Here is a 55,481-nt window from a genome sequence, read left to right as displayed (position 1 = left end):
GCGCGCGGCAGGCGCAGGCGCCAGAATACTTCCCAGCGCGTCGCCGACAGCACGCGGAACAGCTCGTGCTCGCTGGGGCTCGCCGATTCCAGACCCCGGATCATGTTGATGAGCGTTGGGAAGAAACAGATCACCGCCGCGATCACCATCTTGGGCAGCATGCCGAGGCCGAAGATGAGGATGACGACCGGGGCCAGCGCCAGCACCGGGATCGTATTGAAGAACAGCACGACCGGAAAATAGGCCGCCTGCAGCGTACGGCTGTGAACGAAGACGATCGCCAGCAGCACTGCGGCGAGGTTGCCGAGCACGAAGCCGGAGAGCGCCTCGATGGCCGTCGGCCAGAGGTTCGACAGGAGAAGCGATCCGTTCCTGGCAAACACGCCCGCTATCGCGGTCGGCGTCGGAACGATGTAAGCGGGCACGCCGGCGAGCGGCAGCAGGAATTGCCATGCGAGAATGAGCGAGCCGGCGCCGAGGATCGGCAGCGCAGCCTGTGCGAATGGCGAAAGCGCGCCCTGGTTCACGACGCCGCTCCGAGGGCGGAGCGCATCCTGGCCATTGCCGCGACGATCGCCGGATCCTCGCGCGAGCATCTGTTGTCCGGCCCCTTCAGCGGACGAAGGTCGTGGTCGGCGACGATCCGGCCGGGATGGGCGGCAAGCACGATCACACGCTGTCCGAGATAGACCGCTTCGGCAATGGAATGCGTGACGAACAGCACGGTCGTTCCGGTCCGCCGCCAAAGGTTCAGCAGTTCGTCGTTGAGGCGATCGCGGGTGATCTCGTCAAGTGCGCCAAAGGGTTCATCCATCAGAAGCAGACGTGGCTCGCCAAGCAGCGCCCGGGCGATCGCCAGCCTTTGGCGCTGTCCGCCGGAAAGCTGATGCGGCAGGCGCTCACTGAGGGCCGACAGGCCGACGAGTTCGAGCAACTCGTCGGCCCGGTCGTCTATCATGCGCGACAGGCTGCGGCGGCCGACCTGGATCGGCAGTCGAACATTCTCGCGCGCCGTGCGCCACGGCAAAAGGGTCGAGTCCTGGAAGACAAAACCCACGCCGCGGCCGCAGCGCACCGCCGACGGCGTTTCGCCCATCACGCGTATCGTGCCTGCGAGCGGCGCTAGAAGATCGGCGACAACGCGCAGAAACGTCGACTTTCCGCACCCCGAAGGCCCGAGGATCGACAGGAACGTCCCGGCCTCGACTGTCAGTTCGAGGCCGGAGATCACCGTCACGGGCGAGCGCCGGCCGGGATAGCCGACGTCGAGCCCGGAGGTTTCGATGGCCGGCGCGGCCATCAAGAGGCGGGCGCGCCGAGCTTCGGCCGTTCAGCCGCAGTGAGTTCGAGAAGCTTCGTCGTATAGACGTCCTCGGCCTTCGGCCTGCCGTTCGGGTATTGGCCAATCTGGTCAAGCAGCGCGATCTGGCCCTCGATCGAGGCAGGATCGAAGGTGCCCCATCCATCCTTTTTCGTGTTGTCGTCGAACGACAGTTTCAGCACCAGGGGGATCGTCTTCTTTTCCCAGCCCGCGTCGATCTCGGGATAGGCCGCGACAAGCTTGTCGACCGCCTGCTCGGGATTGGCGTGGACCCAGCCCCATCCTTTGGCCACCGCGCCGATGAATTTCGCCAGGGTCGCGGAATCGGATTCGATGGCGCTGTCGGTCGCGAAATAGACATTGGCATAGGACGCCAGGCCGAGCTCCGACAACAGCAGATCGATGCGATCGTCACCGACGACGCTGAGCGCCTGCGTGTTGGTGATCCAGCCGCCGATCGCATCGACGTCGCCACGAACCAGCGGCGCCTTGTCGAACCCGACATTGACGATGGTGACCTCGGAAGGGTCGATCTTGTTCTTCGCGAGCATCGCGTCGATGGCGAAGCGCGCGGTCGGCTGCGTGCCGATCCGCATCCCCTTCAGATCCGCCACCGACTGGATCGGCTTCTCCGGTTTCGACGTCAGCGCATAGGGCCCGGTGCGATAGCCGCAGGCGATTATCCTCACCGGAACGCCGCTCGCACGCGCGGCATAGAGTTGAGGCGATTCCGAGAATTGGCCGAGCTGGGCGGCACCGGACACCACTGGCGGCACGGTGGCGGCGTTCGGCCCGCCGGGGCTGAACTCCACTTCAAGCCCAGCTTCGCTGAAGTAGCCATTGGCGACGGCTGCGACGTCGCCGATCTGGCCGTTCGACATCAGCCAGTCATACTGGACGACGAGCTTGGCGGCTGCCGAGGCGCTGGCGCCGAACAGCTGAAGTCCCGGCCCGAAAGCCGCCAGGCCGGCGGCGCCGGCCTTCAGGATCGATCTGCGATTCCACTGCGATGCGTTCCCACTCATCTTCTTGCTCCTTTGTTGGACTGCTTGCATGCGGCGCGGCCCTTTCTTGCGAGGCCGTCGCGATCCAATCACACTTGCGTGTCGTGATAGTCGCCCGGTCCGGCGCCGGTCCAGGCATAGAGTTCCCATAGCGTCCCGTCCGGATCGTGGAAGTAGGCACAGCGCGCGTTCCAGACATAGTCGCCGGGCGGCCCGACGAACGGCACGCCCTTGTCCGACAGTTCGGCGTAGAGCCGGTCGACCTCCCCCGCGCTTTCGAGTTCCATGGCGACGCACGCCTTGTGCGCCTGCTTCGGTGAGCGGACATTCGAGACGCCGCAGTGGCGATTGATGTGGTCCAGTTGCCATGCGGCGAGCGTCACGCGCTCGGAATGAAAATCGACAAAGCCCTCGGCGCGGCGTCTGATCCGGTAGCCAAGTTTCTGCGTGTAGAAGTCGATGGTGCGGTCGATGTCCTCTACAAGCAGGCAGATATCGGTGATTGCCTTGGTCTGCCCGAGCGACATGGTCATTTGCCCCGATTGATCGCGGTGAGCTCGACGCCTACGCGCGATGCGGCGCCTTCGATGTGCCGGCGCATCGCCTCGCCGGCAGCTTGTGGATCACGCGCGGCGAGCGCGTCGTAAATCCGCACGTGCTCGGCGACGTTGACCTCGACCAGGTCGTGGAGCGGATTGGTGAGGCGGGCATAGTGGATCGACTGGCGGATTTGCTCGCAGACGAAGGAAATGAAGGTGTAGATGTAACTATTGCCGGTCGCCCGGGCGATCGCCCGATGGAAAAGCAGATCGGCCTCGATGCTGCCATCCTCCCAGCGCTCCTCGCCGCCCATGCGGTCCAGCGCAGCCTTGATGGCGTCAAGCTCATCGGACGTACAGCGCGCCGCGGCGAGCGTGGCGGATTCGGTCTCCAGGATGCTGCGCAGCTCGAAGAGCTGCTCCATGTTGCGCTGGTCTTTCAGTGCCTCACGGTCGATCCGGATGGCTGTCCGCTGTTCCGGCGCCATGACGAATGCGCCCACGCCCTGACGCGCCTCGACCATGCCATCGGCGCGAAGCTGGGCAATCGCTTCCCTGACAACATTGCGGCTGACGCCGAACTTGTCGGCGAGCTGGCTTTCGGTGGGAAGCCGGGCTCCCGGGATGATGTCGCCGCCCTCGATCTCGCGGCTCAGATGCGACGCGACGCGGTGCGGAAGCGCCTCGACGCTGCCGATGATGGACGAACGCTGCTTCATGCGGCTTTTCCCTACAAATCGCCCGGATCAGGCACGAGACATGTCGGATTGAACAGGCCTGCCGGATCGAAGGCTGCCTTGATCGCGAAATGAAGCTGCCGCTCGCGCTGCGAAAGGCCGGCCCAGAACACGTGACTGCGGCTGCGACCGACGCCATGCTCGGCGCTGAACGAGCCGCCGAGCGCTCCGACCAGCTCGTAGAGCCGGGTCAAAACCGCCTGCCCCACGGTCCTCGCTTCGCCGGGGTCGCAATCGATGGGAGGCAGCACATTGAAATGGATGTTGCCGTCGCCCGCATGGCCATAGGTCAGGGATGCCCAGCCAGGCCAGTCGCGCACAATGCACGCGCGTGCTTGCTCGATCAGCGTCGGCACCTGGCTGAGACGAACCGAGAGGTCGGTGCGGACATGATAGCCGCGCCGCGCCTGCCCCTCGACCAGGCCCTCACGGATGGCCCAGAATGTGGCAGCCTGCGAACGGCTTTGCGCGACGACGGCGTCCCTGATCAGGTCGGCCTCGAGGGCGCGCGCCAGCATAATTTCAAGAAGGCCGCCGGCATCTATCCCTGGCCCACAGGCGAGTTCGACGATCGCATGAACCGGACATTCTTGCGTCAGCGGCGAGCGCAGGTTCGGATCGATGAGGTGGACCAGCGGCAGGCACTCCTCGCCGATGACCTCAAACGCGCTGAGAAGGTCGGAGCAGAGATGCCTTGCCGTCCGGAACAGCTCGCACGCCTGGCGGAAGCTGCCCAGTCCGACATAGGCGGTCTCGACCTGCGTCGGCCGGGGCGAGAGCCTTACCTCGACGCCGGTGACGACTCCCAGCGTCCCTTCCGAGCCGATCATCAATTGCTTCAGGCTGTAGCCGCGATTGTCCTTGCGCAGCCCGTTCATGCCGTTCCAAAGGGTGCCGTCCGGCAGCACCGTCTCAAGCCCGAGCACCAGATCACGCGTCATGCCGTAGCGCAGCACATTGATGCCGCCGGCATTGGTCGCGACGTTGCCGCCGATCGTGCACGATCCCTGTGCGCCAAGCGCGAGCGGGAAGGTCATCTCGGATGCTTCAGCGGCGTCCTTGACGTCCTGCAGCACGGCCCCGGCATCCGCTTGCAGCGTGAAGTCGAGCGGATCGACGCGGCGTATCCGATTGAGACGCTCAAGCGACAGCACTGCGTAGTCCGAATTGTCTGGAATGGCGCCACCGGCAAGTCCGGTATTGCCGCCTTGCACGACGATGGCGACACCGCTCTGCGAGCACCATCTCACAAACGCCTGGACCTCTTCCACCGATCCTGGACGCACGATGAAGCGGGCACTGCCGCGCCTGTCGCGGCCCCAATCGAGGAGGTAGCGCTCTGCCTGGGGCGACCGTCCGTCTATCAGCGCATCACCCGCCAACTGCGCAGGCAGCTCAGCAATTGCGCCGGAAGCTTCGCGTTGAGATGGGCGATCCGTGATCATCGGGTCAGATCATACGGTCATCCTACAACTTCGCAAGTCCTATTCTTCTCGATGCTCCAGGGTCCCTGGTCGTCGCCGATACGCTTCCCGTGCAGATCGACCAGATGAAGGAAGGGTTCTCGCTCGGCCAGGTCGGCCAGCGGCCGTTCGAAATGGGCTACAAGACGATGGTGGCGCTGAAGGACATGAAGGACGGCAAGGCTTCGCCGGCCGACCCGACCTATACCGGCCTTGACATTTGCACGCCGGAGACAGCGGATACCTGCATCGCCAAATAGTGCTCCAAATAGCGTTAATTGGGCGCGAGCAAACTCCCGCCCGTTTTCATGGCCCGCCCTTTTCTTGGGGGATTATCAATGTCGGAATTGTTCTCGCTCAACGGCCGTGTCGCGCTGGTCACAGGTGCTTCGCGTGGTCTCGGCTTCGCCATGGCCAAGGCACTTGCGGAAAACGGCGCGACGGTGATCGTCAATGCCCGCGATCCGGCCGCGCTGTCGGCGGCGGCCGAAAGGATCGGTGCCGAAGCCCTGCCGTTCGATGTCACCGACGCGGCGATCTCGAGGGCGTCGCTCGAAGGGATCGTCGAACGCCACGGCCGCCTCGATATTCTGGTCAACAACGCCGGCATCCAGCATCGCAGTCCGTTGGTCGAATGGCAGGACGAAGATTTCGACCATGTGATTGCCGTCAATCTTTCGGCCTGCTTCCGTCTGATGCGCGATGCGGTGCGCCTGATGCTGCCAAACAAGTTCGGGCGCATAATAAACACTGGATCGGTTGCAGCGATCCTTGGCCGTCCCACCATTCACGCCTATGTGGCGGCAAAGGCGGGCCTGCACGGGCTGACACGCTCGACCGCCGCTGAACTGGGCCGTCACGGCATCACCGTCAACGCGATCGCCCCCGGCTATTTCGCTACCGAGCTCAACACCGCACTTATGAGCGATGAGGCCTTCACCAAATGGGTCGAGGCACGAACCCCGGCGGGCCGCTGGGCCCAGCCTGAGGAACTCGGCGGAGCCGTGGTGTTTCTCGCCTCAGACGCTGCCGCCTACGTCAACGGCCATGTGCTGGCCGTTGACGGTGGACTATCGGTTTCCCTCTGACCGGCGAAGTGCTTTTCAGAAAAAAATTTCAGCCAGGCAGCGCTGCGAAATTTGCGAAGACAGGCTGAGTTAATGCATGTCGCCCAAAAGTGCGCAGCGGTTTTGGGATAACGACATGCATAAAAACAAAAACCTAAAGCCGCGTCGCAGACGCGACGCGCTTTAGCCGATCCCATAGACCAGGCTCACGCGCCCATCTGTGAGCTGCTGAACCTTCCGCAGTTCAAGCCCGCGACGATTTTGCGTTGCTCCAAACAGCGCCTTCCCTTCGCCGACGAGCAGTGGATAGAGGATAAGCCGCAGTTCATCCACCAGCCCGGCATCGATCAGGCTCGCGGTCATTCGCGCACCGCCCATGAGATAGATATCCTTGCCCGGCTGCTGCTTGAGGCCAGCGATGTCTTCGAGGCTCCGCACGAAGCGCGTCTTTGGCCAGGCCGCCGAATTCATCGTGTTCGACAGCACATAATGCGGGGTCTGTTCGGCAAAGCGGGCCCATTCGAGCTCCTCCGGCGTCGGCAATTTGCCGGTCATCGGCAACGGCTTGTCCGGCTCATTCTGGATCGCACTCCAGTAGCGCTCGTAGCCGGCGTACATGATGCTCCCGAGCAGGCAGGCATCGATTTGCGGCGTCAGCCCGTAGTCCTCCGACCACGCGTCGACCCAATCGGCATAACCCTCGGGTCCCTCCATCTTGCCGTCGACGGAAACCTTCATTCCGGTGATCAATTTGCGCATGACTTCCTCCATCGGGCTTGCGAAATGCAAGCACGTTTCATCGTCGGTTCGTTGCTGGTGTGCGAGCCTCCAGGGGGCCGATGCCGGTGGAGGCTGGGCGGTTACTTCAGCCGACGCGATCGTGCCAGGCTGGCAGGCGGCGGTCGTATTCTTCCCGCAGGCGGCTCCAGCCATCCCAGAAGGAGGTCGGCGTCTTGCCCGCTAGACGAGCAGCCAGCATGTCGAGGTGCATGTGCCAGCCGGCGGTGACATTGAGCTGGATTGCGCGTTCCGGCAGCCGGCGATGGACGACGGTGAGCAGCACATCATCGCCCTTCGGCTCCAGCAAGAAGGAAACCCCGCCGGTGTTTCCCCAGGTGATGGCGAGCTTGTAGGGTTGATCGAGCTCGGTGATCCGGCCCTCCATCCGATGCTCTTCGGGAAAGCCCGCGGGGCGCTGGCCGGGCGGGTCGGTCAGCTCGTCGTTACGCCAGACCAATTCGAACGAGGTGCCGGCCTTCATTTCCATCTGGCCGGCAGCCATCCACTGCCGGCGCAGGTCACTCTCGGTGAGATAGGCCCAGACCCGCTCGATCGGGCCGGGCAAGAGCCGCTGGATGGTGAACGTGGCGGGCTCGGTCAGCTCGCCATAGGCTTCGATGGCTTTCATCTGGTTCATTGGTCGTCTCCTTCTTTTGAGGCGGGCGATTTCTCGGATTCATCCCTGGCTTTGCCTGCGTCCTGCTCGCGAAGCAGACGCTCGAGGACGTCGAGACGGTTGGTCCAGAAGCACTCGTAGAAGCCGAGCCATTGGTGGGCGCTGGCCAGCGGTCCGGGTTCGAGGCGGCAAATATGTGTGCGGCCCCTCACCTCTCGACGAATAAGCCCTGCATTCTCCAGCGTCTTGATGTGCTTGGAGGCGGCCGCCAACGACATGGCGAAGGGTTCCGCCAACTGGCTCACCGTTCGCTCGCCGCCGGCGAGGTCGCGAAGCATGTGCCGGCGGGTGGCGTCGCCAAGCGCATGAAAAACCGCGTCGATCTGGGGCGTTTCTAATTCAACCATGTAGTTGAATATAGAGGCGCGCTTTCGAATTGTCAACCGATTGGTTGAATGATCTTGGAAGGGAGTTCCACAGGCGGTCTGCGGCGATCGAAGACATTCGGCCAGTGCAAGGGCCGCGGACATGGTCACCGCGGCGGAAGCGGGACCTTCACTTGCCTTCGAAGAAAGTATGAATCGAGACTTCCAGCTTTTCGATGAGTTGAGGGTTATGGCAGCTTCCAGCCCAGATCAGGGCGTTCAGTCTCATATCCTTATTGAGAAAGTTCATTTTCCGGGAATCAAGCAGGTATCCCGCGACCTCGTAGTGCCGTCCCTTGATAGCCTCGATAAGCGCGTTGTTCCTTCCGGTCTTGTCAGTAAGATTCACGTCGGCGCCATTCTCGACAAGCAACTTGACGACATCCAGATGCCCGTTCTTTGCTGCTTCAATAAGGGCCGTTCTGCCGTAGTAGTCGGCTCTTGCATTAATCTCTATTTCGGGATGTTTCACGAGGGCTAAAATAGAGGCGTAGTGGCCCTTGGCCGAAGCAAGGCTCAATGGCGTGCTCTTCCATTTGTTTCTGGAATTCACATCGATTGCTGGGTGTTCGATCAACGCCTCGACCGCCGCGGTGCGGGCATTGAGGGCTGCGAGATGAAGGGCTGACCAGCCGCCGCCGTCCGCCTCGTTGATATTGGCGCCGGCCGCCAATTCCGCTCGAACGGCCCCCGCATCGCCGCTTTCTGCCGCGATCAGCAGATTCGACCAACCTCTCGCCGCTTCGACTTCCAAGCTCTCGGTCAATGCAGTCGCCTCCCCGAATGCTCCCTGCATGATACCATTGTTCCGGTTCGGCCGACATCCACCGAATGACCGGCTTCCATCGAAAAGCCTTTCTCATTCGACGGTGTCCGCAAATACAATCCGAGAGGGGAAGAAGGAGAAGATAGCGAACCTGAGCTTGAGCGAGAGGCATGATGCCTTTGAGTGCCTGACGTAAGAGCGCGACGGCGTCCGACTGACTTCACTCGCAAGCAGAGTGGCGAGGACGCCGAAGTCGGACTGGCTGGTTGGTAATCGGCATGGAAGTTCGACCGGCTCGAACGTGAAGCCAGGCCACTGATCAAAGCGGAACTGGCCGATATCCTCCGACAGCGGAGGCCGATAAAGACGAACAGGAAGCGCGCACTCAATCGAGAAACAACATGCAGTCCTTCAGTGCATTCGTCGTCAACAATGTCCGCTGGCTCGCGGGCGCCTTTTTGCTGACCCTCGTCTCCTCCTTCGGGCAGACCTTCTTCATCGCCTTGTCGAACGGCGATATCCGCGAGACGTTCGGGTTGAGTCACGGCGAGTTCGGCGGGATTTACATGCTGGCAACGCTGCTTAGTGCGGCGACCCTGCCGTTCCTTGGGCGGCCGCTGGACCGGTATTCGACAGTGACCATGGCGATCGCGACGATGCTCATGCTTGCCTGCGCCAGCATTGCGATGGGGTTCGCCGGGTCGCTGCCAACGCTGCTCCTTGCGCTCTATTTGCTGCGCCTTTTTGGCCAGGGGATGATGACCCAGACCGCTCTGACGGCAACAGGCCGCTGGTTCGCCGCGAACCGGGGCCGCGCCGTCTCGGTCGTCACGCTTGGCTTTCATGTCGGCGGCGCTCTGCTGCCTTTCCTGTTCGTCCTCGTGGCCGGCCTCGTCGGCTGGCGGGGAAGCTGGTTCGTCTGCGCAGCCTTCATCCTGGTCGTGGCCTTGCCTCTGGTTTGTGCGCTGGTCCGGAAGGAACGCAATCCGCAGAGCGAGGCCCAGCCGAGGGCGCAACGCGCAGTGAAGCACTGGACGCGGACTGAAGTCCTGCGCGATCCGACGTTCTACGCCATCTGCCTGGGGGTTCTGGCTCCCGCCTTCGTCGGCACGACCATCTTCTTTCACCAGGTCTATCTAACCGAGCTCCGGGGCTGGCCGCTGCAACTCTTCGCCAGCGGCTTCGCCGTCCTGTCCGCCACGACGATGGGTTTTGCGCTTCTGGCCGGGTGGCTGATCGACCGCTTCTCGGCGGTCCAGCTGCTGCCTCTATTCCTTCTGCCGCTGGCGCTGGCATGCTTCGCGGCTGCCTATCTGACGGCGCCTTTCGCCATCTTCGTCTTCATGGCGCTGCTTGGCATCAGCTACGGCTTCTCCTCGACCCTGGAGGGCGCGATGTGGCCGGAGATCTACGGCACCGCGCATCTCGGCGCGATCCGCTCGGTTGTGGTGGCCGTGATGGTTCTGGCCTCGGCGATGGGTCCCGGCATCACCGGATACCTGATCGACGCCGGCGTCGACTACGCGCTGCAACTGGCCTTGATGGGCGTCTACAGCCTGGCCGCCGCCTTGCTGATGTGGCGGGTGTCGCGGAGGCTGACGCGGGGCCTGTCTCGCGGCTGGAATCTTTCCAGCTCCTGATCGGCCCTGAAATCGTCGACACCAACATTTATGTCGCTAGTTACGGAATGAAGTGCTGGTCCGCGTCAGACGCTAATCGGAAGGTGAGAAGCAAGATGCGAATTGGACGTCGGCAACTTCTTGTCCTGTCGCTCGGAGCGGCTGCCTTCGGCACGGCCCAAGCCTCCGGGCCACTCTGGGCAGCCCTGCGATCCGGAGAAGCCATTGCGCTGCTGCGCCATGCCGCGGCCCCAGGCTCCGGCGATCCGCCTGGCTTCAGGCTCGGTGACTGCAGCACCCAGCGGAATCTGTCGGAAGAAGGTCGTGCGCAGGCCCGCGCGATCGGCGACCTGTTCCGTGCGAACGGCATCTCCTCGGCAGCCGTCTATTCGAGCCAGTGGTGTCGCTGCCTGGATACCGCTCGCCTGCTCGGGATCGGCGACGTCGTGCCTCTTGAGCTGCTCAATTCCTTCTTTGGCGACAGTTCGGCCGCAGAAGTGCGCACCGCTGCCCTTTTGGCCTGGCTCCGCGGGCAGCGTTTCGGCGGACCTGCCGTGCTTGTCACGCATCAGGTCAACATCACCGGTTTGACGGGCGAGGTGCCGGATAGCGGCGAAATGATCATCGTCCGTATTCATGAAGCTGACCCCGTGCAGGTCATCGGGCAGGTTGCCACGCCGGCTTGAGCATCATGGCGTTCGACCCCATCTCGTGCAGCATCGCTTCAGTCGCGGAACAACGACGTGCGAGGAGAGATCGAAGGGAGCGACGGCATGGCTATCGATTTCAACCATACAATACTGCCGGCCCGCGACAGCGAGGCGTCGGCAAAATTCCTGGCGGAAATGCTTGGCCTTCCCGCCCCAAGGCGCTGGGGGCCTTTCCAGATGGTCACCACCGAAAACGGTGCCAACCTCGACTATATGGATACCTCAGGCGAAATCAGGCCGCAGCATTACGCCTTCCTGGTCAGCGAAGCCGAGTTCGACGAGATCTTCGCCAGGATTCGTGAACGGGACCTGCCGTACTGGGCTGATCCTGGCCGGACGCAGCTGGGCGCGATCAATCGCCACGACGGCGGCCGCGGCGTTTATTTCGAGGACCCCAACGGTCATCTGCTCGAGATCATTACCCGTCAGTACGGCAGCGGCGGATGGAACCCGTGATCGCTCGGTGGCGTAGCCAGGCGGCGGACGTCTGCGAGCTGGCCTCATGGCGGAACCTGAACGGTAACCTTGATCGATGAATAATAGGCGGCGACATCAGCTATATCCTCATCGCTCAAGCCCTTGGTCACGACAGTCATCTGCTCGTTCTTGCGCTCGCCTGCCTTGAAGGCCATCAGCGCCTTGACAAGATAAGCCTCCTTTTGCCCAGCTATGTTCGGCGCCTCGGGCAGCTTGGCGATGCCGTCCTTGCCATGGCAAACCTGGCACTTCAGCATGACTTTTTTGCCCGAAGCGGCATCACCTCCAGCCTGCGCAAGAGACGAACAGGCAACCAGCGCAACCAGACTGACGATCAAACGCCTCACCCCGAACTCCTTTATCCATAGAGAAGCAAGCCAGGCAGCAGCAGAAATCCGCCGCCTGGCTAACTCGTCAATCGCCGTAGGAAATCCGCCAGACGGCCCCGGCCAAATCGTCGGACACCAGCAGCGAACCGTCTTTGAGCATCTGAACATCGACAGGACGGCCGAGATACTCGCCATTCTCGTTCAGCCAGCCGTCAGCGAACACTTCAGCTTTGTCCGCCGTGCCGTCCGCCTTGAGCGGGGTGAACATCACCCGAGCCCCCACCGGGTCCACGCGGTTCCAGGAGCCGTGCTGGGTCGAGAAGATGCCGCCCCGGTATTTTTCGGGGAACTGCTTGCCGGTATAGAACGACAGCCCGAGATCGGCCGCGTGAGCCTCTTGCTCGACCTCCGGGAAGATCACGCCTTCGGGCACTGTTGCGTCCTTGTACTCAACCGTACGAACCTTGCCGCCGCCATACCAGGGGAAGCCAAAATTCTGGTCCGGTCCGGTAACACGGTTCATTTCACCTGGGGGAATGGTGTCGCCCATGCCGTCGACCTGATTGTCGTTCACCCAAAGTGTCTTGTCCTTTGGGTTGAAATCCAGGCCGAGCGGATTGCGCATTCCGCGCGCATAGATTTTGCGGTCGGTGCCGTCCTGCTTCATGCTTATGATGCCGCCGATGCCGAGTTTCTCGAATTCCGGGAGCACTTCGGCGGCTGGCACATTGAACGGCTGGCCGATGGTAATATAGATGCGATTGTCGGGCCCGACGCGGCAGGTTCGGGCCGTGTGATTGTAGCTCTCGTTGGATGCGGGTATAAGCTCGCCCTGCTTCACGATGGGGAAAGCCGCGACATCGGGACCTTCATAGAAAAACTCGGCCGCCGGGAACCACAATACGCGATTCTGTTCGACGACGTAGAGGTGGCCATCCCTCGAGAAACAGACGCCGTTCGGAACCGTCATTTTAATCGAAGGCGCAAAGGCCTTCACGTCGTCGGCGACGCGGTCCTTGTTGCGGTCGGTCATGGAGTAGACCAGCTCTTTGCGGGTACCGACGAAGGTCACCACGCCCTGCGGTCCTACGGCGATATGACGCGCGTCGGGAACGATGGCATAGAGAGAGATCTTAAAACCATCCGGGACTTTGACCTTCGCTGCAATGGCTTTGAGGGCTTCGGCGTTTTCTCCGGTTTGCGGGATCGGCTCCATCATCGGTGTGCCGGTCGTCTTGAAGCCGCCAAGTTTCTCGAGATTTTCGTCCTGCGCAAAGGCGGACGTTACGCAAAGGGCGGCAGTGCATGACAAAACGAAAGCCAGTTTCTTGATCACGATATCCTCCCACGTGGCCAGCTTCGCGGCATCTGTGGCAGTCAGACACAACGTTGCGGGCGGTTGCTTTTGTGCGAAATTTCCAGCGCCGAGCACGATCTTCCGGCCGGGACCTAACGACCGAAAGCGTTGCCTAACTCAATCCCCCTGACAGTCACCTGGGGCTGCAGTGGTTGCCGCCACAGCATAACATGTCGGCCCGCCGGGTACCAACGATGAACGGCAAGCTGGCCGGGGCTTTTCAACCAGTCCTCTTATCGGCTGGCCGGGCGGGCGCCGAGTTGGCGCAACAGACCGAATGTGCTCCAATATCGCCATGTAGAGTTGCCTTCGGACGTCCGGTGAAAAATGGCATCCAGGCAATGCGAGGCCACCAGATAGCAGACCGCCAGAGGGGGAATAGATGCGTCGCATCGCTCGGATCTCGCTTGCCATCATCCTTTCGCTGGCCGTCGCAATCCTGACTGCCTGGGCTGGACTTGCCATGTGGTATCGCCTGCCCGTGGCTGAGCTTGGACGGGCTGTTGCCGGCGTCCTTTTCATCTTGTTCGGCCTCGCCACTATCATCGCCCTCTTCAGCCGGTTTCGCATCAGGGCGCTTGTCCTGTTTGCAGCTGCGTTAGCTGTGGTTCTGGTTTGGTGGAGCACCATCAGGCCTTTCGATCACGCGGACTGGGCGCCCGACGTCGCCCGTCAGGTAACCGGCACACGCGACGGAAACCTGTTGACGCTGACTGATGTGCGCGACTTCGAGTGGCGTAGCGCTACTGATTTCACCGAACGCTGGACAACGCGGACCTACGACCTCTCCAGCGTCCAGACGGTGGATCTCTTCATGTCTTATTGGTCCGGGACCAAAATCGCCCATGTCATCATAAGCTTCGGCTTTGCAGGAGGCGACTATCTTGCCTGGTCGATTGAGGTGCGGCGCCATGGAGGCGGCAAGTTTTCACCCATGGCAGACCTGTTCAAGAGCAATCCCCTGGTCATTATTGCGGCTGATGAGCGAGACGTCGTCGGCGTCAGGTCAAACGTTCGCGGAGAGGATGTCCAAATCTATCGGCTAAAAGTGTCACCGGAAGCGGCCCGGGCGCTCTTGCTGGAATACGTCTTGGACGCAAATGCACTTTCCACGACTCCAGAATTCTATAATTCCATCACGACGAACTGCACGACCACGATCGTCAAGATGATGCGAGCCGTCGGTGACGTGGTGCCTCTTGACTGGCGCCTCATCGTTAACGGCTTTCTTCCCGAATATGCGTATGCACGGGGTGCGCTCGATGTCAGCTTGCCGATGTCGGTTTTGAGGGAGGCGGCCCACATTGACGGCCGTGCGCGGGAGTCGGGCCTTTCGCCAGATTTTTCGAGATCGATCCGGATTGGCGTGCCATCCCCCGGTCCAATTTATTGATCTCTGGAACCATGTTTGGAAACGCTGGGCGGTTCGAACCGGATCTCATCCCGGCTTCACGGCGCACTTCTACTTTCTCCACCTGTCGACTCGCATTGGCGGACGCCGCGCCTAGATAAGCACTGCGCTGGGCGGAGCGATGCAGAAGGACCTGAGCATGCCTGAACAAATTACCCTGACTAAAGCTGAGCAGATCACATTGAACGATGGCTCAGCCATTCCCCAGATCGGCCTTGGCGTTTGGCAGGTCGATCCAGCCATTACGGCCCAAGTCGTGAGTTGGGGAATCGAGGCCGGCTACAGACTGATCGACACCGCCGAAGGCTACCAGAACGAGGAAGGCGTCGGGCAGGCGATCCGCACGGCTGGCGTGCCGAGAAGCGAACTGTTCATCACCTCGAAACTGCGCAACGGCGCGCATCAGCGTGACGCCGCCCTGCGGGCTTTCGACGAGACGATGAACAAGCTCGGCATCGAGCAGATCGACCTGTTCCTGATCCACTGGCCGGTGCCCAGCCAGGGCAAATATGTCGAGGCGTGGAAGACGCTGATCGAACTCAGGCAATCCGGCCGGATCAAGTCGATTGGTGTTTCGAATTTCAACCAGGACCATCTGGAGCGGATCATCGGCGAGACTGGTGTCACACCCTCAGTCAACCAGATCGAACTCCATCCCCGGTTTCAACAGCGCCAGACCAGAGAATTTCACAGCACGCACAACATCCGCATCGAAAGCTGGAGCCCGCTGGGCAGCGGCCGGCTGTTGAGCGACCCGACCCTCGAAAAGATCGCCGGAAAACACCGCAAGTCCGTGGCGCAGGTGATCATCCGCTGGCATCTTCAGGAAGGGCTGATCGTCATTCCAAAGTCGATCCACCAGGACCGGATTGCCGCCAATTTCGACGTCTTCGATTTCGAGCTGGATTCAAAGGACCTCGAGATCATCCGAAGCATGGATTCATCAGACGGCCGTACGGGCGCGAACCCGGCCACGGCCGCGTTCCTGTTCTGAGGGTCTGAGAGAAGGGAGCCGACAGCGGAGCTGCCAATCTCCCCTCTCGTGGGGGAGATGCCAAGTGGTGGCAAAGAGGGCAGGACAGAGGGGGGCGCTGTCCCGCCGGCGTATCAAGTCGTACCGGCGAGCCCTGCCTCGATCACAATATGCTGGCAGACATTGTCGATGTCGCGAATGACGTCGTCGTTCCAGAAGCGCACAGTCCAGCCGTCTTGCTCAAGACGCTTTGTCCTTGCCTCGTCGCCTGCATTGGCGTCGGCATGCTGCGAACCATCGACTTCGACGACGAGCTTCTTATCCGGGCAAGCGAAGTCGACAATGTAACCGGCAATCGGAAATTGAGGTTGGCACTCTACGGCGCCCCCCTCTGTCCTGCCGGACATCTCCCCCACTTGGGGGGGAGATTGGCAGCTGTGACGATCGCGCTCAGCCTCATATCCCCGATCCATCCAGCAGCGGGACATCTTCTTCGTCCCAAGGGCTCGGCATTGAACCCTTGCTCAGATTGGCGGTTGGCAGCGGCATCCAGCACTTCAGCTCGGGTTCGGCGTATTCAACCACGCGTCCGGGCGACGAGTCGGAAGCACGCCACCCCTCACTGCCGAACTGGTCGGCTCGAGACCAGTAAGCCAGGTCGACTTCCGCCGGTCCCTGTTCGGACGGCCGAACCGTGACCAGGATTCGGCTGCCATCCCTTGGCGCGCTCGACATGTGACGCCAGCGATCGGGCTCGTCCATCGTAATCTCCTCGCGCAATCTGCATCTCGGCTGTCCAGACGAATAGTCGCTTCGCGCACAAGGCCGGTCAACCCGAACTTTGCGCCGGCAGTCTATGATTGGCCGCCTGCCGGTTTGGTGCGACATGGGCTGCCGGTCATCAGCGCACCTTCGCCTTGACTGCCCAGGCTCTGGTTTTCAGGGGAATGGACCCGCCCTCGCCGCGTGGCAGACTGTCGCGGAGCCTCTCCATCAATCTCTGGCGAGCTGCGGGGTCGAGACTCATGCAGTAGCCGGGCGCCGGTCCCGCACCCAGGGTGAAGGGGCGCCAGTAGTCCTCAAAGTCCTTGAACACGGCCGGCATTTCAATCCGGGTGGAGTCGATGGAGCCCAGGCCTGCCTTCTCCGCGAGATCGGTCAATCCATCTTGTGTGCAAAATGGAAAACGCCTGTCCTCGGTAAGGTCGATGGCACCGGGGTCAAGCGCCGTTGCAGCGGTCCAGAAGGCCCTCATGAATTCCACCCCGCCGCCCGGATAATCCCACACATAGAAGCCGATCGTCGCTCCAGGGCGCGCCACTCGCCGCATCTCGGCGAGCGCCTTTTGCCTGTCGGGGACGAAGTTGAGAACAAGCGCCGACACGACCATGTCCTTGCTGCCCGATTCGACTGCCAGGGCCTGCGCATCGCCTGCGAGAAACGCGACACGCTTGTCCGGCACGTTTGCCCGCGCCTTGGCGAGAAACCCCTCCGACGGGTCTATGGACACCAAACTCCTGGGATTGCAACGGGCCAGGATGGCTGCCGACAGCGCCCCGGTTCCGCAACCCACCTCCAGCCAGTCCAGACCCTCCGCCGGATCGAGCCAATCCAGGAACGGTGGAGCGATCTGACGGCTCCATCGCCCCATATAGAGGTCGTAGCTATCCCCGGCCTGCCAGGCGTCGTGGCGCGTTGCCTCAGCCATCGCAATCTCCTCCCCTGATGATTTCGACCCGTCGGACCGCGAGAATACGCCCGCCGCTCTCGCGGGAACAGGGGGCCAGGAAGGTCTGTCCGCGGATCGTACTCGGACGCTGACACGCGCACGCCCCGGGCCGGCAAGGCAGACGATCCGCGTTCTTGCTCAGCCTGCCCGGAAGGCGAGGCTCCGCCTCATCAGTTGGATGCTGAGCGCCAGGTCTCCGCTTCCGATGAACCAGGGCGACAGTATCCGGGACGATCTCAGTCCGCGATAGAGCAGATAGGGAAGTCCGAGCGACAGGGCGATCAGCACCAACTCGGAAGACATTCCGAAGTCCCGCAGCGTGAAATGAACGAACTGATGGACGAACATGATCACCAGGGAGGCTGCGCCGATTTCCGCCAACGGAGCGATGCGCAAGCTCGGCATCGCCATGAAGCGGACGAGGCCGAGGATAAAGGTCGAGATCGCCAATGCAACGAGCAGGCCGAGAAGCGGCGGGCCGAAGATGGCGTTCTTCATGCTGAAGGTAAAGTCGGAACCCGTCCGCGCCGCCGCGAGCGCGACCCCGGCAACCGCCACGACAAACACCGCCGACCACAGCGCGCTCATGCCGCGTTCGCGCAGGAAATGTCCGAACCAGAATGCGCCGATGGCGAGCGGCACGTTCGTCAGAGCCAGCGGCGCGCGCACCTCCTGCCAGTAGGCCTGGATTGAATAGGCGAGGCCGACGGATGCGCCGACGAAGATCAGCATTCCGGGATCGGTCGGTCCGCTGGTCCTGATCGCGACCTCGTTGTAGACGAGTTGCGTGGCGACGAGGCAGGTGACGAACCAGAACACGCCGAGTTCGCGCGTCAGGTGCCGTCCGCCCAGCAGCGCGTCGGTGATGAGTTCCCTGATCTGCCAGGGCGCCGGGGTGTCGCCGCGCAAAAAGTCCACAACGAGCACGCTCGCCATGATGGCGCCGAGAAACATCACATAGGGAATGAGCAGGCCCTGGACGCGCTTCCGGAAAAGCGCCTTCCTCTCCGTCACGGCAAAAAGGTAGCCTGAAATGATGAAGAAGAACGGCATGAAGAACAGCGATGCCGTAAAGTAAATCGGGTGCGCCCATCGCCAGGTGCTGTGGTCGAGGACGTGGGCCATGACGACGAGGGTGATTCCCAAGCCCTTGGCAGTGTCCAGCCAGGTCTCACGTATGGGCAGGTTCAACTTCAGCGTTTCCTGGATACGGCTTATCTGCCGGCCCGGTCCTTCGGTTTCGATGGCGATTGTGCATTGCATCATACTGTGTGGCAAGTGCGAATTGGCTCGGAGGTCCGCATTGCCGGTTGCCGCCGACGCAATGTCGCAAAAGTCGGCGAAATTCAGCATTCCGCTTGATTTTCCGCGGATCTTCACCCATTGTTGCGTTGCACAATAACGGGCTGGTGCCGACTATGGCAGTTCAAGCGATAGGAAACCTTTGCCGGCACGGGCTGCCGTTCTTGCAGCCAGCCGGCTGTTGAAATCGATCGCGCTTTGACCTCGGATCGACCAGGTCCGCATCAAGCAGCAAAGGACCAAGATGCTTCGCGACTTGTCCGCCTACAAGAAAATGTTGTTGCTCGGCATTGTCGGGCTGGTGCTCGTCGCCATCCTCGACGCCTTCAGCAATCTGCCCGTCGTCTCCGGCTGCGCGTTCTACGGCAATTGCGCGATCGATAGCTCCGTAGAAGCACCGATCGGGCACAGTCAGGATCCGACGCTGCAATGAAGCCCCCCGGCAAGACGGCGCTTATCGTCTATGACGGCGACTGCATCTTCTGCCAGAGCTATGTCCGCTTTGCCCGGCTGCGCGACGCGGTCGGTCCTGTCGAGTTGCTCGACGCGCGCTCCGGCGACCCGCGCGTTGTCGGGTTTCAGCGCCAGGGCTTCGACCTGAACGAGGGCATGCTCTTCGTTTTCGAGGATCGCGTCTACCACGGCGAGGAAGCCATCAATCTCCTGGCGATCCTCAGTTCCTCTTCGACGTTTTTCGGCTGGCTCAACCGCAGGATTCTCTCAAACAGGACGGCCGCGCGGCTGATCTATCCGGCACTCAAGCTCGGACGCCGGGCCACCCTGAGGCTTCGCGGCCGCTCGCTGATCCCTGCAGACCTCGAACAGCGCTAAAGCATGTCACAAAAGCATGCCCTCGGGCCCTGACCCGAAGGTGCGCAGCGGTTTTTGCGATAGCGACCATGAACCTAAAGCGACTCGTGACTCTTAACAATCGCGACGCGATTGGGCAGTTCCCGGCGAAATGGATGGCTTAAGTCGACTGTCCGGCGACATCTGCCAATTTCCGTGAGAGCGGCGTTCAGTGGGTGCAGGACTTCGGCCGCGAGAAATCCACCAGCTTGAACACAAGCAACTTGCGTTCGAGGAGGCTGGGCATTTCGCCTGCGAAGGTCGACGCGTTGGCGCGGGTAATCGTCTCGCCATCCTTCACGTACGTCACCCAAGCCTCGGGCTTCCGGCGCAGTTGCTTCTTCAAATCGAGGAGGACGTGGTAATTGCCCGCCCGCGACTGCCGGACGAGATGGGGCTCCGAGGAATCAACGATCTTCACCACCTCGTTCTGATAGTTGAACATGTATGGTGGCTTCGGAAAGAGCAGATGGTTGGTCTGGCCGGCTTCGGTGTGCAGATTGCTGAACATGTTGATGGAACTCTCCGTCTTGAGCCCGACATAGGGTGACAGGCAGGAGAGGAAGAACAAGCCCGGCACCAAATAGACCCAGAGCGGCTGGCGCGGCGAGGAGACGGTCCGGCAAGGCAGGTTCTGCAGGGCCACATAGGACAGCACGACCATCGCCGCGCCGCCCACTACCGCCCAAATGAGGATCCAGACGGAGTGGACCATCATGTCGAAGGAGCGCCCGGGAAAAGCATAGGTGAGCGCAATGACGAGAGTGACCGCGACCAGCATCACGGCCGCGCCCGGCAGCAAGATCCCGATCCGGCCGAACGTCTCGCGCAGCGGATTGGTAAACTCCAGCGAGGTGCGATAAAGCGCCTCGCTGGCGGGCGTGGGGATGCTCAGCACATACAGCGCGAACACCAGGCTGGAAAAGTCCATGTACCAGGAATAAGCCGAGATCGGGATCACGTAATGGAAGACGAGTGCGAGGATGAACCCCACGGCGAAATAGCGCTTCCAGTAGAGGGACACGATTGCAATCGCCTCAATGACGAAGGTGGCGAAGATCGCAAGATACCGGCCAAACAGATTGTCCTCGAGGCCGAACGGACGAGCCAGCGGAGCGTAGAGGCCCACCGCGCAACTCACGGAAGGATCGAGGAAATCGGTGTTGATCTTGTGGAAGATGCCGTAGAAATACATGATGGCGAGCAGCGCCCGGGCGACGATCCGGATCTGTTGATAAAGCTCCATCCGGGCCAGCGCGGCGCCGCGGCCGGCGGCCCGCAGATAGAGCACTGCCGCACTGAGCAGGATAGCCCCGTTCATCACCGCCGTGATCGTCTTGTTGTTCGAAGCGACCGGCATGCGCAGCGCGTACAGCACAAGCGATACCATCACGAGCCCGATCAAGAACTCGGTTCGCCGCGGGTACAGCAGGAGTAGCAGGCTGAACAGGACGACCGACCAGCTCAGAGCGGCAAACAGCGGCCCCTTGTAGCCAAGCATGGAGTAGATATCACCGGCGATACTGAAGATTGCCGCCATTGCCCAGAACGGGGCAAATGCGGTCAACCCGTCAAATGTATCGTCCCGTCCTCTGACTTTCGTGATCTTGCTGCGACCAACGTTCCATATCGGTGTCGCGCTTGAATACTGCTGCTGCCCAATAAACACCAGTTAAGCCCCCTCAAGTTCCCCTGCAGGTTCTTTTGGCGCCCAACTGGGGACGACCTGGCGCCTTCGGAACCGTTCTATGTTGCACTGCAACATCAGCACGAGCGCAGATAAGAGTCAATCCGCCGTCGTCGGTAGCTCCTGCTGCCGAGCATCAGCCATTGGGAGAGGGTACGGCGGACCCGAAGCGGGATGCGTTTAATTTGAACTGGCCATCCCGCTCCATTTGTTTCGCCCGCGACTGCATGTCGCCCAAGGCATGCCCTCGGGCCTGACCCGAGGGCGCGCAGCAGTATCAAGACGACGACATGTCAAGAAACAAGAACTTGAAGCGGCGCATTAATCCTGCGGATGCGCCGCGCTTCGCCGACTAACGCTGCTTTGCCGTTCTGGGAAATTCCACCACGTCAGCGGGCGGACGCTTGTACTGGGCTGCGACAATTGCATCGATCAGGATGTCCAGGGCGGCGCGCGCCGCGCTGCTCGTCTCGTCATCGCCGCGCAAATAGTGACAGGCTCGTTCAAGATGGAGGTGGGCTGCGGCAAAGTCACTGGTCATTGATTCTCCTTTTGCCCGCCGCTGGACAAGGATGGCCCATTTCGATTTACCCAAAGGCGAACATCCACAGCTGGATTTGAATCAAATATGGCCGGTTAACCAGATCTTCAGCATCGCGAGGTGACCTTGCGGCTGCGGACATGTGTTGAGTTCCGCCTCAGGCAACAGACCCGCTCCGGAGACCGGGGCGGGTTTTTGCTTGGATTGCCGAACGCCTGCCCAAGCTTGCACGCTCCGCTACCGCGGCGGCGCCGACCTACCTTCATGCACCGAAGCGGTCCGCCGCAAAGGGCGCGAGGCAGTCAGGGTCGCCGCGTCCGGCAATCAGGTCGGCGACCAGGCGGGCGGTGATCGGCGCCAGAGTGAGGCCGAGATGACCATGACCGAAGGCATGGATCACCCTGGGGCTGCCACGTGACCGACCGATGACGGGCCGGGAATCGGGCAGCGACGGCCGGAACCCGAGCCATTCGGATGAGGGCCGGCCGAGTGAGGGGAAGAACTGCCTGGCACCGCGATCCAGTAGCGCCAGCCGGCGCGGATTTGCCGGCGCTGCAAGCCCGCCGAGCTCGACGGTTCCGGCGACACGCAGCCGGCCGGTCATCGGCGTCATGTAGAAGCCGAGATCGACAGGACAGACCGGACGATTGAGCAAAGGCGCTTCGGTCGGGAATTCGAGATGATAGCCGCGTTCGGTCTCGAGCGGGATGCCGTCGCCTGCCTGCATGGCCAGCGCCCGCGATTGCGCACCCGCGGCGATCACCACCGTATTCGCCTTGACGCGAAGGCCGCAACCGCTGAGCCTGACACCGTCCGCCTCGACCTGCAGCCCTGATATAGCAGCCTGTGCCACCGACACGCCGCGGGCGGTTGCGGCATCGAGCAGCCGCCGCATCAGCGTCTTTGGATCGGTGACATTCATCGAATCCGGGAAGTACAGTCCGCGGGCCTCGGTCGTGGGCAGGCTCGGCTCCAGCGCGGCCACCTCTGCCGGCGTCAGAACCTCCTGATGCACGCCAAATCCGGCGCGCAGCGCCCTGCCACCGGCCGCCCTGGCGAAACCGCTCTCGCGACGATACAGGTAGAGGCAGCCGTTGCGGCGCAGCAGGTCGGCCATATCGGCCTCTTTCGCCATCTCCTCCCAGGCCGGCAGGGCCTCAGCCAGAAGCCCGGCGAGCGCCAGCGCATTGGCACGAGTGGCCGCCGGAAGCGACTCTCTGACAAAACTGACCAGCCACGGCGCCAACTGGAACAGAGCCGGCCAGCGCAGCGAAAAAGGGCTGTCTGGATCGAGCAGCAGTTTTGGCAGCGCGCGCAGAACGGCCGGATTGCCGACCGGCATACAGGCATATTCGGCGATCGTTCCGGCATTGCCGAACGAAGCGCCGGAGCCCGGCTCATTGGGGTCGACAAGCAAGACTTCGCGGCCCTCGGCGGCAAGGCGGAGCGCCGTCGCCAGCCCGATAACGCCAGCGCCGACAATGGCGATTTCAACGGTTTCCGCTGCTGCCACGACCGTATCTTCTTGTTTGACCATGATCTTTTCCGAAAACCGGCCCCCACTTTTCGGGATCATGGTCTAGACGAAGCCAGGCAGTTGCAAATGCCCGGCCGCGAGCAGTTCGGCCATGGTGTTCAGTGCCGTGCGCAGATCGTCGAGCGAGCGCGCGGCGCCGACATTGATGCGCACCCCGTGCTGTACCGGCTCGCGCCCGACCGCGAAGGCATCGCCGGGAAGAACGGCAACGCCACGTTCCAGGCAGGTGCGAGCGAAACCCGCGCCCCGCCACGGCTCCGGCAGGCGCAGCCAGGCATGGGTCGAAGTGGCGTGGCTCTGGACATCGTAGCGGCCGAGGATTTCGGTGAGGATGGCCTGGCGCTGGCGAAGCTCCTGCTTCTGGGCTTCGATGATACGCGCAGCCGAGCCCTCTTCTATCAGCCGTGCGCCGATCAGCGCGGTCAGAGGGCTGATGCTCCAGCAGTTTATGCGCAAAGCCGCGGCGACCTGCCCGGCTATGGCGCGTGGCGCGATCACAAAACCGAGGCGCAGTCCCGGGGCAAGGCATTTCGACAAGGCGCCGATGTGAACCGTCAATTCGGGCTCGAGGCTGGCAAGCGACGGCGGCGGATTGTCCGCCAGCGGCCGGTAGACGTCATCCTCGATGATGAGGACGTTATGGCGACGGGCGACAGTCACCAGCTCGTGCCGGCGCTCCTCGCCCAGCGTGATGGTGGTCGGGTTGTGCAGGGTCGGCACCAGGAAGACCGCGCGCGGGCGCAGCTGCGCGCAGGCCGCCTCGAACGCGTCGGCCCGCATGCCGCCACGGTCCATGGCGATGCCTCTGAGGTCGAGCCCATGCACCCGGCACAGTGCATTGATGCCCTGATAGGTCACTTCGTCGGCGAGCACGACCTCGCCCTGCCTGGTCACTGCGCCAAGCACGCAATCCAGCCCATGCTGGGCACCCGCCGCCAGCACCACCCGGCCGGGATCGCCGGCGCCGGCGACCGGCTGCATCCACTCGGCAATCGCCGCCCTCGCCCACAGCGGCCCCTCGGGCGGGTGATAGTCCTGGAGCGTGGCGTAGTGCCGGTCCTTGGCCAAGCGCGGCAGCAGCAGGGCCAGGGCATCGAGATAGGCCGAGGTTGCCGGCCGGTTGACGGAAAGGTCGATGACGCCGCTGTCGTCGCTTGGTGCCGACACGAAACCGGGTCCTTCGCCGCCGTTGCGGGCAGCCACCGTCGTGCCGCGTCCAGGCCGCGCTTCGAGCAGGCCGCGCTGCTGCAGCGTCGACAGCGCCCGCGTCACCGTGGTGACGTTGATGCCCAGTGCGCGGGCAATCTCGCGCTGCGGCGGCAGCCTGTCTCCAACGGCAAGCGTGCCGGCTGTAATCCGTTCGGCAATAGCGTCGGCAAGGCGCCGGTAGACCGGGCCTTCCTCCGAGGCGAGTTGCAGGTCCTGAAGCATGCGGATTAGCGGTTTCGGTGTGTTGACACTCTGGCTACCGGCGCATCTAGCATAAGACAATGCTCCGGACAATAGCGCTTGTCCGGTGCCAGATTCCAAAATTCTGGCTGAAAATCTCACACAACTTCGAAGAAAGCCGCTTGACGGGCAAACTTGTCTGCATCTATGCTTCTTTAGCGATTGATTGTGTGAGCATACAAGTTTGGTTTGCCGCCTTGCGCGGCCAGCGTCAAGCGAGACTGGCACATGGACGGCAAGCACCACCTCGTTTCGACAAGCGGCCATTGCCGGCGCCCAACGGAATTCCGTCCGTGATCGCCGAAGCGACAGGCCTGTCACGCGGCAGCGCCGGTCCGGAACCGGGGGCCAATGCGGGCGGCCCCAATGCCGGCGGCCGCCCCCATGACGGCCAAGGATTTGTCGAGTTCGTCGACGTCGAGAAATCCTATGACGGCCGCACGTTCGCAGTGACACGGCTGAACCTCAGCGTGGCGCGCGGCGAGTTCCTCACTCTTCTCGGCCCCTCAGGTTCGGGCAAGACGACGACGCTCAACATGCTTGCCGGCTTCGAACGGCCGACCAGCGGCGTCATCACGCTTGAAGGCCGGTCGGTCGACAGGTTGCCGCCCTACGAACGCAACATCGGCATGGTATTCCAGAACTACGCGCTGTTTCCGCACATGAGCGTCGAGGAGAACGTCGCCTTCCCGCTCTCGGTCCGCAAGACCACCAAGGCGGACGTGGCCTCCCGCGTCGGCCGCGCGCTCGACATGGTGCGGCTGCGGCAGTTCGGCGACCGGCGGCCGGCGCAGCTTTCCGGCGGCCAGCAGCAGCGCGTCGCGCTCGCCCGCGCGCTGGTGTTCGAGCCAAGCCTGGTGCTGATGGACGAGCCGCTCGGCGCGCTCGACAAGAAGCTGCGCGAGCACATGCAGATCGAGATCAAGCAGCTGCACACCATGCTCGGCGTCACCATCGTCTATGTGACGCACGACCAGAGCGAGGCGCTGACCATGTCGGACCGCGTTGCCGTGTTCAACAATGGCGGGATTGCCCAGCTCGGTTCGCCTGACGATCTCTACAACATGCCGGAGAGCTCGTTCGTCGCCAGCTTCATCGGCGAGAACAACACGCTGGAAGGCAAGGTCGAGCGCGTCTCCGGCAAGGAGTGCCGCGTCGCGCTGCACGGCGGCGGTTCGGTCGCCGCGCTGGCCATCGGCGTCGCCGAAGGCACGGCCTGCCATGTCGCCATCCGCCCGGAACGGTTGAAGCTCGCGCCCGCTTCGAACGGTGCAAATGCGTTAGCCGCCACGGTCGAAGGCCGCATCTATCTCGGCGACCACCAGCGTCTTCTGGCCAGGCTGGAAAGCGGCCAGGTGCTGACCGTCAAGGTCGGCCCCGAAGCGACCATGGGCAACGGGGAGCCGGTCACGGTTTCCTGCGCGCCCACCGACTGCCGTGCCTTTCCGGCCGATGCCGGAACGGGCGGTTCCATCTCGAAAACAGGGGAATAAGAAAAATGAAGATCACAAAAGCCCGGCTGTTCGCCTTCGCGGCAGCCACAGCATTCATCACCATGGGAAATGCCGCCTTCGCCGACGAACTTTCGATCATGGCCAGCGGCGGCGCCTGGCAGGATGCCCAGCGTAAGGCATGGTTCGAGCCGTTCAGCAAGGAAACCGGGATCAAGATCGTCGAGCAGGAATATCTTGGCGATCTCGGCAAGGTCAAAGCGATGGTCGATACCGGCAACGTGCCGATCGATCTGGTGACTGTCGAGACGGCGACCGTGCTGCAGGGTTGCGATGCCGGCATTCTCGAGCGGCTCGACTATTCCAGGATCGCCCCGCGTGAAAAGTTCATCGAAGGCTCGGCGCTCGACTGCGGCGTCGGTCTCGACGCCTATGGCGATGTCCTTGCCTATGACCCCAACGTGCTGAAGGAGGCGCCAACCTCGGTCCTCGACATCTTCGACACGACGAAGTTTCCGGGCAAGCGCGCGATGCGCAAGTTTCCGGCACAGAACCTCGAATGGGCATTGATGGCCGACGGGGTCGCGGCGGCCGATGTCTACGAGGTGCTGGCAACCCCCGAAGGCGTCGACCGCGCTTTCAAGAAGCTCGACACCATCAAGCAGGACATCGTCTGGTGGGATGCCGGCGCACAGCCGCCGCAGCTCCTCGCATCCAAGGAAGTGGTGATGACCACCGCCTGGAACGGCCGTATCCAGAACGCCATCGACAAGGACGGGGCGCCGTTCAAGATCGTCTGGAACAACCAGATCCTCGAATATGACATGATCGCCATTCCGAAGGGCGCCAAGAACCCGGATCTGGCCTACAAATACCTTGCCTATATCAGCCAGCCGGAAATCAACGCCAAGCTCGCCAGCTACATCACCTACGGGCCGGTGCGCATCGATGCGGCGTCCTTCGTCGCGCCGGACGCCCTGCCGAAATTGCCGAACGCACCCGACCACATGACCGCTTACCTGGTCGCCGATACCGAATTCTGGGGCGACTATGGCGAGGATCTGGTCAAGCGCTTCAACGCCTGGCTCGCGCAGTAGGGAAAATGTCGGCGCTCGAGCCCACGAAACTGGACCGGCGGCGGGCAAGCCGCGACTGGTCGGCCGCCGAATCCGGCACAGCAAAGTCGGTCGCGGCGGCGCTTCGCCGCGCCGATCTCGGCGACCGCCTGCGATCGCTGACGCTGGCGGCACCTTTGCTGGTGCTGCTGGCATTGAGCTTCGGCATCCCGATTGTCCTGTTGCTGTCGCGCGCCGTTTATGATCCGACGATTGCCGACGCCTTGCCGCAGACCAGCCAGGCATTGCGCGGCTGGAACGGCACCGGACTGCCCGACGATGCTGCGTTCCTGGCCCTTGCCGCCGATCTCCGCAGCAATCAGGCCAAGGGCACCGCCTACGAACTCGCCAAGAGCCTCAACGCCCGCCTGCCCGGTGCGCGCAGCCAGGTGCTCAAGACGGTGCGCCAACTCGAGGCTGCCGACAGGCCGCCGCTGGAGGTGATGAAAGCGGTGCCGTTCTGGTCGGCGCCGGGCACATGGCCGGTCATCGAGAGCGGCACCCATAGCGTGACGTCGTTCTATCTGCTGAGCGCGCTTGACCTGCGCTGGAATGCCGATGGCGGCATCGAAAGAGTGCCACCCGAACAGGCGATCTTCGTGCAGGTGTTCATGCGCACATTTTTGGTCGCCGCAGCGGTGACGCTGGCCACGCTGGTCCTGGGCTTCCCCCTCGCCTATCTCATCGCCTCCGTGCCCAAGGGCCTCGCCGCAATCCTCATCGTTGCGGTGCTGCTGCCGTTCTGGACGTCGATCCTGGTGCGAACCGCGGCCTGGACGGTGCTCCTGCAGAAATTCGGCCTGGTCAACGACCTGCTGTTGTGGCTCGGCGTCGCCGACGACCGGCTCGATTTGATGTACAGCCGCATCGGCCTGATCACCGCCATGACCCACATCCAGCTACCGTTCACCCTGCTGCCGATCTACAGCGTCATGCGCACCATCCAGCCCTCGCAGATGAAGGCTGCCTATTCGCTCGGCGCAAAACCTTTCACCGCGTTCCGCCGCGTCTACCTTCCACAGGTCTTTCCGGGCGTCATGGCCGGCTGCCTGCTCACCTTCATCCTCTGCCTCGGCTACTTCATAACGCCGGCGCTGATCGGCGGCGCCAGCGACCAGCTGATCAGCAATTTCATCGCCAGCTATGTCAATGTCGAACTGAATTGGGAGATGGCGGCGGCGCTCAGCTTCATCCTGCTCGTCTTCACCCTGGCGCTGTTCGGCATCTTCGCCCGCATCCTCGGCCTCGACCGTCTCAAGCTGGTGTAGCCATGTTGCTGTCTCCCTATCCAACGACAGGCGAAAGAATCCGCATCACCCTGCTCTGGCTGTGGTGCGGCATGGTGATCCTGTTCCTCCTCGTGCCGATCCTCGTTCCCGTTCCCTTGTCGTTCAACAGCGGCGCCTTCTTCATCTTTCCGCTGGAGGGAATTTCGACGCGCTGGTACGAGGTCGTGCTCGGAACCCAGCGCTGGCAGGCAGCCATCGGCAACAGCCTGATCGTTGCGTTCGGGACGACGCTGATCGCAACGATATTAGGCACGTTGACGGCGATCGCACTTTCCGACGAAAAATTTCCCGGCCGCCGCATCGTCATGCCGCTGCTGTTGTCGCCGCTGATCGTGCCGGTGGTGATCACCGCCGTCGGCTCGTATCTGTTCTACGCGCGCGTCGGCCTCGCCAGCACCTATGCCGGGATCATCCTGGCGCATACCGCGCTCGCCAGTCCGTTCGTCGTCGTCACGGTGGGGGCGAGCCTCTCCGGCTTCGACCGCAATCTGATGCGCGCCGCCGCCATCTCCGGCGCAAGACCCATCACATCGTTCTTCAGGGTGATGCTGCCGCTGATCCTGCCCGGCGTGCTGTCAGGGGCCGCCTTCGCCTTCGTCACCTCGTTCGACGAGGTCGTCGTGGTGCAGTTCCTGGCCAGCGCCAATCAGCGCACCATGCCGCTCGAAATGTTCATCGGCCTGCGCGAGAAGCTGAGCCCGGCAATCACCGCCGCCGCGTCGCTGATGATGGCATTGTCGATCGTGCTGCTCGTCGTCGCCAATCTTCTGGCCCGCCGTGGCAAGCAGCGACCGCGCATTGACTAGCATTCGTGCGACGGTCGGCCCAAGCCGCCATAGGTCTGCCGACGTCAGGCCGCTTTACGCCGGGATTTCCATGTCTCGTGGTGCTTGCCCCACGCCGACATGACTGTCACCGCATCGTTCAGGCTAAAGCCGAGCGGCGTGATCGAGTATTCCACGCGAGGCGGCACCTCGTCATAGGCGCGCCGGTTGATAAGCCCGTCGGCTTCCATCTGCCGCAATTGTTGCGTGAGCACCTTTTCGCTGACGCCAGGCAGCAAGCGGCGCAGTTCGGCAAAGCGGTATGGCCGCAGGTGCAGTTCCCATAGCAGCGAGGTTTTCCACTTTCCGCCGATGGCCTGCAGCGCGGCAGCAAAACCGCAGCTGTCTGGTTCCTTGCGCCTCATTTGGCAGCTCCTGTCTTGAGGGACAGAGTTAACAGCGTTCTGGTGTCCCCAGACAACCGGTCGGACTGGATCAAAGCCCTTCAGCGCCTGCGCGAAAACAAGGTGTTTCGGGATCAGATTGGGCTGCAGGCGAAGACGGACTTTCTGGCCAGCATAGCCGCATCGCACGTGCAACCAACATATTAAAGGAAATCGAAAAGCGGATGCCGTCGAGCGGAAGCTTATAGGGCTGCACAGTTTGTCTTGTTTGGCGGCCGTTAATCCAAGTGTCGGACATACGCGCCTGCAGACAATGTCGTCTGCTACGCCATCAAGTCCATTGCGGGCAGCGAGATTTCGAACGACGTTGCCGAGGTCGCAATGTCGTCTTTTCGATAAAGGATCTCGTGGACGGAGTGGACCGACACGCCTTTCGTGCGAGCGCCTATGGTTACCAGATCAACGTCAGCCAATTGATGGCACTCGGGCAGCGGCGAACCCTACCGGATCGCGATCTGCAGCGGCGAGTCGACGGAACCGTGGCCGGAACCGACGGCTCCGGTCGAGGCCGGCCTGCGCGAGGAGGCGATGGACTTGATCGGGCGGAGCTACGAGGAAGCAGGGCTGAGGCCGCAGCCGGACCTCGAAGTCGGCGGAACGCAATGTCCCACCTGCTTGTTGCACTTGACCTGACTTCCGGAGGGGCTTACGCCGTGCGATGGCGAGCAACGCCTAAACGCGACCAGAGCGGACCGTAAACCCGCTTCACCGCGAGGAGTCCCCGTCATGGCTAGAGAACGGTCTCCGAGAAGATCGACATCGGTGTTGACTAGGGCTCGGCGGCTCGGACGAAATATCCTGCGCTGGCTGGAGGGAGACAGCCGATCCCAACAGCTCAGAGACGAAGTTCTGTTTTGGAGACACTGGTTCTCCACTCAGGGATCATTCTGGCCAGAGGACTACAAGGAACGTCTTGACCCCAATTTACCAATTCAGGATCACGTTGGGCGATATGTCGACAGGTTGACGACCAACCTAGTTCACATACTCGATGTGGGTGCTGGCCCGTTGACGAAGCTCGGCAAAGTGCATGCTTCGAAAGAGATCAGGATTACTGCAACTGACCTGCTGGCATCGGAATACGATCAAGTTCTGAGAGACTTTGGGATCCAACCTCTTGTGCGAACAGTCTTTGGTGACGCCGAAAATCTTAGCACCCAATTTGACGATTACAGTTTCGACATCGTGCATGGACAGAATTGTATAGATCACACCGCTAGTCCGCTCAAGGCAATACAACAGATGCTCTCCGTCACGAAGCCCGATGGTTACGTCGTGCTTTATCATGCTGAAAACGAAGGCAAGACGGAATCCTACAAGCAGCTGCACAAGTGGGACTTCACATGTGAGAAAGGACATTTCGTTATCAGAGGGCCTGGACCGGGTGGGGATTCGGTGGATGCCACTGAAGCGCTGGCCGCGGTAGGGTCTGTTGAATGTAGCTTGAACGACGGCGCGGTGCTTGTTGCAATCCGAAAGCATCCGCAAAGACGCCAGTGATATTCCGGCCAACCTGCTCGCAGGCGGCCTCCTATTTCGGGGGCATGGGTTCAGATAGCGGTCACCTGAGGTATCGCGGGGTAACACTTCGGTTCCGCTTCGCTCCACCTCCAATCCTTGGCACCCACTGCACGCCTGGTTGAGGAGACCACATCAACTTGCTATAATGCTTAGCCAGCTTTTCCTGGACTGCCAACGGCATACTACCCCGCATCCGGGTATTGGACCTCTCCAGGATTGAGGCACTTCAGAAATGTCGCGCATAACGCCACTTGCCCAACAGGAACGGAAGTACTTGGTGGAATCGCATCGTCCCCTGATCTCGATCATAACCCCGTTTCTAGACGCAGGCTCCTTCTTACAGGAGGCAGTCGAGAGCGTGTTGGATCAAACTTACACAAATTGGGAGTTAGCGCTTATTGACGACGGTTCTACAGACGAGAGCACAGACGTCGCCAAACGTTACGCGGAGCAGTCGCCGGGTAAAATTCGATACTTAGAGCATTTCGGGCATCGAAATCTGGGGGCGAGTTCATCGCGCAATCTAGGGCGCGAACATTCGTCAGGCGAGTACATTGCATACTTGGATGCCGATGACGTTTGGCTTCCAGATCGACTGGAGCAACAATTATCAATTTTTGAAATGATAGCAGAAGCCGGTATGGTGGTTGGGTCGACGGTATATTGGCATCGGTGGACGGGTCGCGCTGAAGACAAAGACAAAGATGAGTTTGTGCTCGTCGGCGCACCTCAGAACAGCTTGGCGTGGCCTCCTGCTTTGCTCTCAGCGTTGTACCCTTTGGGCGAAGGCGCGTCGCCGTCGATGAATTCTGTGCTGGTGAGATCGGATGTTGTCGACCGAATTGGGGGTTGGAACGATGAATTCAAACGGGTATTCACAGACCAAGTGTTCCTGGCGAAGGTATACACCTCGACGCCTGTTTACGTTTCCAGCGCCTGTTGCGACTATTACAGACAGAGGTCTACGTCGAGCAGCCAAATCGTACACCAAGAAGGTGAGTTTCATAAGTACCGGCACCAGTTTCTCGTTTGGTTGGAAGGTCATATGATATCTGTTGGGATGGAGCAATCAAACGAGTGGAGAAAACTTCAGCGCGCACTCTGGCGGTATCGGCACCCAGTAATGAGTCGAGTCGCGAGAAGGTTGGCCCGCGCGTACAGCAGTCTGATGAGCTCAAGCGCGCCGTGAATACGAGGTGCGTCTAGAGATAGAGAGGAAGCTTACCGTGGGCGAGCGGGATCCACTCGTTAGTATTGTAATCACATGCTTCAACCACGGCACCTTTTTGCAAGATGCTTTTTACAGTGCTCGACGGCAAACCTATCGAAAAGTCGAGATACTGGTGGTTGACGATGGGTCGACTGACAACTCGCTTGAGGTGGCGAACAAGTTAGAACATGCCATTGTTCTTCACCAGAGGAACGCCGGATTGCCGTCAGCGCGCAACGCCGGGTTGCTTAAGTCGACTGGTGCCTACGTGACGTTTTTAGACGCCGATGATATTCTGTTGCCCAATGCAGTCGAGTTGGGCGTGGCGGCACTCATCACGCGGGCTGGATACGCATTTGTATGTGGCGGGCACCGTGGGGTGTCGCTGGATAGAGTTGCCCTGTGGGAACGGTCGCCCACACACGAAGGCGATCCTTATAAAGAATTTCTTAGGGGCAATTTTATCGCAATGCACGGTACAGTACTCTACGATCGCTCTATCCTGGTTCGGGAGGGAGGTTTCGATCCGGAATTGGAAGCCTGCGAAGATTATGACGTTTACCTGCGCCTTGCTCGAAAGTACCCGATCGAAGTGTACAGCGAAATAGTTGCCGAGTACCGCCAGCACGACTATAATATGTCAGGTAATTACCAAAAGATGCTGCGGAGCGCATTGTTGGTTTTAAGGCGCCAAAAGATGCACACCGGCAGCGACCGATCCTATAAAGCAGCTTATAGAGACGGCATAGGCTTTTGGAAAAGATTGTACGGTAGGCAAATGATCAAGGCAGCTGTGCGGGATCTAAACAGAAGCGGGAAATTCAGGAGCGCAATTCTGACCCTTGCGTGGGCTGGCCAGCACGCGCCGGCTGCTTACATCGATCTGATAACATCATCACTAGGTTATCCCCGGGGACCCCGTTGACGTGCTGAGCAGGTGGCGTCAGGTGCCGCGCCTCTCGCAGGCGACTGATTTGCTAGGTCAGAGCTTCAAAACCATACCAGGGCAGGGAAGCCAGTGAATTGTAGTGTGGTTTTGGATTTGAAGTTCCTGAACGCTGATGTCACCAAGATGGCAGCAAACTATCCACCACTAGATTCAGGTGCGGTTGATCCATGGCCAATCTGAGTGATGAATCAGCTACGCTAGTATCCGTGGTGATACCGGTCCATAATGGCTGTGGGTTCGTAGAAAACGCTGTTCGATGCGCAGCGGAGCAGACATGGCCCTCAATTGAGATCATCGTGGTTGATGATGGATCGACGGACGCCACCGCCAGCGTCGTGCGTGAGTGTGCTGCTCGCGACAAGCGAGTGCGATTGATACACCAGGCGAATGGAGGCGTCGCTGTCGCCCGGAATGCGGGGATCGCGTCTGCGCAAGGCGATTACGTTGCTTTCCTCGACGCGGATGACCTCTGGCACCGTGAAAAGATTTCTAAGCAGATGGAGGTCATGCAGCGCGGGGGCGCCGACATTGGTATAGTCTACTGCAGGTACCGAGAGGTCGATTCCGATGGAGCGATTATAACAAGCCCACACTTCCCACCCTATGAGGGGTACGTTTACCCATTGCTCGTTTTGTTCAATTTCATGGGCGGGGGCAGCGCGGTATTGGTAAGGCGGAAATGCCTGCTGGAGGTAGGAGGATTTGATCCCAGTCTTCGGGCCAGGGGAGCACAAGGGGCAGAGGACACAAGGGCGTTTCTCGCCATCTCGGAACGATATACGGTACGAATAGCCGATTCCTATCTCATGGGGTACCGCCTCTCGGATGGCAGTATGTCTAGCAATATCTTCAAAATGTTTAAATCGCGGCAGATTGTCCTGCGCGAAGTACGCAATCGGCACCCCGAACTCCCGGCCTTTCTCTTCCGCTGGGCGGCGGGCGAGAACGCTAGCTGGCTAGCGGAGCGGTCGCTGCGTGAAGGGAAGTTTCGTCAAGGCCTGGCGCTTCTAGCGAGAACGATATTGATCGATCCTCAATCCGCATTAAATTTGAGAATAGCGCGATCGTTGGCGCGAGGGATCTCGCGCCGACTGAAAGATTGGTTCGGCTGGACGTCTTCAGATCACCCCGTCAAAAGCAAGAGACAGCATATCCGCCATTTTCATGAAATATCGCCGGAGGAGGGATTGCAGACTGAACCGCGTATTCCGGATAGGCACGACCGACGCCGGGCGGTAGCCGCACGATTGGCCGTTGCTGGCGTGGTACCGACATCGTGAACCGCGCCTACGCATATTTCCTAAGATCCTTTCTGAGACCACACCTGTGGGCATTCCCAACACTGGTCATGCTCGGCGTAGCTTCTGCTGCAGTTGAGGGCATCGGGGTTGCGATACTCGTTCCCCTTATATCCTACCTGTTTCGATCGCCCGATGTGGCTGTAGTATTCCCTTTACTTGGTCGCTCAACAGATATCTGGCCGGAATCTAATCAGACAACTGTTTTACTATTATTTATATTTGGTGTATTGCTCCTGTTCGCAAGCAAGGCTGCTATTCAATACTTATATTCTTTTGTTGCGCTAATTATCAGCAAAAAAATTGTTTTAGACCTGCGTGCGTCACTATTTGACAGTTTCCTTCGCGCTGATTTTCAGTTTGTCAGCAGTAGCAGTTCTGGCCGAATGTTCAATATCGTCCAGGGAGAGACGTGGCTCGCAGGTGAGTTCGTGGTTGCAGTAGCGAAAGGATTAGTTAGCCTGTTCTCCGTTACTGCATTTTGCGTAATTCTATTTCTTCTGTCTCCGCGACTAACTGCAGTCTCCCTAGCCGGTTTAACGCTCATTGGTGTTGTTACTATCATTCTTACTAGGAGAGTGAGGCGTCTAGCCGCTGTCGCAAAAGAAACCAGCGCAGAGCTCTCATCGAGGCTGATCGAATCGTTGGAGGCTCTAAAGGTAATTAAACTATTTTCTCGAGAGAAGCGGGAGTTTAGAAGATTAGCTAATATAGCAGCGCGTGATCGTGCAGCGTCAGTTGACGTGGAAAAAGCTGCCGCGATAATAGGCCCGATTACGGAAGTTCTTTTTGCGCCGCTCCTTTTGGTTATCGTAGCTTATTCCTGGAGCATGGGTATCCCCGCGGGTACGCTAGTCGCCTTTCTCGTCCTTCTGTACCGACTGCAGCCTCACGTTCGAATGCTGTATCATGTGCGAGTCGAATTGTCCCGAGCTTTGCCAACGCTGGATCATATCAGAGACGTGCTTCAAAAGCCGGAGGAATCAAGCGGATCACGGGCATTCAGTGGGCTGGCCAGGAGCATTCGATTTGAGAACGTGAGCTTCACCTACGTGGGTAGCGACACGGCAGCTATTTGTGACGCAAGTTTTGAAATAGTGAAGAACCGTCTGACTGCATTCGTCGGCTCTTCTGGATCTGGAAAAAGTACTGTGGCAGCTCTGTTGTGCCGTTTTTTTGACCCCACCCGGGGTACGATGTGGGTCGATGAGGTAGATGTTCGTTCCATTAGGTTAACAGACTGGAGAGAACGGATCGCATTTGCCGGGCAGGACGCTGAACTTCTTGGGGACACTATTTTAGATGTGATAAGCTATGGAGCAGAAGATTGGGATCGTGACAGCGTGCAAGATGCCGCGCGGGCTGCGCAGGTTCACGAGTTTGTTGCCCTCCTTCCGGATGGGCTCGATACTCCGGTCCGTAGGCGAGGTCACCGTTTTTCAGTAGGTCAGCGACAGAGAATCGCTATTGCCCGAGCATTGAGAAAAAACTCAGAAATCTTAATCCTGGATGAGGCGACAAGCGCCTTAGACGCTGCTTTGCAAACAGCAATAGATACTAGCATAAACGAGCTAAGGGGCAAAAGGACGATCGTTGTCATCGCACACCGCCTCAGCACGATACAGTCTGCCGATCACGTTATTGTTCTGCATCAGGGCCGAGTTATTGAACAGGGGTCTCCTAGAGAATTGCTCAGCGACAAAGACAGCTCGTTCTACCACATGTGGAAGTTGGAGCATGCCGGCGTTTCGCGCTAACAGGTATTGGAGTTCTTCAACGCAGCAAGAATTTATATCTTCCGATCCAGCGCGCCAAAAAATAAAACGGACCCTCGTCGAAAGGGCCATCAGTCTATCGGAGAAGTAATTATGACATCGAATGTCTGCGTGCTCGGCGCGGGCCGAATGGGCTCGTCCATTGCTCGTACGCTGCTCGATCGCGGCTATCCAACTTGGTTCTAGAATCGGACCGCGGCAAAGTGCGATCCATTGGCGGCCTTTGGCGCGAAGGTAGCCCCTTCAGTGGAGGATGGGATCCGAGCGGCCGACGTCGTGATCATCAATGTTCTCGACTATGCCGCCAGCGACGCTTTGCTGAAGCCGGTTGGCATCGCTTCGGCACTGGCCGGCAAAGCCGTTGTGCAACTCACCTCCGGATCGCCGCGTCTGGCGCGGGAAGAAGCGCGCTGGGTGGAGGCACATGGTGCCGGCTATCTGGACGGGGCGATCATGGCCACTCCGGATTTTGTCGGCAAACCCGAGACCGCACTGCTTTATTCGGGCTCGCGTGATGTTTATGAGAAGCACAAGCCGATGCTGTTCGCGCTTGGCGGCGCCACGAGCTTTGTCGGGGAGCTGCCGGGTCAAGCATCTGCGCTTGATACTGCTCTGCTCACGCAGATGTGGGGCGGGCTCTTCGGAGCACTCCAGGGTATGGCTGTCGCCGAGGCCGAAGGTCTCGACCTGGCGACGTTCAGGAGCCATCTTTCCGGATTCAAGCCTGTTGTCGATGCCGCTCTGTTCGACCTGGTGGATAGAACGAATGCACGCTGTTTTGCCGGCGACGACGCGACCCTGGCGTCATTGGGCGCCCACTACAGCGCCTTCCAGCATCTGCTCGAGGCATGCGAGGAGCGAGGGCTCGACGCGGCTATGCCGCGCGCCATGGACATGATCTTTCGACAGGCGCTTTCGCTCGGGCGCATGGAAGATGATTTTGCATCTCTGGCTCCCCTGTTTCGAAATGGTTCGTCGCGCCAGAGCGGGGAGCCAGCGAATGCATAGCAGCAACAAGCGAACCGCGACCTGCTCATGCCGGAGCGTGGAACTTATCCTCGCCGGAGAGCCGCGACGCGTCTATGCGTGCAGTTGCCTGGAGTGCCAACGCTGCACCGGAACGGCGTTCTCGTACCGGGCCATCTACGCCGATTCCGCCCTCGTCGGCCAGAAAGGCGAGACCCGATCCTGGCGCAGAACCGGATCGTCGGGACAATGGCTGGAGCAGACATTCTGCACCACATGCGGGTCGGTCGTCTTCATGCGGGCTGAGGGCTGAAGGATGCGCTGTCGGTATCGGTCGGCTGCCTGGAGGACCCGGAATTCCCACCCCCGACAATGCTCCATTGGCCCTCGCAGAAAGCATGGATGGCTTTGCTTGGAGGGCGTGCCCGAAGCAGCCGCCTCTTGAGGGCGGATCACCAAGCGCGATGCCTGGCTTGCAGCAGGCCCGGCATCGTCAGTCCGGCAACATCTCCTTCGGCAATCGATTTCCGTTCAAGAAGGTCCCGATTGGGGATAGCTGTCGCGGCCGACTGCGAATCCCAAGGCTCCCTCGCAGCACTCCTTGCAACACTTTGCGCTCCCCGACGTTCTCCCAAGCACGCTCCGAAGCCGATTGTCGCGGCTCCAATGGCAAAATCCAATTGCTGGAGCGAGGGAGCCATAACGGCTTCGCCGGCTGGCCACGGCACCCAGCGTGCCGTGGCGGTTCGGCCACCTGCATCGACGTGACGCTGGAGGAGACGCCATGGACATGGGCAACAGGAAGACGCAGTTCAATATCTGGTACTGGATCGCCGCCTTCGCGGTGCTGATGATCTTTCAATATGTCTACACCGCCACGCAGCACGTCGCGCAGATTCCCTACAGCCAGTTTGAGACCATGCTGCGCGACGGCAGGATCGCCGACGTGCAGGTTTCCGATCGCTTCATCCAGGGCCGCTTCAAGGAGCCGCAGGACGGCAAGCCGCTATTCATTACCACGCGCGTCGAGCCTAACCTCGCGCGACAGCTGCAGGAGCACGGCGTCACCGTCACTGGCCAGATCGAAAGCACCTTCCTGAGCGACCTGCTCTCCTGGATCGTCCCGATCCTCGTCTTCTTTGGCTTGTGGATGCTGCTGATGAGACGAATGGGTGGTGGCATGGGCGGTTTGATGCAAATCGGCAGGAGCAAGGCCAGGGTCTATGTCGAGGCCAATACCGGCGTCAAATTCGAGGACGTGGCGGGTGTCGATGAGGCCAAGGCCGAGTTGCAGGAGATCGTGGATTTTTTGAAAAGTCCGCAGGAATACGGCCGTCTTGGCGGGCGCATGCCCAAGGGCGTGCTGCTGGTCGGACCGCCCGGCACCGGCAAGACACTGCTGGCGAAAGCCGTTGCAGGCGAGGCAAAAGTTCCGTTCTTCTCGATCTCTGGCTCTGAATTCGTCGAGATGTTCGTCGGCGTCGGCGCCGCCCGTGTGCGCGACCTGTTCGAGCAGGCACGCGCCAGAGCCCCGGCGATCATCTTCATCGACGAGCTCGACGCGCTCGGCCGCGCCCGCGGAGCGGGCCCGATGATGGGCGGACACGACGAAAAGGAGCAGACGCTCAACCAGCTCCTGGTCGAGCTCGACGGTTTCGATCCGAAAATCGGCGTCGTGCTGCTCGCCGCGACGAACCGCCCGGAAATCCTTGACCCGGCACTGCTTCGCGCCGGCCGTTTCGATCGGCAGGTGCTGGTCGATCGCCCGGACAAGCAAGGTCGCGTCCAGATACTCCAGGTCCACATGAAGAAGGCTAAGCTGGCGGCGGACGTCGATGCCGAGAAGGTTGCCGCGCTGACGCCGGGTTTTACCGGCGCCGACCTTGCCAATTTGGTCAATGAGGCGACCCTGCTCGCCACGCGCCGGAGGGCCGATGTCGTGACGATGGACGATTTCAACAATGCGGTCGAGCGCATCGTGGCCGGGCTCGAGAAGCGCAACCGGCTGTTGAACCCGAGGGAACGCGAGGTCGTCGCCTATCACGAAATGGGCCATGCCTTGATAGCGATGGCGCTGCCCGGAGTGGATCCCGTGCACAAGGTGTCGATCATCCCGCGCGGCGTCGGCGCGTTGGGCTACACGATCCAGCGGCCGACCGAGGACCGATTCCTGATGACGCGCGAGGAACTGGAGAACAAGATGGCGGTGCTGCTCGGCGGCAGGGCGGCCGAGCAGATCGTGTTCGGGCATCTGTCGACCGGGGCCGCCGACGACCTGGCCAAAGTCACCGATATCGCCCGCGCCATGGTCACGCGGTACGGCATGTCGGAAAAGCTCGGCCACGTGGCGCTGGAAAAGGACCAGCGCTCCTTCCTCAGCCCCAACCCACTCGCCGGCGGTCCGCGCGAGCACGATTACGGCGAGGCCACCGCCGAGGCTATCGATGAGGAGGTTCGCAGCATCGTCGACGCCGCTTTCGCGCGAACCGTCGGGCTCCTCACCGAGCGGCGGGACCTGCTGGAAAAGACGGCGCGCAAGCTGCTCGAGATCGAGACACTCAGCGAGGCCGAGCTCGCATCGCTCGTCGGAAACGCCGCGGCACCGGATCGCGCGGAGGCATCCGAGCCGCAATCGGGCAAGCGACCGATCAGACGAGGCAAGACTGCGGCTGCAAATTTTTCGCGCCCGGCCGAGTGATGCATCGTCGATCTCGACTCTGCCTCCGCGGCTGACCCGCCCAGTGGCATGGTGACGCTGCCAATCGTCATTCAACAAAGACCAGCACGGCCTGCGCGCGCCGGGCCGCATGCGGCGGCCGTCCGCGCCGCGCGGCGCCAGTTGACCGGCTTATTCAGTAAAGGCTAATAAGGCAGCGTTACGCGACCTCCCCTTGTGTCTGTTTTTCGGATTTGACGTTGCTTCGTCACCCTCCGAATCCCGTCAGCTTCGATAGGCCAGGCTGAATGACCGACCTCATTTGCCTCGAATTCGCCCCGATCATCGAAGAGCGGTGCTGATTGCAATGCTGGCACCATCCGTTGTTTACTGGCTCTTGCAGAGAAACCGAAGGCTCCAATGATCCAGGACAATGCCACGGTCGGCGTCGTGGTGCCGATGTTCAATGCCGAGCGCACCATTCACGCCACCTTGACCAGCATCTGCCAGCAGGACCATCAGGCGCTGGACATTGTCGTGGTGGATGACGGGTCGACGGACAAGTCCGCCTCGATCGTCGCCTCCTGTGCTGAGAAAGACCGGCGCATACGCCTGATGAGGCAGCCGAACGCCGGTGTTGCGCACGCCCGCAACAGCGGTGCGGCCTCTACCGATGCCGAGTTTCTGGCGTTTGTCGACGCGGATGATCTGTGGGCTCCTTCCAAGATCGCACTGCAACTGCGCGCCCTGCAGGAAGGCGGTTCTTCCGCGGGCCTGGCATATTGCTGGTTTGCGCAAATCGACGAGAACGGCCGGGTATTCTCACTATACCGACCCGATGCCGATGGCCAGGTTCTGCAACGGATGTGCAGAATGAATTTTGTCGGCAACGGAAGTTCGATGCTGCTGCGTCGCTCCGCATTCGAGCGGGCGGGACAATTCGATCCTTCCCTGAGGGCCAGAAATGCACAAGGCTGCGAGGACCTTCTTATGTGCCTCAGAATAGCGGAAAGTTACGAATTCCGCGTCGTGCCCCAGCACCTCGTGGGTTACCGGATGACGAACGTCAACATGTCGAGCGATGTTATGCAGATGCTTCGTTCGTGTAAGATTGTTCTGGCCGAGTTTCGTGAAAAATATCCGCAGTTCGGCAACGATCTCGACGCCCATCTGGTCGACATGATTCATTGGCTTGCCATCAGAGCCTTGGTCGGCGGGCGGCTGTTCGCAGCCGGCGACCTGCTGAAGAGATACTTCGTCCTGGAACCGCGCACGGCAATTTCCCGCCTGCCCAACATGATCGGCATGTACTGCCGGGCCAGGCTGGTTCCTCGCTGGGTCAAAATTCGAATGAAGCGGATGCGAAACGAGAACGCCGAGTTTCGGCGCCTTTATGAAGAGACTATCTGGTGAATGTGAGCCTATTCTGTTCGCGCGCTTGCAGCGGCTCTTCCGCCAGGGGAGGTCTAATGGTCGTATCCCCCGGTTGCCGTAAGAACTGATCGCCTGATTAGCGGTGAACTTGCATCGCCGATAAAATTCTCAACCAGCAGCCAGTTGTGGACGTCCCCGCGAGCGAGAGTTGGCGGGGAGCATTCGATCACCCAATCATCATCATCGATGACCCGATACCATGCGTAGACAAGGCCGAGAGACGGCCGCGACTGAAAGGCTGTGCTGCTTTTCCAGCTTTGTCGGGTGCCACACATCATCCGCATCAAGTGGCGCTATAAATTCACCCTTCGCCGCATGAATTGCCAGGTTTCTGGCGACAGCAACCCCTTGGTTCTGCTGTCTCAGAAGAGAAATACGCGGATCACTGGTTGCAAATGCCTCGACGATCTCAGCGGTCCGGTCGGTCGACCCGTCATCGACCACTATGATCTCCAGCTGTTTGAAAGTTTGCGAGGCGGCCGACTGAAGGGTGTGTCGGATGGTCTTTTCCGCATTGTAGGCAGGAATGATGACGGAAACTGCGGGTTGTATATCGAAAAAAGCCTGCTTTTGATGAAGGATGAAAGAAAGACGGGAGCGCCACCAGCCTAAATACTAGCATGCTCGAGCGAGAGAGCATCAAGCCGCCTGTCCCTACCGGCTACTTCAACGTCTGAGAATTCGCCCGGTCATTCGCACTTACGGCGGCGACATGTGCTAATATGCTGGTTTCAATCCGCCCAAACTGTCGATACCTTCATGCTTCCTTTCATTTCGCTCACATCCGTGCCCGTGGCCTCGTGGGCTTATTGCCATCAGCTATATGCTTGAACACCCACATGTATCGCGTTCCTGCCGATGGGGATGGGCTCCGCGATCGGACATGAGCGCGGTTTTTTCGGTTCCTGCGGCGGGAGACCGATGGTGATCCCGCGCGTTCTCCTGCAGCTTGGTCGGCTGGTGCGTCGTCGACGCCTGCGCCGTGCTCCCATCATACTGATGTACCATCGCGTTGCAGATATCGCCGTCGATCCGTGGAGCCTGGCCGTCCATCCCGCGAGGTTCGACGAACAAATTGAAGCGCTGACGCGGAGCCGGCGGGTGGTGCATTTGCATGAGCTGTTCGATGTCATCGCACGGGGAAAGCCGGGCAAACCGCTTGCGGTTGTCACGTTTGACGACGGATATCACGACGTCTACAGCAACGCTCGCCCTATCCTGCAGCGTCACGACTGCCCGATGACGCTGTTTGTTGCCACGGGAGCAATAGGAAGCGGCAGGGAATTCTGGTGGGATGCGCTCACGCGCATCTGTCTTGAGACGCCTGAACTGCCTGACCAGCTCGACATCACCATCGAGGGAGCCAGGCATCACTGGCCTATCCCGAAGATGGTGGATCAGGCCGGCCGTGACAAAGTCTACCGGGAGGTGTGGTCGGCGCTCCGAACGCTGCCGTATGAGCGGCAGAACGCACACGTCGAAGACATTGCGAAATGGGCAGGTGTTGGTCTCGACGCCAGACCGGAGCACTGTCTTATGACGCCCGGTGAGGTTGGTGACATCAGTGACGACCTGATAACGATCGGCGGTCACACTGTCAGTCATCCCACGCTTCCCTCCCATTCCTACGCGACCCAGCTTCGCGAGATCGTCGACGGCCGTTCGGCCTGTGAGCAAATGACCGGAAAACCCGTTCTCTCTTTTGCATATCCATTCGGAGACCATGACGCTCTGTCGGTATCTGCCGTCAGGGAAGCGGGATTTGAGTTCGCATGCACGACGCGCGCCGGATGCGTTGCGCCCGAGGCAGACGTTCTGCGTTTACCTCGATTGTGTGTCGACAACTGGTCAGGGGATGAATTCTTGCGAAAAATCGAGGATCATCTGTTCTGATGAACGCGCAGCAGACTACCATTATCACTCCTCGACGCGGCTGGTTTGACCTCGATTTCTGGCACCTGTGGCGCTACTGCTTCCGGCATCTACGATCGACAGCGCCCGCATGCTGCTCGCATTGGCTTCCTCGAATGGGTCGAGATGCATGCGTCGACCTCGGGATTGATGACGCCGAAGTTGCAGCGGGCGCTCCGCTTCGCATTCGCGCGCTATCCGGCCCAGCGTCGGCCCCTGACACTTCGCGATAGGTTTGACCTCGCCATCGAAGCCGGACGCCGGTTCGCTCGGCGGCTGACGCCACGTCGCATCCTGTCGAAGCTGTTCAGGCTGCTGACGAGAGCACGGAGGTAGTGGGCGGGACCGGTGGCGCGGATTGGATCGCGACCGAGCCTGAGATTTCTGATATTAACGATACCGTTCTACGTGAATGACAAGTCGCATCGCCTCGCTGGGAGCGACGTGCTAAAACTGACGAGTCTCCATCATTTCTGTGCCAAAATTCTGTTTGTGAGGCCTAAGCACACCAGCCGTTGCCTCTCTGCGAAGCTAAGGAGAATTTGGCTGTTTCATGATCGCAGTCGTCATAACAACTTACAACCACACTCGCTTTCTCGAGGACGCCATTCAGAGCTGTCTTCGTCAAAGCCGGCCGACGGATGAAATTATTGTCGTCGACGACGGATCCACCGACAATCCGGCATCGGTTGTCGAGCGTCATCCAGGCGTGCGCCTGATCAGGCAGGACAATTGCGGGCTCGCGTCCGCCCGAAACACCGGACTGGCGGCTTCCAGATCCGATTACATCACCTTTCTGGACGCGGATGATCGTCTCCTTCCGATTGCCATGGAGACGGGCGTGCGAGTGCTGGTTGCGCATCCAGATGCGGTTTTCGCTTACGGAGCTCATCGCTTCATCAATGGAAGGGGTGCGATCGAGTCAGACAAGCATCACATCGCGCTTGTTGAAGATCCTTATCTTCAGCTACTGCGGACGGGAAACTTCATTGCGATGCATGCGACCGTGGTTTATCGGCGGGAGAGGCTCGCGGCCATGGGCGGGTTCGACGTTTCAATGCGGTCCTGCGAAGACTATGAGCTATTCTTGCGAATCGCCCGGCGCGGTTCGATCGTAACGCACGACGATGTCGTCGCCGAGTATCGCATGCACCGCGACAACATGTCTAAGAATCGATCGATGATGCTCGCTGCAGCATTGTCGGTGCTTGACAAGCAGTTGGCAGGTCCGGTTGACGACGATGTGCGTCTTGCAGTCCGCGATGGTAGGCGGTTCTGGAAGACCTATTATACCGGAGAGGTGACTACTGATGCCTTGCGCGCGATCCGCGCCGAACCCGCCAAAGCGATGCGCATGCTGCGGCAGGCTTTGCAGATGTCGCCGCCGATCGCGCTGCAAACGGCGGCATTTAAGATAGCACGCAAGGTCGGCAGGCATGTGCAACGGCTGCTCGGAGCTTCCGGCGCTGATTGGCGGGCTCCGCGCGTCGGTTCGGTGCGGTTTGGGGATTTCGCACGCACGATGCCGATCAGCCACTCATTTGGATATGATCGCGGCAAGCCAATAGATCGGTATTATATCGAGAATTTCCTACAATTGAATGCGGCCGACATACATGGCCGTGTGTTGGAAATCGGCGACAACAGCTACACGATGCATTTTGGCGGTGCTCATGTCGTCAAGAGCGACGTGCTGCATGTTGATCCCGATGATCCAAACGCGACCATCATAGGCGACCTGTCGCAGCCCGGAGTGCTGCCGTCAAACGCCTTCGACTGCATCATCCTCACGCAAACACTTCATCTGATCTTCGACATGTCGGCCGCGGTCGCTGCACTGGCCGAAGCGCTCAAGCCCGGGGGCGTGCTGCTGCTAACTGTTCCTGGCATCACCCCGATCGATCGCGGCGAGTGGGGCAGCACGTGGTTCTGGTCATTGACGCAGGCGGCGTTGGCGAAGTTGCTTGCGAAATCCTTCAGCACGGCGAACATGGCGCTCGAAACCCACGGCAACGTCTTTGCGGCAGTTTGTTTTCTTCAGGGACTCGCCAAGGAAGAAGTTTCTGACCAGAAGCTCGACGTCCGGGATACCGCCTATCCTATCGTTGTCACGGCGCGCGTCGTGAAGGACCGGCTGACCGCGGATCAACCCGGCAGTCGAACCGCAAATGTTACGGCTTGAGATCGATGACAGAATTGCCAGCCGTTGAGGTCCGAGGACTTTCCAAGCGCTACCGGCGCGGCGCGATCGGCGTGCACTCATTGCGTGAGGAGGTCGAACAACTCGTCGCGCGTTTGCGCTCGCGGGAAGCCAAAGCTTCCCTCAACGAATTCTTCGCCATCAAGAACATCACTTTTTCCTTCCGACTGGCACCGTGTGCGGTATCATCGGACGCAACGGCTCGGGAAAGACCACGCTGCTCAAGGTTTGGACCTCGATCACGGCTCCGGATGAGGGCGAGGCAGTGATGCGAGGCCGGATCGGAAGCTTGCTGGAGATAGGGGCCGGATTCCATCCGGATCTCGACGGGATCGAGAACATCTACCTCAACGGCGCGATCCGCTGGAGCGGCTCTCTATGCGTGGGGAGAGGACGACCCGGACCTCGCAAGCGAGAACTTGCTAACGTTCGACGTTGTTGCAGCAACGGTCAATGACGCCTATTGGCCATATCTGAAAGAGCACGGGATTGTGCGACTGTCGCATTCTGCCGAGTTGCTTAAGGTGGATTGAAGGCGCGTGGAGAGACGTCCTGGCGAATAAATCTTCGATGTAGTTCAATCCGTCGACCGCGCGGCCGCAACGCTGCAATCGCGCGCGCCCTGCAAAGACTGAAGGACAGCCCGGGCATGCGGGAACACCTCGGTCAGGCATCGCGAAAACGGATAGCGGAAAATTTCTCGCTTGCCGCAGTTGCCGCCGCTCTCGATTGCTTGCTGACCAGGCGGTAGGGCTCTTCCGCAAAAAAGATCGTCACAAACGGCGGCGATACCAGGCCAGCGCCGTTTGGACGATCCGGTCGATTCCGGATTGCTCAGGCATCCAGCCGAGTTCCCGGGCCGCCTTGCCGGCCGCGGCGACAAGCGCAGGCGGGTCACCTGCCCTGCGCGGACCGTAGGCTACGGGGAGGCGTGTCCCCGAAGCCCGGCTCACCGCATCGACCAACTCGTTCACCGTCGTTCCGGTTCCGGTGCCGAGATTGTAGACATGGACTCCCGGATCGCGCAGAAGCTTCTCCCCTGCCAGAACGTGAGCACGGGCGAGATCGGTGACGTGGACATAGTCCCGCACCGCGGTTCCGTCCCTTGTGTCGAAGTCGGTGCCATTAATGGTAAAAACCCGGCCCGACCTGATCGCCGCCTCGATAGCGAGCGGAATGACATGCGTTTCCGGTTCATGCCGCTCACCGACCTCGCCGTCGGGATCACATCCGGCCGCGTTGAAATACCGCAGCACAACCGCGTTGAGGCCATGGGCATCGGAAAGATTGTCCACCATTCGTTCTATGATGAATTTCGACCACCCATAGGGATTGATGGGCGATTGCTGATGCGTTTCGTCAATCGGAGAACGAATCGGAACGCCGTAAGACGCGCAGGTGCTCGAAAAGATCAGCTTGTCGACGCCGGCCTTCAGCATTTCCTCGAGCAAGACCAGCGTCCCAAAACTGTTGTTTCGGTAGTAGAGTTCCGGGCGCTCGACGGACTCGCCGACATAGGCGTAGGCGGCGAAATGCGCCACCACATCCGGCCGATACTGGTGCAGCGCTGCTGCCACCGCTGCAGCGTCGCAAACATCGCCCTCGACAAGCGGTCCCCATTTGACCGCATCGCGCCAGCCGCGCGAGAGGTTGTCATACGCAATGACCGACCAACCGGCCCCGGCGAATGCCTTGCAACAGTGTGAGCCGATATAGCCCGCCCCGCCAGTGACCAGGACTGTTTTCATCCGGCTGCAGCGGACCGAGCATATCCCGATGAGACCAAGTCATCGAAATAGGCAATGGTCGTGACGAGACCATCGCGCAATGCAATTCTTGGCTTCCAACTGAGCTGGCGCAAGGCACACCCGATATCAGGCTGTCGCTGCCTTGGGTCATCGACGGGCAAAGGTAAAAACCTGATCTCGGATCGGCTTCCGGTAAGTTCGATCACGAGATTGGCAAGTTCGAGCATCGTGAATTCGACCGGGTTGCCGAGATTGATTGGACCGGTAACATCGTCGGCCGTGTGCATCAGGCGAACCAGACCGTCGATGAGATCACTGACGTAGCAAAATGAGCGTGTCTGCTCGCCGGTGCCGTACACGGTTATCGGCTTGTTTTGCAGTGCCTGCATGATGAAGTTGGAAATGACGCGGCCGTCGTCCGGACGCATCCTCGGACCGTAAGTGTTGAAGATGCGCGCTACCTTGATCCGCAGCCTGTTCTGCCGCCAATAATCGAAAAACAGGGTTTCGGCACACCGCTTGCCTTCGTCGTAACAGGAACGGGGACCTATCGGGTTTACCCTGCCCCAATAGTCCTCGGTCTGCGGGTGAATCTCGGGATCTCCGTAGACTTCAGACGTGGACGCCTGAAGGATCTTTGCGCGAACTCGCTTGGCGAGTCCCAGCATATTGATCGCCCCATGGACATTGGTCTTTGTCGTCTGGACCGGATCGAACTGATAGTGAACCGGGCTTGCCGGGCAAGCAAGGTTGTATATTTCATCAACTTCTACGTAGAGCGGAAATGTCACGTCGTGACGAATGATCTCAAAGGATTTGTTGTCGAGCAAATGCGAGACGTTTCTCCGACTTCCTGTGAAGAAATTGTCGACGCATACAACCTCGTGGCCTTCAGCAAGCAACCGCTCGCATAAGAACGATCCCAGAAAACCTGCGCCCCCCGTCACCAAGACTCGCTTTGCCTGCTGCATTTTTGGGATCCTCACGCCAGATCTTCACGCAATTGAATGCGCAAAGCCCTGGGGCGAGGATAGGAACAAAATGCTGCGCCGAAAACACAAAATGTTAACGGACCTGAAATAGTCGCGTGAGGTGTACGCAAGAATACGCGAAAAAAACCATTCATTCGTCCGTTTTGACGTTTTTCGTCCGAACGTCGGCTGCCGGCAATCGGCATTTGGACGTGAACGCGCTGCGCCGCAGCATGATCGATTGCTATTAAGGGAGATGGGTCTTGCACAGTCTTGACCCGGCTACTATCACCGCCGATGAACGCCTCGCGACTGGGGGTCAAAAGCTGGACATGCTCGATGTCCGCTTTCGACCCCCTGCGTCCTCTCTCCGCTACGCCGGTTGCAACTCCCTGCGCGGCAGCCGCGGGAAGGCGATCGCCACCGCCACCGCGCCGAGCCCGACAAGGGCCGAGCCGATGAACAGCCAGGAATAGCTGGCATAGGCATCGAACACCATGCCGCCGGCGAGCGGGCCGAAGGCCATGCCGATGCTGGACAGCATGGTGACGGCACCAAACACCGTGCCGAGGATGCGCTGGCCGAAATATTCGCGCGCCAGCACCGCATAGAGCGGCATCACGCCGCCATAGGTGGCGCCGAAGATGACGGCGAGCGTGTAGAATTGACCAAGCTCGCTGACCGCAAGATAGGCTGCGATGACCACGGACTGTATCGCCAGACCGGTAATCAGCACCGGCTTGACCCCCAGCCGGTCGGCAAGCACGCCGTATAGAAGCCTGCCGCCTAAGCCCGCCAGGCCCTCGATGCTGTAGATGCTGACCGCCGCCATCGGCGCTATGCCGCACAGCATCGCATAGCTCACCATATGAAAGATCGGTCCGGAATGCGCCGCGCAGCAGGCAAAGAAGGTCAGTGCCAAAACGATGAATTGCGGCGAGCGCAGCGCCTGTGGAACCGACATGCCGGTATCGTTGGCGGCAATATCGGCGGCGGCGTCTTCAGCGGCAGGCGTGGGCGGCTGGCGCACCAGCAATGCGGCCGGCACCAGCAGCGCCCATGCCGCGACGCCGATGACGAACATGGCGGTGCGCCAGTCATAGGCCGTGATCAGCCATTGCGCGAAGGGCGAGATCGTCATCGGCGCCACGCCCATGCCCGCCGAGACCAGGGAAACGGCCAAGCTGCGATTGGTGTCGAACCAAGCGGCGGTCAGCGCGATCATCGGCGCGAAGAAGGCGCTTGCCGCGAGGCCGACGAGCACGCCATAGGTGATCTGGAAGACAAGCAGCGAGCCGGTGCGGCTGGCCAGCACCAGCGCCAGCCCGAGCAGCACCGCCCCTGTCATCACCACGATGCGGGCGCCGTAGCGATCGTAAATGGCGCCCCAGGCGAAACCGCCGAGACCCATTACCAGGAAGTTCAGCGTCATCGCGCTCGATATGCCGGCGCGCGACCAATCCGTGTCGAGCGCCATCGGTTCGAGGAAGATCGCCAGCGAGAACATCGCCCCGAGGGCGACGCAGGTCATCAGGGCGCCAGCCGCGACGATGACCCACCGATAGGAAATGCGCATATTTTTCTCCCGAGATCGTTTGGACACGGCGCGACTTCTTTCGAGATTCGTCGCGCCGCTTGCGTCCGAAGGACGACGGCGACATTTCGAATCCTACAATCCGGTTGCATTTTTTATCCAGTCAGGAAATCGCGCCATTCAATTGCTCCATTGCATTGACCGTGCACCGTCCTGAGCTAGATTTCCAACCTGGCGATCAGGAGCTGTCAGGCATGGAACTTCATCGCGGCCGTCTCATCGACCACGTCCAGCTGGTGGTCAGGGATCTCAAGGCCAGCCGCCGCTTCTACGAGGCGGTTTTCAAGGTGCTCGATATTCCGATCGGCGGCAGCGCCGAGGATTATTTCTGGGCCGACGAGCTGTTCGTCTCCAGCATCGACAGCCGGGCGGCCAGCGGGCAACTGACGGGGCGCCACCACCTTGCCTTCCAGGCAAAGGACCGCGCGATGGTCGACGCCTTCTACAGAGCCGGCCTCGATGGCGGCGGCACGGACAATGGCGCACCCGGCGAGCGGCAGCACTACCATCCCGGCTACTATGCCGCCTTCCTGCTCGATCCCGACGGCAACAACATCGAGGCCGTCTTTCACGGGCCGGCCAACCGCAGCGCCGCTTCGGTGGAGATTACGTTTTAGCTCGATGACAGGTATTCTCGTTACGTCGCGCCGCGCCAACGCTTGATATTCAACTTCAACGCAGCGACGCTCGAAGGCTACCGCATGGCCATCGACGAAGCGCCGCTGTCTTTGCCACGGAGCTCCCGCCCTATCGCGTCAGCGCCGCCATCCGGCCCGCCAGGAACTCGACGAACAGCCGGGCGCGGACCGGTAGCTGTCGCCCATACGCATGGACGATGTGCACCGGCATAGTCGGCATCGCCACCTCGGGCAGAATGCGGACCAGACGGCCGGTGTCGAGATCGTCCTGCACGGCAAACTGCATCAGATGCGCGATGCCGGCTCCGGCCAGCGCCGCTTGCCGGATGGCGCCGCCGTCGTCCGTATCGAGCCGCCCGTTCGGCACGATCACCGCGCCGTCGGCCAATGTGACGGGATAAGGTCGGCCGGCCATCTGGTAACGGACGAAGTCGTGGCTCTGCAAATCCTCGATCGAGGCCGGCCGGCCGCGCCGTTCGACATAGACCGGCGAGGCCACCAGCACGATCGGCAGATTGGCGATTTTGCGCGCGATGAGCCCGGTGTCCGACAGCGTCCCCATGCGCACCGCTACATCATAACCTTCGCGGATCAGGTCGGCGTGACGGTCGGTGACGCTGAGCTCGAGTTTCAGTTCGCCGTGCTGCGCCAGGAATGCTTGTGCCCATGAGGCAATCAGGCCGCGCCCGAGTTCGACGGATGCCGTGACGCGCAGCAGGCCGCGCGCGGTATCCGCCATCTGGACGATGTCCTCGGCATCGTCCAGCGCTCTGAGCAAAGGCGCGACCCGCTCGTAATAGGCGAGGCCTTCGCTGGTCAGTGCCAGCCGGCGCGTCGAGCGCTGGATCAGCCGCACGCCCAGCCGCCGCTCGAGCCGCGCCACGCTCTTCGACACCGCCGACGGGCTGGAGCCGACCAGCCGGCTGGCGGCATGGAACGAGCCGGCATCGACCGTGCGCACGAAGGCGACGAGACCGGCGGTCTTTTCGAGGATGGTGGTCATTCAAGAATTCCAGGCACGAAAGAACCGATCGAGGTGATCCTAATACGCTATCCGATCACCATTAAATACCGCTCATCATCGACAAAGGAGAGATTGATGAGCAAGCTGAACGGCAAGGTCGCCATCGTCACCGGCGCCTCCAAGGGTATCGGCGCCGGCATCGCCAAGGGTCTTGCGGCGGCCGGTGCCGCCGTGGTCGTCAACTATGCCTCGTCGAGGGAAGGTGCGGACCGCGTCGTTGCCGAGATCAAGGACGCAGGCGGCCGAGCCGTTGCCGTCCATGGCGACGTGTCGCAAGCGGCCGACGTGCGCCGCCTGTTCGAGGCCGCCAAATCGTCGTTCGGCGCGGTGGACATCCTGGTCAACAATGCCGGCGTCTTCGCATTCGAGCCGCTGGAAGCGGTGACCGAGGCCGAATTCCACCGTGAGTTCGACACCAATGTGCTGGGCACCATCCTGACCATCCGGGAAGCGGTGAACCATTTCGGCGCCGGAGGCGGCAGCGTCATCAACATCAGCTCGGTCGCCAGCCTCAACCCGCAGCCGAACTCGCTGGTCTACGCCGCCACCAAGGGCGCAGTGGATTCGATCACGCTCTCCATGTCGAGAGAGCTCGGCGCCCGCAACATCCGCGTCAACGCCATCGCGCCTGGCGGCGTCGACACCGAAGGCCTGCAGCGGATCGGCATCGTCGGCAGCGAGTTCGAGAAGCAGGTCATCGCCATGACCCCGCTCGGCCGCTTCGGCCAGCCCGACGACATCGCGCGCATCGCGGTGTTCCTCGCCTCGGACGACGCATCCTGGCTGACCGGCGAGCGCATCACCGCCTCGGGCGGTTGGAGATAGGCGTAGAGCGCGCGGACCTGCCGTTTCACGGACCATCCCACGCAGCGTGACGTCGATAAAACCCTGCAATCGATGACGAGAGCGATCTGAGCCCTATGTTGCGGCGATGGAGGAGCGCCGTGCGGTATCGATGACGGCGAGAAGCCAGGGAGGCAACGGATGACGGACGACGAAAGAGCAATCCGAAAGCTGGTCGAGACGTGGATGGATGCGAGCAAGCGTGGAGACACCGCGACCGTCCTCAGCTTGATGACGGACGACGCGATCTTCATGGTTCCCGGCCGGGAGCCCTTCGACAAGGAGATCTTCGCGGCAGCCGCGCAGGAGATGGCCGGCGTTCATGTCGACGGCACGAACGAGATCGTTGAACTACAGCTTCTTGGCGACTGGGCCTTCATGCGCGGTCGTATCGATATGACCGCAACGCCGCCGAACGGGAAGCCGGTGCGTCAATCGGGATATACGCTGACGCTCCTGCGCAAGGAGGCTGATGGTGCGTGGCGGCTGGCCCGCGATGCGAACCTGCTGACCGCGCAAGGCTAGAGCCGGTCTCCGGCATCTCTGCACCGGAAGGCGCGCCAGGGAGCGACAGGATGGCGAAGATGCGTGCAGGTCGCCCTGAACAGCGTTCTCCTCCTCCACTGATCACACCGGCAAGAGGGCGTTCGGCTTGACGTCGGCGATGGAGGCGAAAGTGTGCGTTTCGCGCACGCCGGGCAGAGGCAGGATGACCCGCTGCAGGAAATCCTGGAACACCGCCATATCAGCGATCCGCGCCTTGACCAGATAATCGAAACCGCCAACCACCATATGGCACTCCAGAACCTCCGGGGCCTTCGCCACGGCTTCGGCGAAACGGTCAAAGACATGCGGCGCCGTGTGGTCAAGCCGGACCTCGATGAACACCAGCGTTCCCCGGCCGACCTTGCGCGGATCGAGCACCGCCCTGACCGCGGTGATCAACCCGTCGCGGAACAGGCGCTTCACCCGCTGGCTCGTTCCGGTCGGCGACAGCCCGATACGCCCGGCAAGATCAAGCGTCGTCCGGCGCCCGTCTTCCTGCAGCAGCCGGAGCAGGCTGCGGTCTATCTGGTCGAGGTCGTCCATTTTCACAATCCACTCTATCTCAGGGATTTGTGTGCTGATTTCACGCAGAGATGTCAAAATCAACGTATTTCATCACATAAAACCTCGCAATAGCCTGCGCTTCCCTCACCCACTCAAAGCAAACGTGGTGAGGCGATTTCGACAAACAAGAGGAGTGCAAGATGAGCAAGGAAGCGTTCAGCCCAGCCGGCAGGAGTGCGGCGGAAATCAGCAAGGGAGCGACCGAGATCCTGGTGCTGAGCGAAGTCGACGTGATGGCGTGCATCGATCTCAGCCAGCTTCTCGATGTTCTGGAAGACGGCTTCAAGGCGCTGTCACAAGGCAAGGTCGTCAATCCACCCCGACCACAGCTCAACATCCCGGGGGCCGGCTACAGCCTCGCCATGCCGGCCTGGATGGAGGGCATGAACCTGACCGTCAAGGTCGTCAACGTCTTCGAAGGCAATTTGGCCAAGAACATGCCCAGCCACCTCGCAACCATCAGCCTGTTCGATCCGCTGTCCGGCCTGCCGGTCTGCATCATGGACGGCACCTTCATAACCGCGGTGCGAACCTCCGGCTCCGCCGTGCTGTCGGTGCGCGCGCTCGCGCGCCGGGACGCTAGGATAGCGACAGTGGTCGGCGCCGGCGTGCAGGCCAACCAGCACCTGCATCTGTTGCCGCTGGTGCGCGACTTTGCCGAAATCCGGGTCGCTTCGAAGAGCTTCGACGATGCGGCAGCGCTTGCCCGGCTGCATCCGTCGGTGGTGGCGGTCGCCGACCTCGAGGCGGCAGTGCGCAGTTCCGACGTGGTGTGCCTGGCGACGCATTCCTACGAGCCGGTGATCAAGGCAGGCTGGGTTCGGCCGGGCACGCACGTCTCGTCGGTCGGGGTGGCACCACCCGGCGGTGAAATGCCGATCGAGCTCATCGGCAAATCCAGTCTTTTTGTCGAGACCAGGGATGCGTTCGAACCGACCCCGGTCGGTTCTTGCGAGCTTGCCGGCTTCGACCCGGATTTCGGCACTGAGCTTGGCGCCATGCTGCTCGACCGCGCGCCGGGCCGTGTTTCGGATCAACAGATCACCACCTACAAGGCGATGGGCATTGCCATGGAAGACATGGTCGCCGCCGATCTCGCCTATCGTTGCGCCAAGCGTCTGCGCAAGGGAAAGCTCATCGTGCTGTAGGCGTGCCGCGAGCCAGGCGGGATCGACGTTGCTGACAATGGCGCGTTCGCGGAAGCGGCCGGGCTAAAGGGCGGTCCCTCAGGCCGGCACACGCTTCAGCGCCTGCGCCATGCAGTGGATGCCGCCGCCGGTCTTCGAGATCTCGCTCATGTCGACCGCCGCCACTTCGAAGCCGCGCGCCTTGAGCTGACCGATCAGCGTCTGGCTGGATGTCGGCGCGATCACCCGGTCCTTGCCCAGCGACATGAAGTTGCAGCCGAGCGCCATCGTGTCCTGGAACGGCACGTCGATGATCTCGTGGCCCTTGCCCTTCAGCCAGTCGACGATGTCCGGCTCGGTGCAGGCGAGGCAGACGGCGGTCAGTTTGTCGGCGATCGGCACCACCATCAGATCGATATGGACATAATATTCGTCGATGAAGGCGATGCGGGTTTCCCAGCCCTCCTTGTCGAACCAGGCCTGGACCTGGCGCGCGCCCTCCTCCTGGGTGCGGGCGCCGCCGCAGCCGATCAGCACCACGCCGTCCTCGATGACGTTGAAGTCGCCGCCCTCGAAAGTGCCCGCGGTGACCATGTCGTAGATCGGGATGCCAAGCTTCTCATAGGTGCGGATCGCCGCAAAATTCTCGCCGCGCCGCCACCATTGGGACATCGCGGTGATGACGGCGCCATACGGCGTCATGACGCTGGAATCGCGCGAATAGACCTGCATCGG

The 55,481-nt window shown here is 60.9% G+C and carries 57 protein-coding genes and 1 pseudogene (2 of these 58 only partly in view); 30 read left to right on the top strand and 28 right to left on the bottom strand.

Translation table 11 applies throughout. The features are described 5' to 3' along the window. The 6 genes from AC0L17_RS09900 to AC0L17_RS09875 all read right to left on the bottom strand — a co-directional run. On the bottom strand, positions 1-527 hold the 5' portion of the coding sequence (locus AC0L17_RS09900; protein ID WP_473515673.1) for an ABC transporter permease. It extends 232 nt beyond the left edge of the window; 527 of the gene's 759 nt are visible here — the first part of the coding sequence; its start codon is at positions 525-527; its stop codon lies off the left edge, out of view. Continuing rightward, positions 524-1,300, bottom strand: coding sequence for an ABC transporter ATP-binding protein (locus tag AC0L17_RS09895; RefSeq protein ID WP_473515672.1), 777 nt, complete (start codon positions 1,298-1,300; stop codon positions 524-526). Before AC0L17_RS09895 ends, AC0L17_RS09900 begins: the two co-directional genes overlap by 4 nt. Next, entirely contained in the window at positions 1,300-2,346 is a 1,047-nt protein-coding gene (locus AC0L17_RS09890) for an ABC transporter substrate-binding protein (protein WP_473515671.1), read from the bottom strand. The genes AC0L17_RS09895 and AC0L17_RS09890 overlap by 1 nt, the downstream gene beginning before the upstream one ends. 68 nt (positions 2,347-2,414) lie before the next feature. Further along, positions 2,415-2,852: a VOC family protein gene (locus AC0L17_RS09885; RefSeq protein WP_023799114.1), complete on the bottom strand. Its 438-nt coding sequence runs from the start codon at positions 2,850-2,852 to the stop codon at positions 2,415-2,417. A gap of 2 nt (positions 2,853-2,854) precedes the next feature. Next, positions 2,855-3,583 carry a FadR/GntR family transcriptional regulator gene (locus AC0L17_RS09880; RefSeq protein ID WP_091599234.1) on the bottom strand — a complete coding sequence of 243 codons (729 nt, stop codon included), beginning with the start codon at positions 3,581-3,583 and terminating at the stop codon, positions 2,855-2,857. Between the two features lie 11 nt (positions 3,584-3,594). Then, positions 3,595-5,046, bottom strand: coding sequence for an FAD-binding oxidoreductase (locus AC0L17_RS09875; protein ID WP_473515670.1), 1,452 nt, complete (start codon positions 5,044-5,046; stop codon positions 3,595-3,597). Positions 5,047-5,135: 89 nt separating this feature from the next. On the opposite strand from AC0L17_RS09875, the gene AC0L17_RS09870 reads away from it, so the two are divergent. After that, positions 5,136-5,324 carry a hypothetical protein gene (locus AC0L17_RS09870; RefSeq protein WP_473515669.1) on the top strand — a complete coding sequence of 63 codons (189 nt, stop codon included), beginning with the start codon at positions 5,136-5,138 and terminating at the stop codon, positions 5,322-5,324. Positions 5,325-5,402: 78 nt separating this feature from the next. Beyond that, entirely contained in the window at positions 5,403-6,152 is a 750-nt protein-coding gene (locus AC0L17_RS09865) for a glucose 1-dehydrogenase (protein ID WP_236377435.1), read from the top strand. A gap of 162 nt (positions 6,153-6,314) precedes the next feature. On the opposite strand, the gene AC0L17_RS09860 is transcribed toward AC0L17_RS09865, so the two are convergent. The 4 genes from AC0L17_RS09860 to AC0L17_RS09845 form a co-directional block, all read right to left on the bottom strand. After that, entirely contained in the window at positions 6,315-6,890 is a 576-nt protein-coding gene (locus tag AC0L17_RS09860; RefSeq protein ID WP_473515668.1) for a dihydrofolate reductase family protein, read from the bottom strand. A 106-nt stretch (positions 6,891-6,996) separates the two neighbouring features. Beyond that, entirely contained in the window at positions 6,997-7,548 is a 552-nt protein-coding gene (locus AC0L17_RS09855; protein ID WP_473515667.1) for an SRPBCC family protein, read from the bottom strand. Further along, positions 7,545-7,934: an ArsR/SmtB family transcription factor gene (locus tag AC0L17_RS09850; RefSeq protein WP_473515688.1), complete on the bottom strand. Its 390-nt coding sequence runs from the start codon at positions 7,932-7,934 to the stop codon at positions 7,545-7,547. The genes AC0L17_RS09855 and AC0L17_RS09850 overlap by 4 nt, the downstream gene beginning before the upstream one ends. A 148-nt stretch (positions 7,935-8,082) precedes the next feature. Continuing rightward, entirely contained in the window at positions 8,083-8,718 is a 636-nt protein-coding gene (locus AC0L17_RS09845; protein WP_473515666.1) for an ankyrin repeat domain-containing protein, read from the bottom strand. A gap of 401 nt (positions 8,719-9,119) precedes the next feature. On the opposite strand from AC0L17_RS09845, the gene AC0L17_RS09840 reads away from it, so the two are divergent. The 3 genes from AC0L17_RS09840 (at position 9,120) to AC0L17_RS09830 (ending at position 11,503) form a co-directional block, all read left to right on the top strand. Continuing rightward, positions 9,120-10,358 (top strand): MFS transporter, encoded by a 1,239-nt coding sequence (locus AC0L17_RS09840; RefSeq protein ID WP_473515665.1) that lies wholly within the window; start codon positions 9,120-9,122, stop codon positions 10,356-10,358. Next, positions 10,295-11,023, top strand: a complete 729-nt coding sequence (locus tag AC0L17_RS09835) for a histidine phosphatase family protein (protein ID WP_473515664.1) — start codon at positions 10,295-10,297, stop codon at positions 11,021-11,023. The genes AC0L17_RS09840 and AC0L17_RS09835 overlap by 64 nt, the downstream gene beginning before the upstream one ends. An 87-nt stretch (positions 11,024-11,110) precedes the next feature. Next, complete coding sequence (locus AC0L17_RS09830; RefSeq protein WP_473515663.1) at positions 11,111-11,503, top strand: VOC family protein; 393 nt, start codon at positions 11,111-11,113, stop codon at positions 11,501-11,503. A gap of 44 nt (positions 11,504-11,547) precedes the next feature. On the opposite strand, the gene AC0L17_RS09825 is transcribed toward AC0L17_RS09830, so the two are convergent. Both AC0L17_RS09825 and AC0L17_RS09820 read right to left on the bottom strand, forming a co-directional pair. Further along, positions 11,548-11,871 (bottom strand): c-type cytochrome, encoded by a 324-nt coding sequence (locus tag AC0L17_RS09825; RefSeq protein ID WP_473515662.1) that lies wholly within the window; start codon positions 11,869-11,871, stop codon positions 11,548-11,550. A 67-nt stretch (positions 11,872-11,938) separates the two neighbouring features. Further along, a complete protein-coding gene (locus tag AC0L17_RS09820; RefSeq protein WP_473515661.1) occupies positions 11,939-13,189 on the bottom strand; it encodes a PQQ-dependent sugar dehydrogenase in 1,251 nt (416 codons plus the stop codon). Between the two features lie 403 nt (positions 13,190-13,592). On the opposite strand from AC0L17_RS09820, the gene AC0L17_RS09815 reads away from it, so the two are divergent. Together AC0L17_RS09815 and AC0L17_RS09810 are read left to right on the top strand one after the other, a co-directional pair. Then, positions 13,593-14,603, top strand: coding sequence for an Lnb N-terminal periplasmic domain-containing protein (locus tag AC0L17_RS09815; RefSeq protein ID WP_473515660.1), 1,011 nt, complete (start codon positions 13,593-13,595; stop codon positions 14,601-14,603). 157 nt (positions 14,604-14,760) lie between these two features. Then, positions 14,761-15,615 (top strand): aldo/keto reductase, encoded by an 855-nt coding sequence (locus tag AC0L17_RS09810; RefSeq protein ID WP_473515659.1) that lies wholly within the window; start codon positions 14,761-14,763, stop codon positions 15,613-15,615. Between the two features lie 113 nt (positions 15,616-15,728). On the opposite strand, the gene AC0L17_RS09805 is transcribed toward AC0L17_RS09810, so the two are convergent. The 4 genes from AC0L17_RS09805 to AC0L17_RS09790 form a co-directional block, all read right to left on the bottom strand. After that, positions 15,729-16,001 (bottom strand): endonuclease domain-containing protein, encoded by a 273-nt coding sequence (locus AC0L17_RS09805; RefSeq protein ID WP_473515658.1) that lies wholly within the window; start codon positions 15,999-16,001, stop codon positions 15,729-15,731. Positions 16,002-16,050: 49 nt separating this feature from the next. After that, positions 16,051-16,356, bottom strand: a complete 306-nt coding sequence (locus AC0L17_RS09800) for a hypothetical protein (RefSeq protein ID WP_095496525.1) — start codon at positions 16,354-16,356, stop codon at positions 16,051-16,053. Positions 16,357-16,495: 139 nt separating this feature from the next. Then, positions 16,496-17,302, bottom strand: coding sequence for a class I SAM-dependent methyltransferase (locus AC0L17_RS09795; protein ID WP_287121107.1), 807 nt, complete (start codon positions 17,300-17,302; stop codon positions 16,496-16,498). A gap of 159 nt (positions 17,303-17,461) precedes the next feature. Continuing rightward, positions 17,462-18,676, bottom strand: coding sequence for an acyltransferase family protein (locus AC0L17_RS09790; RefSeq protein WP_473515657.1), 1,215 nt, complete (start codon positions 18,674-18,676; stop codon positions 17,462-17,464). A 193-nt stretch (positions 18,677-18,869) separates the two neighbouring features. Between AC0L17_RS09790 and AC0L17_RS09785 the strand changes: the two genes are divergently transcribed. Next, on the top strand, positions 18,870-19,058 hold the full coding sequence (locus tag AC0L17_RS09785; RefSeq protein ID WP_473515656.1) for a hypothetical protein: 189 nt from the start codon (positions 18,870-18,872) through the stop codon (positions 19,056-19,058). After that, entirely contained in the window at positions 19,055-19,456 is a 402-nt protein-coding gene (locus tag AC0L17_RS09780) for a DCC1-like thiol-disulfide oxidoreductase family protein (protein WP_473515655.1), read from the top strand. Before AC0L17_RS09785 ends, AC0L17_RS09780 begins: the two co-directional genes overlap by 4 nt. A gap of 187 nt (positions 19,457-19,643) precedes the next feature. Here the strand turns inward: AC0L17_RS09780 and AC0L17_RS09775 are convergent, their stop codons facing one another. The 4 genes from AC0L17_RS09775 to AC0L17_RS09760 form a co-directional block, all read right to left on the bottom strand. Then, complete coding sequence (locus tag AC0L17_RS09775) at positions 19,644-21,143, bottom strand: thiol-disulfide oxidoreductase (protein WP_473515654.1); 1,500 nt, start codon at positions 21,141-21,143, stop codon at positions 19,644-19,646. 370 nt (positions 21,144-21,513) lie between these two features. Further along, positions 21,514-21,702, bottom strand: coding sequence for a hypothetical protein (locus tag AC0L17_RS09770; protein WP_023799140.1), 189 nt, complete (start codon positions 21,700-21,702; stop codon positions 21,514-21,516). 262 nt (positions 21,703-21,964) lie between these two features. Next, positions 21,965-23,239, bottom strand: coding sequence for an NAD(P)/FAD-dependent oxidoreductase (locus AC0L17_RS09765; protein WP_473515653.1), 1,275 nt, complete (start codon positions 23,237-23,239; stop codon positions 21,965-21,967). Between the two features lie 42 nt (positions 23,240-23,281). Next, the gene (locus AC0L17_RS09760; protein WP_473515652.1) at positions 23,282-24,670 is read right to left on the bottom strand and encodes an aminotransferase-like domain-containing protein; all 1,389 of its coding nucleotides are present in this window, start codon (positions 24,668-24,670) and stop codon (positions 23,282-23,284) included. A 311-nt stretch (positions 24,671-24,981) separates the two neighbouring features. On the opposite strand from AC0L17_RS09760, the gene AC0L17_RS09755 reads away from it, so the two are divergent. From AC0L17_RS09755 to AC0L17_RS09740, 4 genes are read left to right on the top strand one after another with little or no spacing between them, the layout of a single operon-like run. Further along, a complete protein-coding gene (locus AC0L17_RS09755; RefSeq protein WP_473515651.1) occupies positions 24,982-26,181 on the top strand; it encodes an ABC transporter ATP-binding protein in 1,200 nt (399 codons plus the stop codon). Between the two features lie 5 nt (positions 26,182-26,186). After that, positions 26,187-27,236: an ABC transporter substrate-binding protein gene (locus AC0L17_RS09750; protein WP_473515650.1), complete on the top strand. Its 1,050-nt coding sequence runs from the start codon at positions 26,187-26,189 to the stop codon at positions 27,234-27,236. A gap of 5 nt (positions 27,237-27,241) precedes the next feature. Further along, on the top strand, positions 27,242-28,522 hold the full coding sequence (locus AC0L17_RS09745; RefSeq protein WP_473515649.1) for an ABC transporter permease: 1,281 nt from the start codon (positions 27,242-27,244) through the stop codon (positions 28,520-28,522). A 2-nt stretch (positions 28,523-28,524) separates the two neighbouring features. After that, positions 28,525-29,349 carry an ABC transporter permease gene (locus AC0L17_RS09740; protein ID WP_473515648.1) on the top strand — a complete coding sequence of 275 codons (825 nt, stop codon included), beginning with the start codon at positions 28,525-28,527 and terminating at the stop codon, positions 29,347-29,349. Positions 29,350-29,393: 44 nt separating this feature from the next. Here AC0L17_RS09740 and AC0L17_RS09735 read toward each other — a convergent pair whose 3' ends face one another. Further along, positions 29,394-29,732 carry a winged helix-turn-helix transcriptional regulator gene (locus AC0L17_RS09735; RefSeq protein WP_473515647.1) on the bottom strand — a complete coding sequence of 113 codons (339 nt, stop codon included), beginning with the start codon at positions 29,730-29,732 and terminating at the stop codon, positions 29,394-29,396. 765 nt (positions 29,733-30,497) lie between these two features. Between AC0L17_RS09735 and AC0L17_RS09730 the strand changes: the two genes are divergently transcribed. From AC0L17_RS09730 to AC0L17_RS09685, 10 genes and pseudogenes are all read left to right on the top strand, one after another. Then, positions 30,498-31,271 (top strand): class I SAM-dependent methyltransferase, encoded by a 774-nt coding sequence (locus AC0L17_RS09730; RefSeq protein ID WP_473515646.1) that lies wholly within the window; start codon positions 30,498-30,500, stop codon positions 31,269-31,271. Positions 31,272-31,524: 253 nt separating this feature from the next. Then, a complete protein-coding gene (locus AC0L17_RS09725; RefSeq protein ID WP_473515645.1) occupies positions 31,525-32,481 on the top strand; it encodes a glycosyltransferase family A protein in 957 nt (318 codons plus the stop codon). A 37-nt stretch (positions 32,482-32,518) separates the two neighbouring features. Further along, positions 32,519-33,427 carry a glycosyltransferase family 2 protein gene (locus tag AC0L17_RS09720; protein WP_473515644.1) on the top strand — a complete coding sequence of 303 codons (909 nt, stop codon included), beginning with the start codon at positions 32,519-32,521 and terminating at the stop codon, positions 33,425-33,427. 191 nt (positions 33,428-33,618) lie between these two features. Further along, positions 33,619-34,731 (top strand): glycosyltransferase family 2 protein, encoded by a 1,113-nt coding sequence (locus AC0L17_RS09715; RefSeq protein WP_473515643.1) that lies wholly within the window; start codon positions 33,619-33,621, stop codon positions 34,729-34,731. Between the two features lie 155 nt (positions 34,732-34,886). Further along, the gene (locus tag AC0L17_RS09710; RefSeq protein ID WP_473515642.1) at positions 34,887-36,506 is read left to right on the top strand and encodes an ABC transporter ATP-binding protein; all 1,620 of its coding nucleotides are present in this window, start codon (positions 34,887-34,889) and stop codon (positions 36,504-36,506) included. Between the two features lie 216 nt (positions 36,507-36,722). Then, positions 36,723-37,082 (top strand): annotated as a pseudogene (locus AC0L17_RS09705) (NAD(P)-binding domain-containing protein); the annotation flags it as partial. Further along, positions 37,062-37,532, top strand: a complete 471-nt coding sequence (locus tag AC0L17_RS09700) for an imine reductase family protein (protein WP_473515687.1) — start codon at positions 37,062-37,064, stop codon at positions 37,530-37,532. The pseudogene AC0L17_RS09705 and the gene AC0L17_RS09700, both read left to right, overlap by 21 nt. After that, positions 37,459-37,803: a GFA family protein gene (locus AC0L17_RS09695; protein ID WP_473515641.1), complete on the top strand. Its 345-nt coding sequence runs from the start codon at positions 37,459-37,461 to the stop codon at positions 37,801-37,803. The genes AC0L17_RS09700 and AC0L17_RS09695 overlap by 74 nt, the downstream gene beginning before the upstream one ends. A 471-nt stretch (positions 37,804-38,274) precedes the next feature. After that, positions 38,275-40,188, top strand: a complete 1,914-nt coding sequence (gene ftsH, locus AC0L17_RS09690; protein ID WP_473515640.1) for an ATP-dependent zinc metalloprotease FtsH — start codon at positions 38,275-38,277, stop codon at positions 40,186-40,188. Between the two features lie 378 nt (positions 40,189-40,566). Further along, positions 40,567-41,559 carry a glycosyltransferase family 2 protein gene (locus AC0L17_RS09685; RefSeq protein WP_473515639.1) on the top strand — a complete coding sequence of 331 codons (993 nt, stop codon included), beginning with the start codon at positions 40,567-40,569 and terminating at the stop codon, positions 41,557-41,559. 201 nt (positions 41,560-41,760) lie between these two features. On the opposite strand, the gene AC0L17_RS09680 is transcribed toward AC0L17_RS09685, so the two are convergent. Continuing rightward, positions 41,761-42,081, bottom strand: coding sequence for a glycosyltransferase family A protein (locus AC0L17_RS09680; protein WP_473515686.1), 321 nt, complete (start codon positions 42,079-42,081; stop codon positions 41,761-41,763). Between the two features lie 420 nt (positions 42,082-42,501). On the opposite strand from AC0L17_RS09680, the gene AC0L17_RS09675 reads away from it, so the two are divergent. The 3 genes from AC0L17_RS09675 (at position 42,502) to AC0L17_RS09665 (ending at position 46,148) form a co-directional block, all read left to right on the top strand. Continuing rightward, positions 42,502-43,473, top strand: coding sequence for a polysaccharide deacetylase family protein (locus AC0L17_RS09675; RefSeq protein ID WP_473515638.1), 972 nt, complete (start codon positions 42,502-42,504; stop codon positions 43,471-43,473). Between the two features lie 571 nt (positions 43,474-44,044). Beyond that, complete coding sequence (locus AC0L17_RS09670; protein ID WP_473515637.1) at positions 44,045-45,673, top strand: glycosyltransferase family 2 protein; 1,629 nt, start codon at positions 44,045-44,047, stop codon at positions 45,671-45,673. A gap of 148 nt (positions 45,674-45,821) precedes the next feature. After that, positions 45,822-46,148: an ATP-binding cassette domain-containing protein gene (locus AC0L17_RS09665; protein WP_473515685.1), complete on the top strand. Its 327-nt coding sequence runs from the start codon at positions 45,822-45,824 to the stop codon at positions 46,146-46,148. A 316-nt stretch (positions 46,149-46,464) separates the two neighbouring features. On the opposite strand, the gene galE is transcribed toward AC0L17_RS09665, so the two are convergent. From galE to AC0L17_RS09650, 3 genes are all read right to left on the bottom strand, one after another. Further along, positions 46,465-47,439 carry a UDP-glucose 4-epimerase GalE gene (gene galE, locus AC0L17_RS09660; protein ID WP_473515636.1) on the bottom strand — a complete coding sequence of 325 codons (975 nt, stop codon included), beginning with the start codon at positions 47,437-47,439 and terminating at the stop codon, positions 46,465-46,467. After that, positions 47,436-48,410, bottom strand: coding sequence for a UDP-glucuronic acid decarboxylase family protein (locus tag AC0L17_RS09655; RefSeq protein WP_473515635.1), 975 nt, complete (start codon positions 48,408-48,410; stop codon positions 47,436-47,438). Before AC0L17_RS09655 ends, galE begins: the two co-directional genes overlap by 4 nt. 373 nt (positions 48,411-48,783) lie before the next feature. Further along, positions 48,784-49,986, bottom strand: coding sequence for an MFS transporter (locus AC0L17_RS09650; protein WP_473515634.1), 1,203 nt, complete (start codon positions 49,984-49,986; stop codon positions 48,784-48,786). A gap of 203 nt (positions 49,987-50,189) precedes the next feature. Between AC0L17_RS09650 and AC0L17_RS09645 the strand changes: the two genes are divergently transcribed. Next, positions 50,190-50,621: a VOC family protein gene (locus AC0L17_RS09645; protein WP_473515684.1), complete on the top strand. Its 432-nt coding sequence runs from the start codon at positions 50,190-50,192 to the stop codon at positions 50,619-50,621. 130 nt (positions 50,622-50,751) lie between these two features. Here AC0L17_RS09645 and AC0L17_RS09640 read toward each other — a convergent pair whose 3' ends face one another. Continuing rightward, on the bottom strand, positions 50,752-51,645 hold the full coding sequence (locus AC0L17_RS09640) for a LysR family transcriptional regulator (RefSeq protein WP_473515633.1): 894 nt from the start codon (positions 51,643-51,645) through the stop codon (positions 50,752-50,754). A gap of 96 nt (positions 51,646-51,741) precedes the next feature. Between AC0L17_RS09640 and AC0L17_RS09635 the strand changes: the two genes are divergently transcribed. Together AC0L17_RS09635 and AC0L17_RS09630 are read left to right on the top strand one after the other, a co-directional pair. Continuing rightward, positions 51,742-52,491, top strand: a complete 750-nt coding sequence (locus tag AC0L17_RS09635; RefSeq protein ID WP_091599344.1) for an SDR family NAD(P)-dependent oxidoreductase — start codon at positions 51,742-51,744, stop codon at positions 52,489-52,491. Between the two features lie 204 nt (positions 52,492-52,695). Then, entirely contained in the window at positions 52,696-53,034 is a 339-nt protein-coding gene (locus AC0L17_RS09630) for a YybH family protein (RefSeq protein WP_473497929.1), read from the top strand. Between the two features lie 102 nt (positions 53,035-53,136). Here AC0L17_RS09630 and AC0L17_RS09625 read toward each other — a convergent pair whose 3' ends face one another. Then, on the bottom strand, positions 53,137-53,598 hold the full coding sequence (locus tag AC0L17_RS09625; protein ID WP_091599351.1) for an Lrp/AsnC family transcriptional regulator: 462 nt from the start codon (positions 53,596-53,598) through the stop codon (positions 53,137-53,139). Between the two features lie 161 nt (positions 53,599-53,759). Here AC0L17_RS09625 and AC0L17_RS09620 point away from each other — a divergent pair, with 161 nt between their 5' ends. After that, positions 53,760-54,767, top strand: a complete 1,008-nt coding sequence (locus tag AC0L17_RS09620) for an ornithine cyclodeaminase family protein (RefSeq protein WP_473515632.1) — start codon at positions 53,760-53,762, stop codon at positions 54,765-54,767. Between the two features lie 78 nt (positions 54,768-54,845). Here AC0L17_RS09620 and AC0L17_RS09615 read toward each other — a convergent pair whose 3' ends face one another. Next, positions 54,846-55,481, bottom strand: partial view of a dimethylarginine dimethylaminohydrolase family protein gene (locus AC0L17_RS09615; protein ID WP_473515631.1) — the 3' portion only. 297 nt of this gene lie beyond the right edge of the window; 636 of the gene's 933 nt are visible here — the last part of the coding sequence; its start codon lies off the right edge, out of view; the stop codon is at positions 54,846-54,848.

The organism is Mesorhizobium sp. WSM4829 (assembly GCF_055811475.1).
Note: the sequence above shows the minus strand (reverse complement) of the source record. Positions and strands in the feature narration are given on the sequence as shown.

Bases quoted from the DNA above. Each gene is read 5' to 3' on its own strand.
- AC0L17_RS09895 (WP_473515672.1), bottom strand. From the start codon at position 1,300: ATGGCCGCGCCGGCCATCGAAACCTCCGGGCTCGACGTCGGCTATCCC.
- AC0L17_RS09890 (WP_473515671.1), bottom strand. From the start codon at position 2,346: ATGAGTGGGAACGCATCGCAGTGGAATCGCAGATCGATCCTGAAGGCC.
- AC0L17_RS09885 (WP_023799114.1), bottom strand. From the start codon at position 2,852: ATGTCGCTCGGGCAGACCAAGGCAATCACCGATATCTGCCTGCTTGTA.
- AC0L17_RS09880 (WP_091599234.1), bottom strand. From the start codon at position 3,583: ATGAAGCAGCGTTCGTCCATCATCGGCAGCGTCGAGGCGCTTCCGCAC.
- AC0L17_RS09875 (WP_473515670.1), bottom strand. From the start codon at position 5,046: ATGATCACGGATCGCCCATCTCAACGCGAAGCTTCCGGCGCAATTGCT.
- AC0L17_RS09865 (WP_236377435.1), top strand. From the start codon at position 5,403: ATGTCGGAATTGTTCTCGCTCAACGGCCGTGTCGCGCTGGTCACAGGT.
- AC0L17_RS09860 (WP_473515668.1), bottom strand. From the start codon at position 6,890: ATGCGCAAATTGATCACCGGAATGAAGGTTTCCGTCGACGGCAAGATG.
- AC0L17_RS09855 (WP_473515667.1), bottom strand. From the start codon at position 7,548: ATGAACCAGATGAAAGCCATCGAAGCCTATGGCGAGCTGACCGAGCCC.
- AC0L17_RS09850 (WP_473515688.1), bottom strand. From the start codon at position 7,934: ATGGTTGAATTAGAAACGCCCCAGATCGACGCGGTTTTTCATGCGCTT.
- AC0L17_RS09840 (WP_473515665.1), top strand. From the start codon at position 9,120: ATGCAGTCCTTCAGTGCATTCGTCGTCAACAATGTCCGCTGGCTCGCG.
- AC0L17_RS09830 (WP_473515663.1), top strand. From the start codon at position 11,111: ATGGCTATCGATTTCAACCATACAATACTGCCGGCCCGCGACAGCGAG.
- AC0L17_RS09815 (WP_473515660.1), top strand. From the start codon at position 13,593: ATGCGTCGCATCGCTCGGATCTCGCTTGCCATCATCCTTTCGCTGGCC.
- AC0L17_RS09810 (WP_473515659.1), top strand. From the start codon at position 14,761: ATGCCTGAACAAATTACCCTGACTAAAGCTGAGCAGATCACATTGAAC.
- AC0L17_RS09805 (WP_473515658.1), bottom strand. From the start codon at position 16,001: ATGTCCGGCAGGACAGAGGGGGGCGCCGTAGAGTGCCAACCTCAATTT.
- AC0L17_RS09800 (WP_095496525.1), bottom strand. From the start codon at position 16,356: ATGGACGAGCCCGATCGCTGGCGTCACATGTCGAGCGCGCCAAGGGAT.
- AC0L17_RS09795 (WP_287121107.1), bottom strand. From the start codon at position 17,302: ATGGCTGAGGCAACGCGCCACGACGCCTGGCAGGCCGGGGATAGCTAC.
- AC0L17_RS09790 (WP_473515657.1), bottom strand. From the start codon at position 18,676: ATGCTGAATTTCGCCGACTTTTGCGACATTGCGTCGGCGGCAACCGGC.
- AC0L17_RS09785 (WP_473515656.1), top strand. From the start codon at position 18,870: ATGCTTCGCGACTTGTCCGCCTACAAGAAAATGTTGTTGCTCGGCATT.
- AC0L17_RS09780 (WP_473515655.1), top strand. From the start codon at position 19,055: ATGAAGCCCCCCGGCAAGACGGCGCTTATCGTCTATGACGGCGACTGC.
- AC0L17_RS09770 (WP_023799140.1), bottom strand. From the start codon at position 21,702: ATGACCAGTGACTTTGCCGCAGCCCACCTCCATCTTGAACGAGCCTGT.
- AC0L17_RS09765 (WP_473515653.1), bottom strand. From the start codon at position 23,239: ATGGTCAAACAAGAAGATACGGTCGTGGCAGCAGCGGAAACCGTTGAA.
- AC0L17_RS09760 (WP_473515652.1), bottom strand. From the start codon at position 24,670: ATGCTTCAGGACCTGCAACTCGCCTCGGAGGAAGGCCCGGTCTACCGG.
- AC0L17_RS09750 (WP_473515650.1), top strand. From the start codon at position 26,187: ATGAAGATCACAAAAGCCCGGCTGTTCGCCTTCGCGGCAGCCACAGCA.
- AC0L17_RS09745 (WP_473515649.1), top strand. From the start codon at position 27,242: ATGTCGGCGCTCGAGCCCACGAAACTGGACCGGCGGCGGGCAAGCCGC.
- AC0L17_RS09740 (WP_473515648.1), top strand. From the start codon at position 28,525: ATGTTGCTGTCTCCCTATCCAACGACAGGCGAAAGAATCCGCATCACC.
- AC0L17_RS09735 (WP_473515647.1), bottom strand. From the start codon at position 29,732: ATGAGGCGCAAGGAACCAGACAGCTGCGGTTTTGCTGCCGCGCTGCAG.
- AC0L17_RS09730 (WP_473515646.1), top strand. From the start codon at position 30,498: ATGGCTAGAGAACGGTCTCCGAGAAGATCGACATCGGTGTTGACTAGG.
- AC0L17_RS09725 (WP_473515645.1), top strand. From the start codon at position 31,525: ATGTCGCGCATAACGCCACTTGCCCAACAGGAACGGAAGTACTTGGTG.
- AC0L17_RS09715 (WP_473515643.1), top strand. From the start codon at position 33,619: ATGGCCAATCTGAGTGATGAATCAGCTACGCTAGTATCCGTGGTGATA.
- AC0L17_RS09700 (WP_473515687.1), top strand. From the start codon at position 37,062: ATGCTGTTCGCGCTTGGCGGCGCCACGAGCTTTGTCGGGGAGCTGCCG.
- AC0L17_RS09695 (WP_473515641.1), top strand. From the start codon at position 37,459: ATGATTTTGCATCTCTGGCTCCCCTGTTTCGAAATGGTTCGTCGCGCC.
- ftsH (WP_473515640.1), top strand. From the start codon at position 38,275: ATGGACATGGGCAACAGGAAGACGCAGTTCAATATCTGGTACTGGATC.
- AC0L17_RS09685 (WP_473515639.1), top strand. From the start codon at position 40,567: ATGATCCAGGACAATGCCACGGTCGGCGTCGTGGTGCCGATGTTCAAT.
- AC0L17_RS09675 (WP_473515638.1), top strand. From the start codon at position 42,502: ATGGTGATCCCGCGCGTTCTCCTGCAGCTTGGTCGGCTGGTGCGTCGT.
- AC0L17_RS09670 (WP_473515637.1), top strand. From the start codon at position 44,045: ATGATCGCAGTCGTCATAACAACTTACAACCACACTCGCTTTCTCGAG.
- galE (WP_473515636.1), bottom strand. From the start codon at position 47,439: ATGAAAACAGTCCTGGTCACTGGCGGGGCGGGCTATATCGGCTCACAC.
- AC0L17_RS09655 (WP_473515635.1), bottom strand. From the start codon at position 48,410: ATGCAGCAGGCAAAGCGAGTCTTGGTGACGGGGGGCGCAGGTTTTCTG.
- AC0L17_RS09650 (WP_473515634.1), bottom strand. From the start codon at position 49,986: ATGCGCATTTCCTATCGGTGGGTCATCGTCGCGGCTGGCGCCCTGATG.
- AC0L17_RS09640 (WP_473515633.1), bottom strand. From the start codon at position 51,645: ATGACCACCATCCTCGAAAAGACCGCCGGTCTCGTCGCCTTCGTGCGC.
- AC0L17_RS09635 (WP_091599344.1), top strand. From the start codon at position 51,742: ATGAGCAAGCTGAACGGCAAGGTCGCCATCGTCACCGGCGCCTCCAAG.
- AC0L17_RS09630 (WP_473497929.1), top strand. From the start codon at position 52,696: ATGGATGCGAGCAAGCGTGGAGACACCGCGACCGTCCTCAGCTTGATG.
- AC0L17_RS09625 (WP_091599351.1), bottom strand. From the start codon at position 53,598: ATGGACGACCTCGACCAGATAGACCGCAGCCTGCTCCGGCTGCTGCAG.
- AC0L17_RS09620 (WP_473515632.1), top strand. From the start codon at position 53,760: ATGAGCAAGGAAGCGTTCAGCCCAGCCGGCAGGAGTGCGGCGGAAATC.